This window comes from Ulvibacter antarcticus (genome assembly GCF_003688405.1).
GTDB classification, from domain to species: Bacteria; Bacteroidota; Bacteroidia; order Flavobacteriales; family Flavobacteriaceae; genus Ulvibacter; species Ulvibacter antarcticus.
Window position 1 is genome coordinate 173,015 of the sequence record NZ_REFC01000011.1, and the last position, 57,671, is coordinate 230,685.

Sequence of the window (57,671 nt, forward strand, 5' to 3'; positions counted from 1 at the left end):
AAGCACTATTTTATTAGAAGATAAGACTTTAAAGAAACACGAGAGCGATCTTAAATCGCTAAAATTCTCGGCAGATTATCTATTAGCCTTGATTAATGACGTGCTTCAGATCAATAAGATTGACTCTAACAATTTAGAAGATGAACAAACATCATTCAATTTGAGAGAACTAATAAAAACAATCTCTTCCTCTTTTGAGTACATGCGCCTTCAGAATAAGAATAAAATACACATACATATATCTGATAATATTCCGCAGTTTATTAGAGGAAACTCAGTGCGATTGTCACAAATATTAATGAACCTTATTGGAAATGCTTGTAAATTTACCGAGAATGGTGATATCTATATTATAGCTGAAACTACCGAAGTTACTGAGATGGTCACCGCTATTAAATTCTACATAAAAGATACAGGAATTGGTATCCCGGCCGATAAACAAGAAAGCGTTTTTGAAGAATTTTCTCAGGCTGATTCTATTAACTATAAGTACCAAGGTACCGGCTTAGGATTGCCTATTGTTAAAAAACTACTTGCTTTATCTAATTCATCTGTTTCTTTGGAAAGTGAATTTGGTGAAGGATCTATGTTCTCATTCACACTTTTATTTGAAGCAATACAACAAATTGAAGAGAAAAAAGAGATTATAATTACAGATGCTTCTTTATTGATCAATAAAAACATTCTTATCGTAGATGACAATCGAATTAACCAAACGGTAACCAAAAAAATCCTTGAGAAAAATAAGGTGATTTGTGATATTGCACAAAATGGAGAAGAGGCGGTTTGTAAGGCTCGAGAAAACGAATACGATCTTATTTTAATGGATATTAACATGCCCGTAAAAAACGGAATGCAGGCTACCAAAGAAATTCGTGCCTTCGACAAAAAGATTCCAATTGTCGCACTAACGGCTGTGGAAGTAGAAGAAATGCGTTTTAAAATTTACGAATCGGGAATGAATGATATTATTGTAAAGCCCTATGATATTTCAAAGTTCGTACAGACAATATTAAAACACATTGCCATGGATGATCCAGGATCATCCAGAAAGAGTTCGAATCTAAGAGCTGTTTAGAAATTATCCTTTAAGACTAGCCTTCAGATATTCTCTGTTCATTCGGGCAATATTTTCCAGGGAAATCCCCTTAGGACATTCGATTTCACAAGCACCGGTATTGGTACAGTTTCCGAAGCCTTCCTTATCCATTTGTGCTACCATACTTAAAACACGCTCTGTGGCTTCAACCTGACCTTGAGGTAACAAGGCATATTGAGAAACCTTAGCTCCAACAAACAACATTGCTGATGCATTTTTACAGGCAGCAACACAGGCTCCACAACCAATACAAGTAGCGGCATCCATAGCGTGATCGGCCACATGTTTGTCGATAGGAATCGCATTCGCATCCTGAGTATTACCAGATGTATTCACGGAGATAAATCCTCCCGCGTGCTGAATTCTCTCGAAAGCAGTTCTATCAACCACTAAATCCTTAATTACTGGAAAAGCTTTTGCTCTAAATGGTTCAATAGTAATAGTATCTCCATCTTTAAACATTCTCATGTGCAGTTGACAAGTCGTCACTCCACGATCCGGTCCATGAGGTTCTCCATTGATCTGCATGGAACACATTCCACAAATTCCTTCACGGCAATCATGATCGAAAGCAACCGGTTCATCACCGGAATTAACCAATTGTTCGTTCAAGACGTCCATCATTTCTAAAAAAGACATATGTTCTGAAATTTCAGATACCTTATACGAGACCATCTGACCTTTCGATCGTCCGTCTTTCTGTCTCCAAATTTTTAACGTTAAATTCATAATGTCTTCTTATTTATACGAACGTTGTTTTAACTCAATATCTTTAAATTCTAATTGCTCCTTATGAAGTACAGCATCTCCGGGTTCTCCTTTATACTCCCAGGCAGAAACAAATGCGAAATCTTCATCATTACGTTTGGCTTCACCTTTTTGTTCACCATCCAATTCTACAGATTCCTCTCTAAAATGTCCTCCCGCAGATTCTTCTCTATTCAATGCATCTTTCGCGAATAACTCGCCTAATTCTAAGAAATCTGCTACACGACCTGCTTTCTCAAGCTCAGGATTAAACTCATTTGCATCTCCCGGAACTTTCACATTTTTCCAGAAATCTTCACGAAGTGCTTTTATTTCAGACATGGCTTCGGTAAGCCCTTTAGCATTTCTTGCCATTCCTACCTTTTCCCACATTATTTTTCCAAGCTTCTTATGGTAGTAATCCACAGAATGCTCTCCTTTATTATTTACAAAGAAATCAATGCGATCTTTCACCTCCTTTTCGGCAGCATCAAATTCAGGAGTATTCGTTGAAATTTTACCGGTTCTAATATCATGCGACAGATAATCCCCGATAGTATATGGCAATACAAAATAACCATCTGCCAGGCCTTGCATCAACGCAGAAGCTCCCAATCTGTTCGCTCCATGGTCTGAGAAGTTTGCCTCTCCAATACAATACAATCCCTCAACAGTAGTCATTAAGTTGTAATCTACCCAAACGCCACCCATCGTATAATGAGTTGCCGGATAAATCATCATTGGTGTTTTATAAGGATCCTGATCTACGATTTTCTCGTACATCTGGAATAGGTTACCATACTTTTCTTTTACTATGTCTGCTCCAAGCTCTATTATTTTTGCTTCGGAAGCATTTTCAACATTATGTAATTTTGCTTGCTCCTTTCCGTACCTCTGAATCGCAGATTTGAAATCTAAATACACGGCTTCTCCGGTAGCATTTACTCCATAGCCGGCATCACAACGTTCCTTCGCAGCGCGTGAAGCAACATCACGAGGCACCAGGTTTCCGAAGGCAGGATAACGACGCTCTAAATAATAATCTCTATTTTCTTCAGCGATTTCCGTAGGCTTTAGTTTTCCTTCTCGTATTGCCATTACATCGTCCATATTCTTAGGCACCCAGATGCGACCATCATTCCGAAGCGATTCAGACATCAATGTAAGTTTAGACTGATAATCGCCCGATCTTGGAATACATGTCGGGTGAATCTGCGTATAACATGGGTTGGCGAAAAATGCACCTTTTTTATGAATTTTCCAAGCAGCAGTGGCATTAGACCCCATCGCATTTGTCGATAGATAATAAACGTTTCCATATCCGCCGGAAGCAATCACCACTGCGTGTGCAGAGTGACGTTCAATCTCACCGGTAATTAAATTACGAGCGATAATTCCACGAGCTTTTCCATCTACTTTTACAACATCCAACATTTCGTGACGATTAAACATCTCGATTTTTCCACGAGCGATCTGACGATTCATTGCCGAATATGCTCCAAGTAATAACTGTTGTCCTGTTTGTCCTTTTGCATAAAAGGTACGGGATACTAGCACCCCTCCAAACGATCGATTGTCTAATAAACCACCATAATCACGTGCAAAAGGAACACCTTGTGCTACACATTGATCAATGATATTAGCAGAAACCTCAGCCAAACGATAAACGTTAGACTCGCGTGAGCGGTAATCTCCTCCTTTTACAGTGTCGTAAAATAATCGATACGTCGAATCTCCATCCCCCTGATAGTTCTTCGCTGCGTTAATTCCTCCTTGAGCTGCAATAGAGTGCGCACGGCGTGGAGAATCCTGATAGCAGTAAGCCTTTACGTTATAACCAAGTTCTGCCAAAGTTGCGGCGGCACTTCCACCTGCTAATCCAGTTCCTACAACGATAACATCGATGTTTCGTTTGTTGGCAGGATTGACAAGGTTAATTTCGTTTTTATAATTTGTCCACTTATCGGCTAAGGGTCCTTTAGGTGTTTTAGAATCTAATATCGACATAGCTAATGCTTTTAGTGGTGTAATTGATTGAAATGGTGATAAACTGCAATAAAAATAAATCCAAGAGGAATTACTATCGCATATACTTTTGCGAATCCTGTTAAGGCTTTCGAATACTTATTGTTGAATCCAACGCTCTGAAAGGAGGATGCGAAGCCATGCCAAAGGTGAAGCATAAGTAACACAAAGGCAATCACGTAAAGACCTGTTCTTACCGGACTTTCAAATTTATGAACTACCTCTGGAAAATATCGTGTTGCGTCCTCAGGATTAGACTCTATATACTTGTACATAATTTCAGGCACCCAGAAATCGTAAAAGTGGAGTCCTAAAAAGGCAAGGATCACAAGGCCGGAAATAATCATATTTCGCGATGCCCAGCTGGAATTTGCGCTTCCGTTATAAGATTTATAGTTAATCGCTCTGGCATTTCGGTTTCTAATCTCGAGAACAAGGCCCATCACAAAGTGAAAAATCACTCCAAAAATAAGAACAGGCTGTAATATTCCTTGAACAAGCCCATTGGTACCCATAAAATGAGACCAACTATTAAAAGTGTCTGATGCAATGACCGAAGTTAAATTGATGACAAAATGCTGACCCAGAAAAAATACAAGAAACAAGCCCGAAAGCGCCATTGCGACTTTTCTGGCAATTGAAGAGGATAGTATTCCCATTATGTTTTATATCAAAATTTAATATTAACAAAAATACGGCTCTATTAAACGTTTGCCAAAAAATAATCTTTATATCTCGTTATTTAGATTAATAATAAGTTAATAAGGTAGTTTACAAAAATAGCTTCAGCTAAATTAAAAAAGCCATCCGCCTTGGGCGGATGGCTTTTAATCTAAACTAGAATTAATGTCGTTTATTTTACGATCAACTTTTTAGTAGCAGTTGCATTATTTTGAGTTACTTGAACCATGTACACACCTTCTTGTAATGAAGAAATGTTTAATTCAGAACCTTCTATAGTAGCGGAAATAACAGTTTTTCCTAATATATCAAAGACAGTTACTTGTTTAGCTCCTTGAGTAGCAGTTTCAATAAAAACAGTTCCTCTAGAGGCTGGGTTTGGATATAAAGAAAAATCTGTGCTGTTAAAAGTATCTACACTAAGAATAGGAACACCTGCAGCAGAGAACATGCCAAATTCAGCATTTAGTGGCGTTGTATCTCCTATTAAAGTTGCCAATCCGGTTGTTTTATCTACACTATGAATTCCTCCAGTACCACCTCCGGTGTAAGCTGCCATAATTATCTCATTTGTGTCAGGATCTACAGTTGCTTCTTGAGCAAAACTAATGTCAAGCCCTAAAGCTCCAATAAGGGTGGAAAGACCTGTAGTTAAATCAACAGAATGAAAGGTATCATCGCTAATATCGGCCACAAAAGCATTACCATCGTTGTCGATAACTAGCCAAATACTGGTTGCGGTAGACATAGTTCCAATTGGCGTAACAGTCCCAGCCGTAACATCCACACTATACAAAACATTTGCTGCTGTTGCATACATGGTATTAGTCGTAAAATCGAATGCTAAGCCTGTAGGTGTTGCACCGGCTATGTCGGCTAAAATATCTCCAACCACTGTAACGGTTCCATCAGTAATATCTACAGTTACCAATTCTCTTCTAGTTGCAGTTCCACCACTGTCGTTCTCAAAAGACAATGCATATAAAACTCCATTCTCATCGAAGTCATCCGCAAAAATAGACACCGAAAGGGGTGCAAATATGGTGTTAATTCCTGCAAAAGGTGGAGTGGCATCTAATGTTCCAAAATCATTGGCAGAGGCTCTAAGATTTAAAACATAATATTCACTAACCAATCTTCCGGAATTCGTTCCAGTCTGAGATGTCGCCATCTGATTTGCAATATAATCGTTCAGAATAGCGGCTTCACTTTGGTTAAAGTTTTGTCTAATAACCTCGGCTTCCGAAAGCGGGGTGTTGGATAAACCTTTTAATTCTTCCAATAAAGTATCGATACTTCTTTCTTGAGCCATCGATTGAAATGACATGAGAGACACTATTAATATCCCAAAAACTAATTGTAATTTTTTCATCATATAAGTTTTTTAGTTAAAGAACTTAAATATAGTAAATTATTTTATTGAAAACACTTTCTTTACTTCCATTGAATTAATTTTCACCTTTATTATGTATTCTCCTACAGGGAGATACGTTTTTCCATTATTGCTTTTTCTAATTTTCAAGTCTTCCTTCTTCAATTGTTTTATTCCTTTTTCTGAAATATGAGCGTCGTATTCGAATACATTAACTCCTTTAGAAGCATTTACCGTTAATAGTTGCAGTTGTTTTCCGTCTTTAGTTTCTACTGAAACAGTTCCTTCTCCATCTTGAGGGGAATAAAACTGAAGCATTACCGAAGGCTCATTATACTCGCTCCATTGACTAAATCTATCTCCCCATCGTCTCGATGCAGTCACATCTTCTATATCAGCTAGTATTAGCCCGTTCATTTTTGAAGTATCCATTTCCTGTAATAATAAAATGTCTGCAATATAAATCGATCTTCCATGAGTTCCCAAAACAAGATCTTTAGCATCTTTTTGAACCACAAGATCATGTACAGCCACATTTGGCAAACCTTTAGAAAAGGCCTCCCAGCTTTCACCTCTATTGAATGAAACATAAGCTCCATTGTCTGTTCCTAAATACAACACATTTTCGTTTACAGGATCTTCTTTTATCACATTAACCGGTGATGCAGGTAAATTATTACTTATATCCTTCCAACTCGCACCATAGGATTCACTTACATAAACATAGGGTTTAAAATTATCCCAACGATAGCCGTTTAAAGTTGAGTATACACGTTCTTTTTTATGCGTGGATGCGACTATTCTACTTACCCACAAATCTGCCGGCAGACTCCCCGAAATATTTGTCCAGCTGCCACCACTGTTTTTCGACACATGAATCATCCCATCATCACTACCGGCATAGAGTAATCCGAATTGAAATTTCGATTCGCTAATACAAGTTAAAGTGCCATAAGCAACATTTCCTGGTTTACCGCCTTTTGTAATATCATCTGAAATCGCTTGCCAATTATCTCCCTTGTCCATACTACGCATCAGTTTGTTTCCTCCGAGATACAAGATATCTTGATTATGTGAACTCAATAAAATAGGCGTCTGCCAGTTAAATCGGTATGGACTTTCACCTAACTCATGTTTAGGTTGGATATTGGTGCTTTCCTCAGTTTCACGATTGAGACGGTAATAATTTCCGAATTGAAACCCGGTATAAACAATGTTTGAATTTCGGTTATCGATTTCCACTTGCATTCCGTCACCACCCATGATGAATTTAAAAGGATAATTTCCGTTTTGTAACCAACCTTTATCATCTTCAGAATTGTGAGCTCCTACCCAAACACCATTGTCCTGCAAACCACCATATACATTATAGGGAGTTTCATTATCTACATTCACAGCGTAGAACTGCCCAACAGATGGAGCATTGTTTTTTATCCAATTGTCACCGTCGTCGTAAGTGATATTTACACCTCCATCATTTCCATTGATAAGATGTCCCGGTAGCTTCGGATTGATCCATAAAGCGTGATGATCTACATGTACATTTTCTGCACTGATAGAAGTAAAAGTTTTTCCGCCGTCTTTCGATTTTAAAATTGGCACACCATAGATATAAATGTTGTTCCGTTCCTGAGGCGCAACGTGAATTTTTCCGAAGTAATAACCATAAGAATAATAGATATCATCCAAATAACCAGTATGTGTTTTAGACCAACTTATACCGCCATCTGTACTTTTATATACCTCTGCGCCCACCACAGGCGTATCGAATAACATAGTATTGGCATCTTCAAGGTATTTGGCAAGATCAATTGGCTGAACGTTTCCGCTTCGCACCATTTGTTTTACATTTTCGGCTTTGTATTTTTCCTGAAAGCCATTATTCAGAAGATATTGGTCTAATTTTTTATTATCGAGCTCCAAGAACTGAGAAGAAGACATCGTTTTAAACTGCTCTTTTGTAAGTCCGTCGTCGTCGGTATTTGGAGTTTCATCTTTTCTTCTATTCTGATTATCAATGATAGCATAAACAGTGTTTTCATCATAGACGGCAAGTCCAATTCTTCCGGCACCTCCTCCTGATGGGAAACCACTTCCTTCCACAGAGACTTTATCCCATGTATTTCCGCCATTAGTACTTTTAAAAATAGCACTTCCGGAACCATCGCCCCTAAAATTCCATGCCTTTCTATCTTTATCCCATGAAGAAGCATACATTAGGTTAAAGTTATTGGGGTCACTAACCATTTCAATAATTCCTGACTGTTGATCGACAAATAATGTTTTGTTCCAGGTTTTTCCCCCATCGGTACTTTTGAAAACACCTCGTTCCGAATTTGTTGAATACAAATGCCCAACAGCACTTACAACTATCTCATCAGAATTAACTGGATTGATTAAAATACTACTAATATGATGTGAATCTGTGAGCCCCATATTTCCCCAAGACTCTCCATTATCTGTTGATTTCAGAAGTCCGATTCCGGCGTAAGAAGAACGTGAAGCATTTACCTCACCAGTTCCTACCCATAAGGTTTTCGTTTTCCAATCCATCACAAGACATCCAACATTTTGAGTCGGGCTACTATCCAAAATCGGCTTAAAAGTGGTTCCATTATTTTCGGTATGCCAAACTCCGCCACTGGCATAACCAACATAAAACTCGACCGGATTTTGAGGATTCACGGCGAAACCTACAACGCGACCACTCATAATAGTGGGCCCAATATTTTTAAAAGGCAGGTTTTTTACAAGTGAAGTTTTTGTAAGTATTTCTTTTTTCTGAAGACTTTCGACGATTTCGGCTGTCGTAGTAGCAGGTTGTTGTGAAAAAACTGAAATTGTACAAATACTGAAAAATGCCAGGAGTAAACTTTTCATAAGCTAAGGATTAAAATGAGGAAATTACTTAAATGCAACGGGATAGGCAAAACTTTATTTAAACACCCCAACTTAGCTCAGTAGAAATAAAAGTTAGAACAACATCCCTCCCCGGCCCTCCCTTCGAAGGGAGGGAGTATAATTCTAACTAAAACTATTAGCCCCCTCTTCCGAAGAGGGGGTTTGGGGGAGATGTTCTCACGAAATGCTTTCATCTACATACTCTTTAATCGTTTTAAGAACCCCAGGGAGGTTAGTAAATATTTCTTTATTAGAAAACCTTAAAAGCCTAACTCCATATTCCTCAATTCTCCCCTGTCTTTTTCCATCCTCTAAAACTTGAGAATCATGAACACTTCCGTCGATTTCGATAACTAATCCAATTTCATGACAATAAAAATCAACTATATAGTCTAGAATTGGAACTTGGCGATGAAATTCAACTCTTAATGAGCTCTTTCTAATTTCGTTCCACAATACAATCTCAGTTTCAGTTGGGTTATTCCGTAAGTATTGTGCCCTCAATTTTAAATCCTTACGATATGGTATTATTTTATTCGCCATATATAAATATAAGAAGAACTAGGACAACATCCCTCCCCGGCCCTCCCTTCGAAGGGAGGGAGTATTATTCTAACTAAAACTATTAGCCCCCTCTTCCGAAGAGGGGGTTTGGGGGAGATGTTTTTAAATGATTATTACACAATGAACGCATCAAGTTGTTATAAGTATCCTAAAAAATAAGGTCACAGTAATGATTTCCTAATTATTCTAATTAATTTTGAGGAAATTCAGAAAAGACAATCATGAAATACGATCCTATTAACAGCAAACTTTATATAAAAAATCGAAAAAACTTCGCGGCTAAAATGAAGCCAAACAGTTTGGCAATTTTTAATTCCAATGATATTTATCCAATTAGTGCTGACAGTACGATGCCTTTTCAGCAGCACAGAGACATATTATTTTTAAGTGGCGTAGATCAGGAAGAAAGTGTGTTGGTTTTATTTCCCGATTGTCCGAATGAAAAACACCGTGAGATTTTATTTCTTAAAGAAACGAACGATCATATTGCGGTTTGGGAAGGTGAAAAATTAACCAAAGAAGCTGCTTTAAAGACAAGTGGTATAAAGACTGTTTACTGGTTGCAAGAAATGGAAAAAGTGTTGTTCGAAATTATGACACAAAGCGATACCGTTTATATAAATACAAATGAACATTATCGTGCGAATGTAGAAACGGAAACGCGTGAAGCGAGATTCACTAAATGGCTCTTAAATAAATATCCCGCGCACTCAGTGGCGAAAAGTAATCCTATTTTGCAGCGATTGAGATCGGTGAAGGATAAAATTGAGCTCGATCTAATTCAGAACGCATGTGATATCACTCAAAAAGGATTTAGACGTATCCTCTCATTTGTAAAACCGGGAGTTTGGGAATATGAAATTGAAGCTGAGTTTATGCATGAGTTTTTAAGAAACCGTTCCCGAGGATTTGCGTATACTCCTATAGTTGCGAGTGGAAATAGCGCGAATGTATTGCATTATATCGAGAACAACCAACAATGCAAAAAGGGGGATCTTATCTTATTAGATGTTGGTGCAGAATACGCCAATTACGCTAGCGATATGACAAGAACCATACCTGTGAGCGGTAAATTCTCAAAACGGCAGAGAGAAGTATATGATGCCGTAAAACGAGTAAAAGATGAAGCGACAGCAATGTTGGTACCTGGTGCTTTTTGGAAAGAATATCACGAAGAAGTGGGTAATTTAATGACGCGGGAATTATTAAAACTGAAGCTAATCGACAAAGCAGACGTAAAAAACGAAAATCCGGAATGGCCAGCATATAAAAAATACTTTATGCATGGGACTTCTCATCACATGGGATTGGACACTCACGACTACGGACTACTATGGGAACCCATGAAAGCTGATATGGTATTCACTGTTGAGCCTGGGATTTATATTCCTAATGAAGGCTTCGGAATACGTTTGGAGGATGATGTCGTAATTCAGAAAAAAGGAGAACCTTTTAATTTAATGCGAAACATTCCTATTGAAGCTGAAGAAATTGAAGAGCTGATGAACAGCTAGAAATTATCATTTTATAAATTGAATATCCGACCTGACTAATTAATTTTAAGGTCGGATTTTTTATTTCTCTTTGAAAACAAATTAATCAGAACGAAAACCAAAATGACGGGCAGCACCCATCCCATGCTAAATTTGGATAAGGGAATATAAGATTTAATAGAAGTTACAAATGCTTCAGAAGCAAAAAACTGTAAAAAATCCGGAATACTAAATACAAAAGCTGTCAAGGTTACGAGTTGAAATACCTTTTTTGTCGCGTATTCCTTCGGAATTGCATTCAGCAAAATCAAAACAATTGTAATTGGATAAATAAACATTAATGCCGGTAATGCGATGTCGATAATAAATCCAACGTTAAATTGTCCCACAGCAACCCCAATTATACAACCTAAAATCGCCGTGATTTTATACGCCAACTGAGAATTACTAAACAAGCCTTTTACAAAATCTGACGTTCCGGTAACTACTCCAACAGCCGTTGTAAAACAGGCCAGAGCGACTAAAACTGCCAAAAAAGAGGTTCCAATAGCACCCAGAGATGCTGTACTTAGCAAAGTAAGAAACTCAGTTCGGTTTTCAACATTAAGTGTCCCACTATTCATAGCGCCTAAAGCTATGAGTCCGCCGTAAATAATGAAAAGACCTAGACCTGCAATGAGACCTGCTTTCGCGATGATCGATTTTCGCTCAATATATGTATGTGTTCCTTGTAGCGTGAGAGAAATTACGATCACACCACCAACAACAACTCCTCCTATAGCATCGAAAGTTTGGTAGCCTTCAAGAATTCCTTCTGTAAATGAATTCTCAAAGATGGAAGTACGTAAAGTTTCAGTTTCGCCAAAAACACCGATTCCGATAATACATAGAAGGATAATAATAATTAGAGGGGTTAAGAATTTTCCGACCAGATTTAAAATTTTAGAACGGTTTAGCACAAAGACCAACACCAATAAAAAATAGATCACACTTACCCAAAGGGAGGATATATCGAAATAAGGCTGAATCGCCATTTCGTATGTGACTGAAGCCGTACGAGGAGAGGGTAAGGAAATAGAGATTGCGTAAACTAGAACCGAGTAAATAATTGCAAAAACCGGAGAAACTTTATTAGCGAAATCAAGCATCGTCCCCTGAAGTCTTGCATAGCCATAAATAGCTAATATTGGTATAATTACGGCTGAAACAGCAAATCCTAATGTCACCCAGATCCAACTTTCGCCGGCGTTATAACCTAAAAAAGGGGGTAAAATTAAATTACCTGCTCCAAAAAAAAGTGAAAATAATGCAAATGCGGTTATAAAGGTTTGCTTACTATTATTCATACGTGGATATTTGCGGATCGAATATAGATAAATGATACTGAATTATCACAACACCCAAATTTATTATAAACTAAGCGGTACAGGACCGGCAATTGTTCTCCTTCACGGGTTTCTTGAAAGCAGTCGTATGTGGGATTATTTTGTGCCAATATTAGCTCAAAATAGTACCGTGATCACTATTGATCTCCCCGGACATGGTAAAAGTGGATTTATCGGAAAAGAACACGGCATGGAATTAATGGCCGATGTTGTTTTTTCTATTCTGAATAAGCACCAAATCCAAAAAGGTGTTTTCGCAGGGCATTCCATGGGTGGTTATGTCGCTTTGGCAATTGCTGAAAAATATGCAGATAGTATTGACAAACTCATTCTGATAAATTCTACTCCGGCTGAAGATTCCGAAGAGAGAAAAATAAATCGTGACAGAGCCATAAAAGTAATCGTAAAAAATCCGGAAGCATTTATAAGTATGGCGATTAGCAATTTGTTTGCCGAAGAAACAAGAGACTTATACAAATCCGAGATCCTTCGGTTGAAAAAAGAGGCGATGAAATTTCCAGTTGAAGGCATAATTGCCACAATTTCAGGCATGAAAAATCGAAAAGATCGCATTTCGGTATTAAAAAAAATAAATACGCCAAAATTTATGATCTGCGGAATTGACGATCCAATAATTCCTTATGAGACCTGTAAAATAGAGGCTTCAGAAACAAATACTACCCTTATAAGCACTCCTGGAGGGCATATGAGTTGGATAGAAAATCAGGCTATAATTGCTAAAATTCTCACTTTAACGTAAAAATCAGGCACTTAGTCGATTTTATTCGGAAAATTTTGTTATATTTATCCCAACAAAAAACCCGAATCTTATGAAAACTACTTCCCCACGGACTGCCAATCCAATTATAGGTGTTGTTTGCTCCACCTTCGGTCACAAATATGTGGTCACTCGTAAAATCACGAATCACATCAATGAATATAGATGTAGTCATTGTAAAAAAGAAGTAACAGAAAATCTTACCGGTTCATTAGAAGCTCTCACATTGAAGACAAAAAAAGTAAACTCGGTAGTATCATCCTTTTTTCAGAAAAGAGCAGAACGAACCTTAGCGTAGAAATTATGATATCATTAAGCTGTAAAATAAAAGGACATAAGTTAAGCTCTATTCAGAAGGAATCCATTTTTATAGAAGAATTTGAATGTGCAAATTGTAACCAAAAATTCACCACAGATGGTTATGGAAAAATGGTTAAGCTAAACCCGTATTGGGAAAAGAACAATAAAATGTTCGAACGCATTCTCCATTCGAATAGCTTAGAAAAAGCACAAGCTTCCTAGTTAATCCTTATTCAAAGCATTCCACCCTCGGGCAACCAAAGGAATTTTTGTGTTAGCTCTGGTGATTAAATGCACCCCTTCATTTTCATTTGTCATATGCCCTATCACGGTTAGATTAGGATTTGCCTTTATTCTAGGAAAATCCTCATTTTTAATGGTAAAGAGAAGTTCATAGTCTTCACCCCCACTTAACGCTATAGTTGTACTATCTAATTTAAATTCTTCACAGGTATTAATTACCTGAGGATCTAAAGGAATTTTATCCTCATATAAATTACATCCTACTTTCGAATTTTTACAAATGTGTAATACTTCCGAAGATAGACCATCACTAATATCAATCATCGCTGTTGGCTTAACTTCCAGCTCCTTTAATAATTGAATAATATCTTTTCTGGCTTCAGGCTTTAATTGTCTTTCAATTAAATAAGTATATGCATCCAGATCGGGCTGAGACGCCGGGTTTACTTTAAACACTTGTTTTTCACGTTCTAATACCTGCAATCCTAAATAGGCAGCACCCAGATCTCCAGACACTACCAATAAATCGTTTTCTTTAGCGCCGTCACGATACACAATCTCCTTTTCATCTGCCTGTCCTATGGCCGTTATGCTAATCATCATTCCGGAGGTAGAAGAAGTGGTGTCCCCTCCTACCACATCGATCTCGTATAATTTTGCCGCAGTGGCGATTCCTGCGTATAATTCCTCAAGTGCCTCAACCGGAAATCGATTCGAAACCGCTAAGGAAACCGTAATTTGTGTAGGAATTGCATTCATGGCATAGACATCAGAAAGATTTACTATTACCGCTTTATATCCTAAATGTTTTAGAGGCATATAACTTAGGTCGAAATGCACACCTTCCACCAATAGATCTGTGGTCACAATCATTTTCCCCTCTGGCGAAATTACGGCAGCATCATCTCCAATCCCTTTTATGGTGGTTTTGTGTTTGACTTCGAATTGTGAAGTAAGGTGATCGATTAACCCAAATTCACCAAGTTCAGAAATATCGGTTTTCGCGTTATTTTTATTCTCTAACATGTGCTTTTTCTTTGAAGCTGCAAAAATAGGCTAAGTAAAATAATTATAGCCTCTATCGTCTTTCATTTTAAAAATAATTCCGAAACATATCAAATTATATTATTATCACTTTATTCTACAAAAACGATAGGGTAATTATGCATTTATGTTAAAAACCGCGAAATCATTAAATTTTTCATAATTTAACGCTATTATTACCTAACTATAAAAGATTCCATGATGAAAAAATTTCTACATTTACTGTTTTTTATAAGTTGCACAGTATCAATCGGTCAAACTCCATGTGTTAACAATATGGCCGGACCCTACCCGTGTAGTGGCTATGATTTACTATCTTTTATTCCTTTTACAGATCTTGGAGGAACAAACTCTAACGACTCTTGGGGATGGACAGACCCAGGAGATGGGACCGAATATGCATTGGTAGGACTTGATAACGGAGTTGCATTCATAGATATTTCCGACCCAATTAACCCTGTATATATTGGGAATCTTCCAACGCATACCGGGACTACAATTTGGAGAGATATAAAAACTTACAATAATTTTGCCTTTATTGTTAGTGAAGCCTTTGGCCATGGAATGCAGGTATTCGACCTTACCCGATTGGGAACTGCGATTAATCTTCCAGTCACATTTACTGAAGATGCTCATTACGATGGTTTCGGAAGTGCACACAATGTTGTTATTAACGAAGATGCGGGTTATGCATATGCCGTGGGTTCCGACACCTATTTAGGCGGACCTCATTTTGTTAACATTCAAGATCCATTAAATCCAGTAGCTGCCGGTGGTTACGATTTAGGAGATTATAGTCATGATGGACAAGTAGTCACTTACAATGGTCCGGATACAGATTATACCGGCCGTGAAATATATGTAGGGAGCAACGAAGACGAAATCGTTATTGTTGACGTCACAGACAAGGCCAACCCTCAAGAAATTTCAACTATTGGTTATAACAATACAGTATATACACATCAAGGATGGTTCACCGATGATCAAGTATACTTTTTCTTAGGTGATGAAATTGATGAAATACAATTTGGTTTTAATACCAGAACCCTAGTCTTTGATTTTACAGATCTTGATAATCCACAACTTTCGTTCGAACATTTAGGCGAGACTGAAGCCACCGATCACAATGGATATATAAAAGGAGACACTTTCTATCTTGCCAACTATACCGCCGGTGTACGAATGATTGATATATCTGATATTGACAATGGAAACATGACCGAAATCGGATACTTCGATGTATATCCCACAAATAATGTTGCCGGTTATAACGGTGCATGGAACATCTATCCTTATTTCGATAGTGGTAATTTATTGGTTACTTCACTTCAATACAGTGACCCAAATTACGATGCCGGATTCTATTTAATTAGACCTTCTAGTCTCGCTATTGAGGATCAAAGTACTGTTAACAATTTCTCAGTGTATCCAAATCCAGCAACAGATATTGTTTTCATTTCATCCAAAAATGAGCCCTTGAACACAATTCGAGTCTATGATGTTTTAGGTAAGGAGTTGTATTCAGCTATCAATATTAATTCTGAAACAACAACATTGGACATCTCTAGTTATGTTAACGGCATGTATTTTATAGCGATTAATGAACAGAGCACTAAAAAGATCATAAAACAATAGGCGCTTTTAAAAGGTAACGAATTCTACATATGAAACCACTTCTTTCAATTCTATTAGCATGTACAAGCTTTGCGCTGTTCGCGCAAACTCCATGTTCTAATGGGACTGCCGGTGGTTTTGCTTGTAACGATTACGATTTGCAATCTCAAATTCCATTGTCGACGATGAATTCAACCCGGGCGAATGATTCTTGGGGTTGGACAGACCCTCTAGACGGAAAAGAATATGCCATTATGTGCCTTATTGAAGGGGTTGCGTTTATCGATATTTCAGATCCTGTAAACCCGGTCTATTTAGGAAAATTACCCAGTCACGGAGGAAGCAGCACTTGGAGAGACGCGAAAACCTACGGCAACTTTGCTTTCGTAGTGAGTGAAGATAGTGGACACGGTATGCAAATCTTTGATCTTACCAAACTGAGAGATGTGAACAATCCTCCTGTTATTTTCAACGAGGACGCACATTATAGCGGATTTGGAAGTGCGCATAATATCGTAATTAACGAAGAAACGGCTTATGCCTATGGCGTGGGAACTACTGCGAACGGCGGCGGCCCTCACTTTGTGAATATTCAAGACCCATTGAATCCGGTAAATGAAGGCGGCTATGCGGCTGCAGGTTATTGCCACGATGCTTATGTCGTAATATACAACGGCCCGGATACCGATTATAGCGGGCGAGAAATTCTATTTGGCAGTAATGAAACTGAAGTAGTGATTATTGATGTTACCGATAAAACGAACCCGCAAACCATTTCAACAATCGATTACAATAATTTAGAATACACCCATCAAGGATGGCTCACTGAAGATCATCGATACTTTTTATTGGGAGACGAACAGGACGAAATAAATCTCGGATTAGACACACGCACACTTGTTTTCGATTTTGAAGATCTTGACAACCCAACATTGAGTTTCGAACATACCGGCGAGACAGCTGCCACCGATCACAATGGATTTGTGAAAGGGGACACTTTTTATCTTTCCAATAATGCAGCGGGTTTACGTGTTTTGGATATTTCTGAAATTGGCGGCGGAACCATGACAGAGATAGGTTATTTCGATACACATATTGAAAATAATGAGGCTGGTTATAACGGTGCCTGGAGCGTATATCCCTATTTTGAGAGTGGCAATATTGTAATCAGTGACCGAACTCAAGGTTTTGTATTAGTGAAAAAATCGGAACCTCTTGGAATTTCTGAAGTAAGTGCTTCGGAAGTGATTGTTTTTCCTAATCCAGCTTCGGAAGAAATTGTGCTCCAATCGGAAGCAGGATTTATCAACAAGGCAGTTATAGTTGATATTCTAGGGAATATTCTCTTTTCTGAAGACGTACTTACTTCCGAAGAAAATCGAATCGATATTTCAAATTTTTCTGAAGGAATTTACTTTTTAATAATCAATAATACAATCACGAAGAAAATAATTAAAAAATAAAAGTTTTTTGAAATTATAAGTCAACTAAAACGACTTACCTATTTATATATACTAACTTTTAACGTTTTACGTTCTTTATAAGCAATTAATATTTTTACTTTTACAAACTTCAAATCTTAAATCTATCAAATGAAAAAATTACTACTACCCATTTTTATGGCATGCTTTTCTGTTATCACAGCACAAACACCATGTGCCGGAGGTACAGCAGGACCTTACCCTTGTAATGGAATTGATCTACAATCCCGTATCTCGTTAGCAGATATGAATGCAAATGACGGTAACGATTCCTGGGGATGGGAAGATCCAACTACCGGAAAAGAATATGCATTAATGGGCTTAGATAATGGAACTGCATTTATAGACATTTCAGATCCTATAAACCCAATTTACTTAGGAAAACTTCCAACGCATACCAATAGTAGTACTTGGAGGGATATTAAGACATATAATGATCATGCTTTTATTGTAAGTGAAGCGAATGGTCACGGTATGCAGGTTTTCGATTTAAATCGTTTACGTGATGTAACAAGTCCGCCGGTAACCTTTACCGAAGATGCACATTTTAATGGTTTTGGTAGCGCACACAACATTGTGATTAATGAAGCTACCGGATATGCTTTTCCAGTAGGTACAAACTTTTATAATGGAGGTCCTCATTTTATCAATATACAAGATCCTTTAAATCCAATTTCTGAAGGTGGATATTCACTTGATGACTACAGTCATGATGCACAAGTTGTAACTTATTGTGGTCCGGATAGCGACTACACAGGTAGAGAGATTCTAATTGGATCTAATGAAACAGAAATTGCGATTGTCGATATTACTGACAAATCGAATCCAATTCCAATTTCTACTATTTCATATTCTAATGTTGGATATACACACCAGGGATGGTTCACAGAGGATGAGCGTTATTTTATTCTTGGAGATGAACTAGACGAAATTGATTTTGGCTTCAATACAAGAACACTTATTTTCGATTTTAATGATCTGGACAACCCACAATTCGGATTTACATATACAGGTCCAACACCTGCTATCGACCATAACGGTTATGTTAAAGGAACAAAATACTATATGGCCAACTACAGAGCCGGTCTTCGAATTCTTGATGTGTCTAACATTGGAAACGATGTGATGACAGAAGAAGCCTTCTTTGATACGTATCCTAATAACAACAACTCAAGTTTTAGTGGTGCATGGAGTGTTTATCCTTACCTAGAGAGTGGAAATATTATTATTAGTGATATAAATAGAGGGTTTTTCTTGGTTCGTCCAAGTACGGCTATTGATAATACTGATCCAGTGGCAGTTTGTAAGACTGCTAGTGTTTCTCTAGATTCAAATGGTGTTGCAACTCTTGCAGCTGCAGATATTAATGATGGTTCTTCAGATAATAGTGGTACCGTTTATCTATTAGTTTGTAACAATACCTTCGATTGCTCAGATTTGGGTGTAAACAATGTAGAACTTGAGGTTTATGATGACTTTGGAAACAGAGATTTTTGTACAACACAAGTTACTGTTATTGATGAAATCGCTCCTGTAATTACATGTCCGGCAGATTTTAGTGTTGGATACGACACAGGAAACAGTTTTTACACAGTCCCTAATTATGCTACTACTTCTGTGGTAACAGCAACCGATAACTGTAGTGATTTTATCTATACTCAAGATCCTGCACCAACAACTCAGTTAGTTGATGGAGTTTATACTGTTTCTTTTACTGTTGAAGACGCTAGTGGTAATACAGATGATTGTTCGTTTCAATTAACAGTTGATTCTGCACTTGCTGTGAATGATATTTCTCTTCAAAATAGTGTGAGTATTTATCCAAATCCTGCGTCTACTAGCATTATTGTAGATTCAAAGGCTGAGTTGGTAACAGATATCGCAATTTTCGATATGCTTGGTAACAGGTTGTATGTGGATTCGAATTTGAACCAAGAACTTAATACAATTGATATATCTTCTTATGCCAAAGGAATGTATTTCATATTGCTAAATAACAGTGTAACTAAAAAAATTATTAAAGAATAAGTTGTTCTAACCTGCTTTTTTAAGAATTACTTATTATATATCAGCCCCCAAATCCAAGGGTATTTTTAAAAAATACAATATGCTAATACCTACATTTAAAATTAGATTTATTCTATTGTTACTTTCTGCAGGATTATTTTTTTCCTGCGGAAAGGATGATGGACCAGCGCCCATACTTGAAGATGACGATGAAATCATCGTTGATGATGACCCTAATCCAACCGGTTTTCAAGGAGATATCGATTTTGTAAAAACATTCGGTGGCTCTAATGAAGAAACTGCCACTTCCATAGTACTTGCAAACGATGGCAATTATATGGTTCTTGGTACCACCAAAAGTATGGATGGTGATCTCGTAGGCAGAACTGGAGATGATAATGATTACTGGCTACTAAAAATTAGTCCGGAAGGCGTAATTATTTGGAGCAAAACCTATGGCGGTAGCGCAGACGATGTTGCCACAAGTATCTCCAAAACATCCGATGGTGGTTATGTGTTAAGTGGCCACAGCCGAAGTAGCGATGGCGGTATTGGCAACGAAGGATTTCACGATTATTTGCTATTTAAGATAACTGCAAATGGCACGGAACAATGGCATAAAAATTATGGTTTTTCGGGTAGTGACCAAGCGACTAAAATATTTGAAACAGCAGAAGGCAATTTCTTTGCAACTGGTTTTTTCGATGTTTCGGCTAGCGGCGGTGCAGGAAACGACTTTCAAAACACTAATCAAACCAACCAAAAAGGCGGCCAACATGGCGTTGGCGAGTATTGGGGAATCTTGATGGATGGAAATGGAAATAAAATTTGGAGACGCTATTTTGGAGGTTCTAACAATGATCGAAGTTATGACGCACTGCAAACAGATGATGGTGGGTTTTTAATGATTGGCGCTTCTGAAAGTACTGATTTCGATATTACAGACGACAAAGGTTCATACGATTTTTGGGCGGTTCGCCTGTCACCACAAGGTGATTTACTTTGGACCAAGTCTTTTGGAGGATCGGAAATTGATGTAGCATATAGCGTCACTAAAACATTAGATGGAAATTACTTAATGGTAGGTGATTCAAGAAGTAGCGATAAGGACGTTACAGGGAATCACGGAAATGCAGATGTGTGGGTAGTTAAATTCAATGACCTTGGCAACATGATTTGGCAAAAAACCTATGGTGGAACCGAATTTGAATCTGCCAGAAGTATTAAGCCTTTGGCAAATGGCGGTTATGTCATTACAGGATTTACCAGATCTAGTGACGGAGATGTAACTATCAATAAAGGTCAAAATGATCTTTGGGTACTCTTGATTGATGAAAATGGAGGTATTACACTTGAAACTACAATTGGTGGATCAGTGCTTGATTTCGGTTTTGATGTTATTCAAACTCCCGATAATAAAATTATTGCCGTTGGAAACACCGAAAGCAATAATTTAGACATTCCTCAAAATCGAGGAATCAAAGACCTTCTACTCGTAAAATTAAAATAAGTTCAACATTTTAAACCTAATATTTATTAAGATGAAAAAGATTGCCCTGTTTTTAGCTGTTGCAATTAGTATTGTAGTAGTAAGTTGTAAAAGTGATGACGACACTACAACTACCCCGCAAAACGTGAATGTCGCTTTTACATTCACACAAAATTGGGATGGTAATAATATTACCAATGCCGATTATGAAACAACTGTGTACACAAATGCTCATGGTACAGATCAAACTATTTCAAAATTAGATTATCTAATATCCGATATTACCTTTACAAATAGTACCGGCCAATCATTTAGCGCGGAAGATTATAATCTTATAAGCGCAAGAAACGGTACTAACGTTAACTTTACTCCAGATGTACAAATCCCAACGGGCGATTATGTAGTATCCTTTACTTTTGGATTCGATGAGGAAGATAACGTGGATGCAGCTTATCCAGATTTGACCTCAGCTACATGGGGTGTTCCAACTCCTCTAGGAGGTGGGTACCACTATATGCGATTAGAAGGAAAATTTGACGATGGAACTCCTACTCCTGCGAACTACGCATACCACACCATTAGAGCATTTAATACGGCGACATCAACCCCTTTCGACACTTCTTTTGAAGTAACTATTGGGTCGGTTACTGTTTCAGAAAATACCAATGTAGAAGTGAAAATGGACGTTTCTGAGTGGTTTATAAATCCAAACGAATGGGATTTAAATGTGTTAAACAGCGCTTTAATGATGAATTATAACGCACAACTTATGATGTCTCAAAACGGAACTACTGTTTTTAGCCTAGGTGCGGTAACTCAATAAAAATCAAGGATAAGAAAAATGAGGTACGGTGTATTAATATGTTTATTGCTTTCAATTGTTTTTACATCTTGTAAGAAGGACGATGAATATATTGCTACACCCATGCCTCTTTCTATTCCTCAACTTTTCGCTGAAAAACTTTCTCCCCCTATAATTCCTGGAGACAACCCTCAAACGCGGGAAGGTATTGCATTAGGCCGTAAATTATTCTACGACCCCATTTTATCGGGAGACGGAACTCAAGCATGTGCTAGCTGCCATAACCCTCAAAACGCATTCTCGGACGAAAGAAGATTTAGTATTGGTATAGACGGTCTGGAAGGAAATCGGAATTCTATGCCGCTTTTTAATATGGCGTGGAATTTTTCAGAAGATTTCTTTTGGGACGGAAGAGCAAAAGGTTTAGAAAATCAGGCGTTAGAGCCGGTTACTAATCCTATAGAAATGCACAATACATGGGAACAGGCAACGGTAAGCCTTCAAGCTACAAGCGATTATCCTTTGCTTTTTTCAAATGCCTTCGGAACAGAAAACATTTCCAAAGAACTGGTAGTAAAAGCAATTTCCCAATTCACACGAACACTTATCTCCAGCAATTCGAAATTTGATAAACACCTTGCAGGAGAAGCCGAACTAACTACTTCTGAAGCTAACGGTCTAGCTGTGTTTCTTGATGAATCCCGAGGTGATTGTTTTCACTGTCATGGCGATCCAAATACTCCCATTTGGACCGACAACACCTTTCACAACAACGGTCTGGATGAAACCATAACAGATCGCGGACTAGGAGCCTTCACAGGTGACCCTAGAGATTTTGGACTTTTTAAATCTCCCTCTCTTCGGAATTTAGCATTCACAGCGCCTTATATGCATGATGGAAGGTTTCAGACCTTAGATGAAGTAATTAACCATTATAGCGAAGGTTTGGTGTATTCAGAAACCATTGACCCACTAATGAAAACTATAAGCGAGGGTGGCGTGCATCTTTCCGAAAATGATAAGGCAGATTTAAAGGCATTTCTACTCAGTTTGTCTGATCCGAGTTTTATAAACAATCCCGACTTTCAGGATCCTAATTAAAAGCATATTACCCCGATATTAATGCTTACAAACGCGTTAATTATCACAGCCAGTTCTGGCATTTTCTCCATCAATAAAACCTATTCATACATTAGTTTAATTTCTTTTTACAGTATGGTTTAGAGTACTATTTACCGTATATTTGCATCCTATTTAGAATTAATCTATATAAAATGATAAAGGTAAGTGAAACTGCAAAATCGAGAATTGCACAACTTATGTCCGATGATGGATTTAATGTTGCGCAGGATTTTGTGCGTGTTGGCGTAAAAAGTGGTGGTTGCTCTGGTTTATCTTACGAGCTAAATTTCGATCACAACTTAGGAGAGAATGATAAATTATTTGAAGAATCTGGGGTAAAAATAGCTGTTGATAAAAAAAGCTTTTTATACCTGGTTGGAACCACTTTGGAATATAGTGGTGGATTGAATGGAAAAGGATTTGTTTTCAATAATCCAAATGCCAATAGAACTTGTGGATGTGGTGAAAGTTTTTCACTATAAAATTGTATACTGAAGACTGATGAGCAAATACACTGAAGACGATTTAAAAAAAGAACTCGAAACCAAGGAATACGAGTATGGATTTTATACCGATATAGAATCTGATACTTTTCCTGTTGGTTTAAACGAGGATATTGTACGTGCGATTTCCGCAAAAAAGGAAGAACCCGAATGGATGACCAATTGGCGTTTGGAAGCATTTCGTCACTGGAAAGAAATGGTAGAACCTGAGTGGGCGAACGTGAGATACACAAAACCAGATTTTCAAGCAATTTCGTATTATTCGGCACCAAATAAAAAACCAAAATACGACAGCCTCGACGAAGTAGATCCCGAATTGTTGGATACCTTCAAAAGACTAGGGATATCACTTGACGAACAGAAAAAATTAGCTGGAGTTGCAGTGGATATCGTAATGGATTCTGTGTCTGTTGCTACAACCTTCAAAAAAACATTAGCGGAAAAAGGCATCATTTTTTGTTCTATTTCTGAAGCTATTAGAGAACATTCCGAACTGGTTAAAAAGTATATCGGTTCTGTAGTACCGCCGCGAGATAATTTCTATGCTGCCTTAAACAGTGCAGTATTTAGTGATGGTTCGTTCTGTTATATTCCGAAAGGAGTTCGTTGTCCGATGGAACTTTCAACTTACTTTAGAATCAATCAGGCAGGAACCGGACAATTTGAACGTACGCTAGTTATTGCAGATGAAGGAAGTTATGTAAGTTATCTGGAAGGATGTACAGCACCTAGTCGTGATGAAAATCAGTTGCATGCTGCAGTTGTTGAATTAATTGCACTAGACGATGCCGAGATTAAATACTCTACAGTTCAGAACTGGTATCCGGGAGGAAAAGATGGAAAAGGTGGCGTATTCAACTTTGTGACAAAAAGGGGGATTTGTGAGAAAAACGCAAAGATCTCCTGGACACAGGTTGAAACCGGAAGTGCCGTTACCTGGAAATATCCAAGTTGTATTCTGAAAGGAGATAATTCGATTGGAGAGTTTTATTCGATTGCCGTAACTAACAATTATCAGCAGGCAGACACCGGAACTAAAATGATTCATTTGGGTAAAAACACCCGAAGCACAATAATCTCTAAAGGGATATCGGCCGGGAAATCTCAAAACAGTTACCGTGGATTGGTGAAAATTAGTCCAAATGCAGATAACGCACGTAATTTCTCCCAATGTGATTCGCTGTTAATGGGGAATAGTTGTGGTGCACATACCTTCCCTTATATCGAAGCCAAAAACAAAACAGCGCAAGTTGAGCATGAAGCTACCACAAGTAAAATTGGAGAAGACCAAATCTTCTATTGCAATCAGCGTGGTATCGATACTGAAAAGGCAATCGCTTTAATTGTTAATGGTTTTAGTAAAGAAGTATTGAATAAGCTACCTATGGAGTTTGCTGTAGAAGCACAAAAATTATTGGAGATCAGTCTGGAAGGATCGGTAGGATAATTAAAAATGATTATATGAAAAAAGTACTCTTAATTCTAGTTGCGATTTCATTTATCGCTTGTAACGACTCTAAAAAGGAAGACAAAACTTCCGAAGGGGTTCAAGAAACGAAGGTTGAAGTAGAACTTTATACTTTTGATGGAGGTTCAGTGGAAGCACATAACCTAAATCTTTTTGCTCAAGGTGAAACTTATAAAGGTGAGTCTAAAAAACTAGCTGATGCATTTTATGTGGTTAAGCACCCAAAAGGAATTCTTTTATGGGACAGTGGTTTACCGGAAGGATTAGTAGGAAATGATCCTTTTACTACGCCAGATGGTGCTTTTACTATTAGCAGGAAAGATTCGATTGTAAATCAGTTGTCACAAATAGGTTTAACGCCTTCAGATGTTGACTTTATTGCTTTTTCACATATTCACTTTGATCATACGGGTACCGCGAATAATTTTTCCGATGCCACCTGGTTGGTTCAAACACCAGAATATGACTTCGCAATGAGTGAAGATATTAAAGGAAATGGCTTTTACGATCCTGCAAGTTTTTCAGAATTAAAAAAAGTAGAAAAACTAAATGGTGATAAAGATGTATTTGGCGATGGTACAGTTGTAATCAAATCAATGCCAGGACATACTCCAGGGCATCAGGTTCTATATTTAGAGCTTGCTAATGCAGGACCGGTATTATTATCGGGAGACATGTATCACTTTCAAGAAAACCGAGATAGGGCGATCGTACCACAATTTAATTACGACATCTCACAATCTGAAAAAGCTATTTTAGATTTTGAAGCTTTCGCAAAAGAGAAAAATGCAACAGTTTATATACAACATGAAATTGTAGATTTTAATAAAATGCCTAAAATTCCAAATTCTTTAAACTAATGAAAAAGATCATTTTGCTTGTAGCAGTATCAATTGCTACATTTTCGTGTAAAAACGCTGAAGAAAAAAATAATGAAGTCGAAGCTACAGTAACTGAAGCGACCGCAGACCAACAAATGTATCGTGGTGAATTTCTTTATATGGCGGATGCAGCTGTTTTAAAAGGTGACAATTTTATTTATGGAGTTACGCTCGATGACATGTCACAAGAATTAGCAAATAGAGTAAAGGCGGTAAAAAAAGATGATTTCGATATGGTCCCGGTGATCGTGAACGGAATTGTTAAAAACAAAGAAGCGGGCGTTGAAGGCTGGGATGAGGTTATTACTATTACCGAAATCCTTCACATAAGCGACAAGCCTTCCGAAGCAGATATAAAAATTGAAGAAAAGAAATCATAAGGATGTTAGAGATTAAAAATTTGCACGCAAGTGTAGAAGACAAAGATATTTTAAAAGGAGTCACACTTAATGTTAAAGCTGGTGAAGTGCATGCTATCATGGGACCTAACGGTTCCGGAAAAAGCACACTCGCCTCTGTGATTACGGGTAAGGAAGAATTTGAAGTAACTCAAGGTTCTATCACTTTTCAAGGAAAAGATATTTCAGAAATGGATCCGGAAGAGAGAGCCCATCAAGGAATTTTTCTTTCATTTCAGTATCCTATAGAGATTCCGGGAGTTAGTGTTACTAATTTCATTAAAACGGCGATTAACGAAAACCGAAAAGCAAAAGGACAGGAAGATATGCCTGCTTCAGAAATGCTTAAAATGATCAAGGAAAAAGCAGATTTACTGGATATAGACCGTAAATTCTTATCCCGATCATTGAATGAAGGTTTTTCAGGAGGGGAGAAAAAGAGAAACGAAATCTTCCAAATGGCTATGTTAGAACCAAAATTGGCGATACTCGATGAGACCGATTCCGGACTTGATATCGATGCCTTAAAAGTGGTTGCGAATGGTGTGAATAAATTAAAGAGCGCTGATAACGCTGTTGTTTTAATTACGCACTACCAACGATTGCTGGATTATATTGTTCCTGACTTTGTACATGTACTTATGGATGGACGTATTGTGAAGTCGGGGACTAAAGAACTAGCCTACGAATTGGAAGAAAAAGGATACGACTGGATCAAAGAAGAGTTGGTTTAAATTCCTTTTAAATGTTTCCTGCGGGAAACGTAGAATTTTTATTATTGAATTAAAATGATTCCTGTTTTCACGGGAAATGGATATGAGTTTAAAAGAAAAATTACTTTCCTCTTATATAGCTTTCGAAGATCATCTCGAAGATGACTCGCCTTTGCACGATTTAAGAAACAAGGCGATAAAAACCTTCGAAACCAATGGTTTTCCTACTAAAAAGGAGGAAGCATGGAAATATACTTCACTAAATTCCTTATTAAAAAAGGACTACAGCATTTTTCCTAAACAGGATCAAGCAGTAGAATTTAAAGACGTTAGGAAGTATTTCTTACACGATATTGACACCTATAAAATCGTTTTTGTCGATGGAGTTTACAGCTCTTTTCTTTCTGAAACTACGCACGATAAATTGGATGTCTGTTTAATGTCTTCGGCCTTAAATAAGCCTAAGTACAAACCAGTTATTGAAGCATTTTTCAATAAAGTAGCTAAAGAAGATAGTCTAACCTCTTTAAACACGGCTTTTGCCAAAGAGGGTGCATATATCCACATTCCGAAGCATAAAGAAGTAGAAAAACCTATCGAGATCATTAATTTTTCTACAGGTAATGAAGCTGCAATATTGCTACAACCCAGAAACTTAATTGTAGTGGGCGAAAATGCACATGTGCAGATTATTGAAAGACATCAAAGTCTCTCTAATAATGCAGTGCTCACCAATTCGGTTACAGAAATATTCGCTGAAAAAAGGGCGTATGTAGATTACTATAAAATTCAGAATGACGGGCCAACTGCTTCATTAATTGATAATACATACATTTCGCAGGAACGAAATAGTAACTGTAATGTACACACCTTTTCGTTTGGAGGACAACTTATACGAAACAATCTAAATTTCTATCAAAAAGGTGAAGGATGTGATTCTACTTTAAAGGGAATAACCATACTTGAAGACAAGCAACACGTTGACCATAATACGTTGGTGCATCATATCGCTCCTAACTGTGAAAGTCATCAGGATTATAAAGGTTTGTTTGGAGATGCCTCGACCGGCGTTTTTAACGGAAAGATTATTGTAGAGAAGGATGCTCAGAAAACTGACGCCTTTCAGCAAAATAACAACATCCTTATTGATGAAAAAGCAACTATTAATGCTAAACCTCAATTAGAGATTTTTGCGGACGATGTAAAATGTTCTCACGGATGTACTATTGGACAGTTTGATGAAGACGCTTTGTTTTATCTACGTTCACGAGGTATTGCGAAGAAAGAGGCCAGAGCCCTGCTCATGTATGCTTTTGCGAACACAGTATTAGAAAGTGTAAAAATACCTGAATTAAAAGGGCGAATCAACAAACTGATCGCGAAAAAAATTGGAGTTAACTTAGGCTTCAACGTTTAAGAATAACTTTTCAAAATCTCACATATGCCATTCGATATTGAAAAAATACGAGCCGATTTCCCTATTCTAAAACGAAAGGTGAACGGATATCCGTTGGTGTATTTAGATAATGCCGCTACTTCACAGAAGCCGCAGATTGTGATCGATAGTATTGTAAATTATTACTCTAATTACAACGCCAACATTCACAGAGGTGTTCACAGTCTATCACAGGAAGCAACCGATGCGTATGAAATTGCACGCCAAAAACTTCAGAAGCATTTCAATATAAAAAACGCATACGAAGTTATCTTTACATCGGGTACCACTCATGGGATTAATCTTGTGGCCAGTGGTTTTTCAGAAATTCTGAAAAAAGGCGATGAGATTATTGTTTCCGCTTTAGAGCATCATTCAAACATCGTTCCCTGGCAAATGCTTTGTGAACGTACCGGTGCTATTCTGAAGGTGATACCAATGAATGACGATGGAGCACTTATCATTTCGGCATACGAAAAGCTGCTTTCAGAAAAGACCAAACTGGTGTTTGTAAATCATGTTTCAAACGCTTTAGGTACGGTGAATCCTATAAAAGAGATTATTCGTTTAGCACATGACGTTGGCGCTGCGGTGCTTATAGATGGGGCTCAAGCTTGTTCGCACATTAAGCCGGATCTCCAGGCCTTGGATGTAGATTTTTATGTCACATCAGCTCATAAAATGTGTGGTCCAACGGGAATTGGTATGTTGTTTATGAAGGAAGAATGGGGTGAAAAACTGCCGCCATATCAAGGTGGAGGAGAAATGATAAAGGAAGTTACTTTCGAAAAAACCACCTATGCCGGACTGCCACATAAATTTGAAGCCGGTACGCCAAATATTTCAGGCGGGATTGCATTTGGCACAGCGATTGACTATCTTAACAGTATAAATTTCCGTGAAATTGAGGCCTATGAAACCAAAATTTTAGAGTACGCTACCAAAAAATTATTGGAGATTGAAGGCTTAAAGATCTATGGGACGGCTCCTGGTAAAACTTCGGTCGTTTCTTTTAATATTGAAGATATTCATCCCTACGATATTGGAACCATCGTTGACAAATTAGGAATTGCTGTAAGAACTGGTCATCATTGCGCACAACCAATCATGGAATACTATAAAATTCCCGGAACCGTGAGAGCATCTTTTGCATTTTATAATACAAAAACAGAAGTTGATGCACTGGTTGAAGCGGTAAAAAAAGCAAAATTAATGCTCACTTAAATATATAAATATGAAAGTACTTACCATCTTTAGTTTCCTTATTTCTACCCTTTTATTCGTTTCTTGTGATGAGACGAAAAAAGTAATTGACGTTGCAGGGAGTGTGCAGCTCTCAGGAACCTACGACATCGCTACTGTTAATGGTAGTGCAGTTAATGCTAATGGAATGAGTTTAACAATGGCTGCTTTAGATAAGTCTATTCGTGGGACAACGGGTTGTAATTCTTTCTTCGGAAACTATACACTTGATCTATATGCGATTCAATTTGGAGATTTGGCTGTTTCAGAAAAAATGTGCGACAAGGTTGTTATGAGTACAGAACGAGCTTTATTAGATGCACTTAAAGAAACCGGTTCATATACGATGCAAGAAGGTGAATTGACATTGTATTCAAAAGCTGATCGTGGGGTACTGCTAGTTGCTAAGAAACAAAAAACATCAGGGAATTAACAATGACGATATCGCAAATACAAGAGGAGTTAATTGATGAATTTTCCATGTTCGATGATTGGATGCAGCGTTATGAATATATGATCGATCTTGGCAAATCGTTACCAATCATAGATGAAAATTTAAAAACAGAAGGTCGATTAATAAAAGGCTGTCAGTCTAAAGTATGGCTTAACGCTGAATTAAAGGACGATAAAATAGTATTTACTGCCGATAGTGACGCGATCATTACCAAAGGGATCATTGCGATTCTTATTAGAACATTTTCAAATCAAAAACCGGAAGATATCCTAAATGCCAATACCAAGTTTATTGACGAAATTGGATTAAAGGAACATCTTTCACCAACTCGTGCAAACGGATTGGTTTCAATGATAAAACAGCTTAAATTATATGCTGTTGCTTATCAGGCACAATTAAATAATTCATAAAATGACAACGACAGAAATAGACACTACCGAATTAGGAGAAAAGATCGTAAAGGTTTTAAAAACCATTTTTGATCCGGAAATCCCTGTTGATATTTACGAACTTGGCCTTATTTACGACGTATTTGTAAATGAAGACTACGAAGTCAAAATTTTAATGACCCTTACCACTCCCAATTGCCCGGTCGCTGAAACTTTACCTGTAGAAGTAGAAGACAAAGTAAAAACAATCAAGTTTGTAAAAGACGCAGAGGTTGAAATCACTTTCGACCCACCATGGACGCAGGACCTAATGAGTGAAGAAGCAAAGTTGGAACTGGGAATGCTGTAATGTTGCTGAAAGCTGTGAGCTAAAAATAATATGGAAAACGAAATTGTAAATAGAGTTGCTAACAGTAAATTAGTTACCATTGATCTGGAAGACTTCTATCCAATTGGTGAGCGTAAGGAGATTGACATTTCCCAATGGTTATATGAAGGAATCGTGCTTCGAGAAAAAGAGTTTAGAAGTGCGATAAAAGAACAAGATTGGAGCGAATACGCTAATTGTTATGTTGCCCTCAATTGCACAACTGATGCTATTATTCCGGGGTGGGCATATATGCTTGTCGCGTTAGAACTCAGTGCTATTGCAAAAAAAGTAGTAGTAGGTTCGTTAGATAATCTTGAAAGTATAATATTTGCCGAAATCCTTCAGAATTTAAACCCATCACCGTTTGCAGATAAGTCAGTAATTATTAAGGGTTGCGCATACAAACCCATTCCGCAGAACGCCTATGTACTATTAGCACAACGTCTTCAGCCAGTTGTAAAGAGCATTATGTACGGAGAAGCTTGTTCTTCTGTGCCTCTTTTCAGAAAAAAATAACCCTTTAATCGAAAAAAGTCCGATGTTAATCGAAAGCATTCTTTCTAGAGGAAAGAAGCTTTATTATTCCGTTAGGAATCATTTATTTTTGCTTAATATTTAATAAACCTAGTCATGAAAAAAAACCTTTTACTCATATTAATTTTTACCCTTCCATTAGCAATATTCGCTCAGGATGCCGATGAAAAAGAAGCACCAAAAGATGGATGGCATAAAGCAGGAAATATTTCTTTATTATTTAGTCAAGCGGCCTTTAATCACGAATGGACCGGAGGCGGAACTAACAACTACGCTGCTAATCTTGCACTCACCTACGACTTTAATTACCGACAAGGTAAATTGGTTTGGGATAACCGAATCATCGCCGATTATGGAATTACCAAGACCGGTGATCAAGAATTTATGCGTAAGACAAACGATAGATTAGAATTAAATTCAATCTTAGGAAAACAAATAAAAGAAAGCAACTGGTACTATTCGTACTTCTTAAATTTCAAAACACAGTTTACTTCTGGTTACGAATATTTCGAAAATGTAATGGGAGAAGAGGATAGAGTTGAAGCAACCAAATTCCTATCTCCTGGTTATATTCAAACAGGTCCGGGTGTATTGTGGAAGAAAAATGATAATTTATATGTAAACATTTCTCCAGCCACGGCAAAGCTAATCCTTGTTTCCAGTGAATTCACTGATGTTGGCAACGATCCAATTGCAATCGCCGCTTTTAACGAAAGCCCTTATTTTGGAGTAAAAGCTAATGAAACGTCTCGTTTCGAATTTGGTGCTTCTGTGTCTGCGTATGCAAAGATCAAACTTATGGAGAACATTAGTGCTGAAAATATTTTGAATTTATACTCAAACTATCTTGATAACCCACAAAACGTTGATATCGACTACACACTTAATGTAGTGATGACAGTAAATAAGTGGATCAATGCTAATGCAACTTTTCAGGCAATTTATGACGATAATGCCGTACAAGGCTTCCAAATACGAGAAGCCCTAGGAATAGGTGTAACCTACGGATTCTAAGAATCTAATACCTTTCCGATTCTAAACCCGTTTCCTTCGTAGCAAAGGAAGCGGGTTTTTTCTTTATGAATCATCCTCGGGATAATACTCAGTGTAGAGTAAATTATTATATGGAAAACGAGCCACGTGAATTTCCTTTACCTTATCGTAAACGACCTTTCGGAATTCCTCAAAATTCTCTTTGTTTAATGCCGAAATAAATACCGCATCTCCATCCATCCTGCTCATCCAGGTTTTCTTCCAATCGGTTAAGGAATAATGTGCCTTGGTTTTTTCAGTGACTAAATCATCATCATCGATGGTTTCTGGCACATAAGCGTCAATTTTGTTGAATACCATTAACATGGGTTTATCAACTCCGTCGATTTCATCCAGGATTTTATTCACTGAAGCGATATGATCTTCAAAAGATGGATGTGAAATATCCACCACGTGTAATAATAGATCAGATTCTCTTACTTCGTCTAAGGTTCCTTTGAAAGACTCAACCAGTTGTGTGGGTAATTTGCGAATAAACCCAACCGTATCTGTAAGCAGAAACGGAAGGTTCCCAATTACGACTTTTCTAACAGTAGTGTCCAGAGTTGCAAACAATTTGTTCTCTGCAAAAACCTCACTCTTACTAATCACATTCATCAATGTTGATTTCCCAACATTTGTATATCCAACTAATGCAACACGTACGAGAGAACCTCGATTTCCACGCTGCACCTCCATCTGTCTATCGATCTTCGTAAGTTTCTTTTTAAGTAAAGCTATTCGATCGCGAACGATTCGACGGTCAGTTTCAATTTCTGTTTCCCCGGGTCCACGCATTCCAATACCTCCTCTTTGTCGTTCAAGGTGGGTCCACATTCCTGCCAATCTAGGTAGCAGATACTCATATTGCGCCAACTCTACCTGAGTCCTAGCATTACTCGTTTGTGCTCTTTGCGCGAATATATCTAAAATTAGGTTTGTACGATCTATGATTTTACAATCCAGAATTTTTTGAATGTTTTTTTGTTGTCCCGGAGATAGTTCATCATCAAACACAACGGTATCGATATTATTGGCTTCCACAAACTGTTGAACTTCTTCCATCTTTCCCTTTCCAATAAAGGTTTTAGGATTTGGGATATTCATTTTTTGTACAAAACGTTTCAACACTTCCCCTCCAGCAGTATATGCCAAAAACTCCAGTTCATCCAAATACTCCTTGGATTTTTCTTCATCCTGAAGCTGAGTGATTACTCCTATAAGAATTACCTTTTCATATTCAATTTTCGATTCTTCTAGCATAGTTTTAATTATTGCTCAAAGGTACAAAACAGTTTGCAAGCGTTTTTTGTATTTTAGTCAATCTTAACAGCTCACTATATATAAATCGGTTTTTCATAATATAGATAATCGATTGGTTGTTTTCTTCGGAAACTATTGCAACCACAAACAATTTCTCTATGTCGGAATCTTCAGAAGAAAATATCAATAACTTCTCCATCGCATTTTACAATCTCGAAAACCTATTCGACACTCTCGACGATCCAAAAACAATGGATGATGATTTTACAAGTACAGCAAAACGAAAATGGAACGAAAAACGCTTCAGAAAAAAAATTAGAAACCTTGGATTTGTAATAAAGCAAATAGGTTATAGCGAGCTCCAACATCCTCCGGTTTTAATAGGCGTCGCTGAAGTTGAAAATGCCTTTGTACTTCAGGAATTGGTAAATTCAAAATTTTTAAAAAAGAAAGAGTACGATTTCATTCATTTCGATTCGCCAGATGAAAGAGGGATCGATACTGCTTTAATTTATCGAAAAGAATATTTTAAAGTCATACACAAGGAAGCCGTTTATATTTATGTCGAAAATAATAAAGGTGTACAAGATTTTACACGGGATATTTTATATGTGAAAGGCCTTTTGGATAATGAAGAAGTGCATATTTTAGTAAATCATTGGCCTTCCCGACGTGCAGGGGTCGAAAAGACAAATCATAGACGACTTGCCGTTTCTGCCAAAAACAAAGAGTTAACAAAGCAAATATTATCTGATGATCCCAATGCTAGAATAATAATCATGGGAGATTTTAACGATGACCCACAAAGCGAGAGTGTAAAAAATCTAACCGAGTCGGAATTATATAATCCAATGGAATTATTACTTACCAGATACGATGGCAGTACTATCTATAGAGGGGCATGGAATTTGTTCGATCAAATAATCATAACGAATAACTTTTTACAACTTCACGGAAATGATTTTCGATTTAAGGAAGCTAAAATTTTTAACCCAGAATCTCTAAGAGAATTTAAAGGAAGAAACAAAGGCAATCCATTTCGAACATTCATGGGTAGAAAATACATTGGCGGATTTAGCGACCACTTTCCCGTTTATGGCATCTTCTCTATTCGAAATAAAATTTAACAAGTAATTAATCGGAATTTTCCTGCATTACAGCTAATAAATACGGATTGTAATTAGAATTTTGAAAAAATATATAAATTAGGCGAGAAATTTTATCAACATCAACCTCATGAATATAAAATTACCTCGATTTGTTCGAATTGAAATTTCTTCTCAACGAACCAAATCATCAAAAAATCGATACCAAAGTTTACTCTTTTTTGCCTTGTTATTTTTTGCGGCCAGTTCAGCATTTTCTCAAGGAGGAACCTGCTCGGACATTGAACCTTTTTGTGCAGGCCAAGACGGACTTATATTTCCAAATTGTTACCCAAGTGGCTCCGGATGTGTAGCAAGCGCAGAGACGGGACCAGAATATGCATGTTTGGGGACTCAACCTTATCCTGCGTGGTTCTATCTTCAAATAGAACAAGGCGGAGATTTGGATTTTGAGATCGTACAAAACACTCAGTTTGACGCCAATGGAAACCCAATCGGAGCCGAACTCGATGTAGATTTTATTGCCTGGGGTCCTTTTGCCCCTGGAGATGATCTTTGCGATTATTCTCAACTTCAACCGTTTAATGAAGTTGGTTGTAGTTACTCTGCCGCTCCCGTTGAAAACTTTAGTCTTCTCAACGCGCAAAACGGCGAGATTTATGTACTTCTTATTACGAACTATTCAGAAGATCAAGGTTTTATTAGTTTAGGACAAATTGGAGGAAATGGAACCACAAACTGTGATATCGTACTCTTATGCGATGTAACTATTGATGGCGGAGACCAAACCTATTGCGGTGTTGATGAAGTTACTTTAACCACTTCCACTACTGGCCCTCTTGAAACTTATGCCTGGTATATGGACAACGTTTTAATCCCAGGTGAAACTTCAGAAACTTTAACTGTTTCCGAAACAGCCGACTACAAAGTAATTATAGATGGCACCGACTGTGATGTGCCAGCAGAAGATGAGGTAACAATAACATTTATGAGTTCGCCATGTGCTACAGCTACCTGTACTACCATAGATTTTGAAGATAACTTTGGCACAGGAACGGAACGAGTATGTTTGGATCCAAATGTATCATCATCTACTTATATATGTAATGACACAACTCAAATTGAAGATGGGCAATACTGTATTTATCATACTTCGAACACCTTAAATACCGGATGGCACCCAGACATGGAAGATCATACCGATGGTGATGTTAACGGCAGAATGTTATTCGTTAATGCCGCTTTCGAACCGGGAGAATTCTATAGGCGAACCATAACTTTAACTCCAAACGAAAATTTCGCTCTCAATGCCTGGATCACTACAGTTTACGACACCGATTCAGGAATATGTGGTGGAAACTCCATCCCTTCTAATGTGATATTCAGAATTGAAGATACTTCAGGAACCTTGATTGCAGAAACTAATACTGGTGATATACCAAATGGCTCTGAACCCAACTGGCAAGAGTTTACCATAGCATTTAACACAGGTGCTAACACAGATATACAATTAGTTTTAATTAATAATTCTATTGGTGGCTGCGGAAATGACCTGGCTATTGATGATATAACTCTTACTAAAGAAGGTAATCCGCCAGTGGTAGTAGCCCCTCCTGATTTAACAGAATGTCCGCCAAGTGGTGGAAGTACTGCCTTTTTTGATCTTACAGCCCAAATTCCAATCATTCTGGATGGACAAGATCCAACCGATTTTAATGTGTCTTTTCACTTAAATCAAGGTGCTGCCGAACTAAATATAAATCCCATCGTAACTCCCACAGCTTACGAAAACACTAGTAATCCACAGTCTATTTATGTTCGTGTTGAGAAAGTAACAGAGCCTGATTGTTTTAATACTACAGACTTTGATCTTATTATTTCTTCGGAAGTGGTATTAACTACAAATCTTCCTGCAAGTACAGAACAATGCTCAACAGATCCTTTCATTACGCTGGACGCAACTCCAACTAATACTGGTATTGACCTTAGTTTAGTGACGTATTTATGGATGGATTCGAACAGTAATACGGTTTCGACCACTGCGACTTACACTCCTACATTTGCTGACACCTTCACGGTGCAAGTAATTTATGACCTTACTTGTAGTGATGACACATTTACTATAGAAGTAATTGTTTACGATCCGGCAATCTTGGATTTAGGACCAGACGAAACTCTGTTATGCGACGGTACACCATTCGAAATAGTGCCGACGATTACCGGAAGCACTGGTAGTATAAGTTATTTATGGAGTCCCGGAGGAGAAACTACTCCTACTATTACTGTTGGAGCAAGTGGGACTTATAGCCTTCAGATAACAACAAATAATCTATGTGAAAGCACAGATGAAATTGTACTTACCTTTGCGGACCTTCCAGCTATTGATTTAGGGGACGATTTAGAATCTTGCTTCGATGCTGCTGAAATTTTAGACGCAACACCATCAAATTACGATCCGACACTGGCAACATATGTTTGGAGTCTTGATGGAACTGTATTAGCTTCGGAAACATCCGCAACAATAAATGCATCTAGTTACGGCTATGGAGTTTATACGGTCACAGTAACGGTAGGCGCTTGTTCTTCCGAAGATAATGTAACAATTGTTCCAAGATCGGACCTTGTCGTTTTACTTGGAGATGATTTTAACAGCTGTCCAACCGAAGTTCAAACGCTTTCTGCAACAACAGAAGAAACCGGAATTACCTATCAATGGTATTTGAATGGAACATCTTTGAATCTCGACACAAGTAGTATTGAAGTTGTATTAGGGCAGGATGTCACTTCCACTCAATTTTATAGTGTGGTAATCACCAGAGGTCAATGTACAGGTACCGACGAGATTGAAGTGTCTCCTTATGAAATTGACAATTGTACTATCACACAAGGAATCACTCCTAACAATGATGGATACAATGATTCACTAGATCTAACTTTCTTACAAGATCGAACCGGAATTGAAAACATTCAAATTTTTAATAGATACGGTACTAAGGTGTTTGAGAAAAGTAATTACGTAAACGAATGGTTTGGACAGGAAGATGATGGCGATGAATTGCCAACCGGAACTTATTTCTACGTTATAAATTTTTCAGGCAGTGACACCGTTTATGGTGAACAAGCTACAGGTTGGGTATACATTAACAGAGAAACAAAATAATGAGAACTTTTAGCTTTTCAAACTCCAAAAAGACAGAAATGAAACACATATATATCATAACTTTTTTTCTCGGAATGTTTTTTTCCCAGGATATACAAGCACAACAGGATCCGCAGTATACACAGTATATGTATAATATGAATGTAGTGAACCCGGCCTATGCAGGATCGAAAGAAAGTCTATCGGCAACGGCGCTTTATCGCAATCAGTGGTCTGGCTTCGACGATGCTCCGGTCACCTTTACTTTTTCGGTACATTCACCAATTGGAGATAAGGTTGGATTAGGACTTTCGGCTATAAAAGATGAATTAGGTCCAATTAGTGAAACCAATGTATATGCAGATTTCTCGTATACACTACAAATGGGGGCAACAACAAAGCTTGCATTTGGATTAAAAGCGGGAGCAACTTTTCACGATGTAGGTTTGGTAGATCTTGATTTACAAGATGAAAACGATCCTTTCTTTAGTCAGAATATAAATAATACCTATCCGAATGCAGGAGCGGGTGCTTTCTTGTATGGTGACAAGTTTTACATAGGATTGTCGGTTCCTAATTTTTTGAAATCTGTTCATTTAGATGAGAACGGTACAAAATTCGGATCAGAAACAAATCACTTTTTTGCAACAGCGGGTTATGTGTTTCAAGTGTCTGAAAACTTTAAATTAAAGCCTTCGGTAATGGTTAAATCGGCTTTTGATGCACCTTTATCTTATGACACAAATCTTAACGGCTTATTCTATGATAAGTTTGAGCTTGGAGCTTCCTATCGCGTGGATGATTCTTTTAGTGGTATGGTTGGATTTCAGGTAGCGCCATTCCTTCGAATAGGATACGCCTATGACAGCGTTACTTCTGAAATTAAATCGGTTGCCAGCTCTTCTCACGAAGTGATTCTAACCTTTGATCTTTTATTTAAGGAGAAAACATTGAAATCTCCGAGATACTTCTAATTAATAATTCAATTTCATTGATAATGAAAAACATATATACTATCCTTCTTTTTATAGCGCTCGGAACTCAGGTTCTTAGTGCCCAAAATAGTCAAACTAAAAAAGCAGATGAGTTGTACGACCGACTTGCTTATGTAGATGCAGCAGAAGCCTATCAAAAATTATTAAAAAAAGGAGATGGAAGCAGTCACGTTTATGAGCGACTAGCAAACAGTTATTACTTTGTAAATGACACCAAGAAGGCAGAACCTTTTTATAAGCGTGTGGTACAAGATGAAAAGGCAGATTCCGAAACGGTTTACAATTACGCTCAGTCTTTGAAGGCCAACGGGAAATTTAGCGAATACAATACCTGGATGAAGAAATTCGCAACCAAGAGCCCTAGCGATTCGAGAGCGATTGAATTTATGAAGAACCCAGACTATGTGCCTCAAATAGTGGAAAGCCTTCCGAAGTACGACGCTAAAAATCTTAAGGATATTAATACAAAGTTTTCAGAATTCGGTGGTATTACAAATGGTAAAGATTTCTATTTCTCTTCTGCCAGAAATACCAGTAGAAAGAAATATGCATGGAATGAACAGCCTTTTCTAGATATTTATAAGGCATCGATAGTAGGTGGAACGGTAAAAAATGCCAATCTTTTAACTGGTGATGTGAATACAAAATATCACGAAGGTAATATGGCTATCACCGCAGACGGTAAACGCATGTACTTCGACCGAAATGATTATTTTAATGGAAAGTATAAAAAGAGCGAAGAAGGTGTTAATCAAATAAACTTGTATTACACTGAAAAGGTAGATGGCAACTGGAAAGGTGTATTTTCGGTGCCCTTCAACACCAGTGAATACTCTGTTGGACATCCTGCACTTAGCCCTGATGGAAACACACTTTATTTTGTAAGCGATATGCCTGGCGGTAAAGGAAGTTCAGATATATACAAAGTCAGTTTGGATAAAAATGGTGTGTTTGGCACGCCAGTACGCTTAGGTGATAATATTAACACTGAAGGAAAGGAAGTGTTCCCATTTATTGATGCAAACGGAAATTTATTATTCTCCAGTGATGGTCATATGGGCCTTGGTGGTTTAGATGGCTTCTATGCTGAGGCAAATGGTTTTGGTTTTAGTGATCCTGTGAATTTAGGTAATGGAGCAAATAGTCCGGATGATGATTTCGCATTTAACTATGATCCAAATACAAAGACAGGATATTTGTCGTCCAACCGAAAAGGTGGAAAAGGAAGTGATGATATTTATGGCTTTGCTGAAATTGAACGCCCTTGTAGTGTAGCAATTACAGCAAGAGTCGTTACAGAGGAAAAGAGAACTCCTATTGCCGGTGCTCGTGTAGATCTTTACGACTCTGTTGAGAATAAATTGAGCACTAAAACAACCGATGCCAACGGTGTGGTTGTCTTTGATGCAGCATGTGATCAGGCACATGTTTTACAGGCCTCTGCGGAATACTTTGAAAGCAATGCAACCGATGTGGATGCTACCTCAGCATCTAAAGTGAGTAGTACTATAGTGCTTCGACCTATTGACGCGATTATCGTTGACGATAAAATTGCATTGAGTCCGATATATTTCGACTTTGATAAGCACAACATCCGACCTAAAGCAGCATTCGAATTAGATAATTTGATACAGGTATTGAACAAATATCCTCAAATGATTATTCGTATTGAAAGTCATACAGACAACAGAGGAACTGATGCTTATAATATGAATTTATCTGAAAGAAGGGCTAAGGCAACGACTCAATATTTAATTTCAAAAGGAATTGATCGCAGTAGATTAACTGCCAAGTGGTTTGGTGAAAGTAATCTAAAAGTGTCTTGTGGTGGAAATTGTACAGAGCAGGAACATCAACAAAATAGAAGATCCGATTTTATCATTGAAAAGTGGTAAATTAGGGTTTTCAGAATGAACTAAAGGGAGTTTTAGAGGTTAGATTTTATTTGTCATTTTTATTAAAGAGTAATAGTAATCCAGCAGATGCTAAACTCAAAAATGAGATGATATTATAAAATTAATATGACTTTTTAAACTCCTTTTTTATTGTAAAGTTTTTCTTTGTTTTACTGTATTTTGTCAATTCGAGTGGATTTTACTCATTTTTATTGAGTGAAATTTGTATCGAGAATAGCTTTTATCTCTTCTGAAGTTATGACGACTCGCTTATAATATACATCTCAAGTTGCTAATTCTTTTGAAGCTTCAGAAGAAACGAGAACATAAAGAATTTCCATTCACTCTCGAATAAGATTAGAAACTACCTATTTGAAACTTCCGAAATCCCTTCCGAAGAAAAACTAATAACATTAAAGCATAAAAAAAGGCCCCGAAAACGGAGCCTTTTATACTTTAAATCGTGTTACTAGTTTCCTGTAACTTCGATATTGTTGATATGGTATCTAGTAGTTGCACTAGGATCTGATCCTTCGTACAAGAACGCGATGTTTATATTTCCATCAAGGCAAGAAATGTTTACCGGTCCGATATCCTGGAAACCACCAAAGCCACCAGAAGGTCCTGAAGGCACCGTGATGTCTAATAAACTCCATTCGGCAGTAGTAACATCACCTGTAAAGTTGGTAGAAACCAAAACGCTAAGGATAGTTCCGTTGTCGTAAGCAGCTTCTATTTGCAGGCTCAATTCTTCACCAGTAGTCTGATCCATATTGATCGCTGGAGTAACTAACCAAGCATCGATATCTGTTTCTCCACTATTAAATCCAGAGATTTGAGCGTAGTTATTATTACTGAAGTTTCCTATTTCCCATACTTCGTTACCTCCGGTTATATTTACATTGGTCCACCCAATAGCTTCGTAATCTTCGATAGCATTGAACTGCTCAAAGTTTTCAGAATAGAAAACTGCACCTCCACCACTAGCAGTAGTACAAGTAAGTACGTTCGGGTCGCAACGTTCAGTTTGATCAAAGTTAATAGTTGAAGGATCGTTGATCACAACATTAAACGCCTCTCCGAAAAAGTTTTTCGTTAGAATTGCATCTAGTGTACCTCTACCTGCAGGAAGCTCTAGGCCTTTAAAATCTGCAAATGTACTTGTACTAAAGATCGTAGATCCACCTGTAGCACAACTCTCTAATGAACGCTCACCGTCGAACTCATCTGAAGGCTCTGCTGCAAAAGTTTTCGGTTCTGGACCCAATACATCATTTCTATTGAACTGAACATCGTTGAGTCGGATATAAGTATTTGTTAAGATATCTGAGAATTCTGCCATTGTAATTTCCTTGGGAGTAATTTCAGCAACTTCATCATCTCTTAATAAAAAGTCTCTCTGATTAGCTTCAGCAATCTGACCTAATTCACTTCCGTCACGCACACCGATAGTTAATACTCCGCTATCGTAGCCAGCAGACAAGCCAGTAACTTTAATAAATACCTTTCTACCAAATTCGTAAGTAGCTGAAAGTGGATTCGCATTAATTAGTACTTTAATACCCGTCGTAGGATTTGAAGGGTCGTTTTGAAGGATTAATTCTTCAAAAAAGTTTCCTGCAATATCCTTAGAGATTACATAACCCAAAACATATTGTTCTACGTCTGCTGGGAAGGTGTATAAGGCATTTGCATCTCCAGTATCATCGATAGCAGAATCTAACAAATTTCTCACGCCATTCATGGTTAGCAATTGATCTGAAGGGATATCTACCGATACGATTTGCTGTTCAGGAAGGTCATACTCATCATCCTGCACACAAGATACCACTACCATCATCGCGAATAGTAGTGTAAAGAATTTATAAATATTAATAGTTTTCATAGTATGTAATTTAATTTCTTAATTTAAAATCTGACGTAAATATTTGTGTAATAAGTGGTCCCGTTTCCGAAGAAATAGCGAGTTCCAAAAATTGGAGTGTCTCTGTTTTGTTCTTCCACCTGCTGTCTGTAACTCGCACGACGGGAGTCTTCAAACCCTCCTGTTTTATAATCCTGATTTAGCACATTACTAATACTTGCAAAGAAGCCAACATAATAATCTTTAACTTTCCATGATTTACCTCCGATAAGGTTCACTAAAAAGTAATCATCAATTTCTTCTTGTTTTAAAAGTTCTTTAGCAACTTCCTCGTCATAATCATTAAAGATCACTCCGTCGAAGTCGGTGTAAAAATCTGAAGCTCTTCTAAGATTACTCACATCTACATATGCATTGGAGTAATAGTTTCCGGTAACTCCTACAAACCAAAATTCAGGGTCACGGTATTCGAATCCTAATTGAAAAGCTCTTTCCGGACCACCGGCTACGTGATAATTCTTTAAGGCTACTTCACGAATACCCTGTGTTGAAATATCGTTTCCATCTAGAAATATAGTGCTTTCATCATTAAAATCATCTCCTGCTAGATACAACAATGGATTGTTAGTATAAATATTTTGCCCCAAAGCAGCAGCGGCTTTTACTTTAAAAGTAGGTAATACCTGTGCTTCGATTCCAAGCTCAACTCCCATATTACGTTTATCCATCCCTGTGACAACCTCTTGAACAAAAGCGTTATTATCATCACCTGCAAGTGCATTTTGTGTAAAGAAGAAACCGATATCTGTTTGATCTTTAAATCCTACGTAATACCCGGTTAAACGAGCTTTAACGATAGGTGTTCTAAAAATATAACTTAGATCTACCGATTGTATTTTTTCATCTTCAAGACCTACTACGATATCGTTGGTTTGTCTCGCATTAGCGAATGTGTTTCTTATGGTAGGTGCTTTTGTTAGATAACCAGCATTTACATCAATTAGGTGACGTCCGGTAATTTTGTAGGTTGCACCTGCCTTCACACCATAATTTGTGAAATCCATTTTTTCGCTTTCTCCTAAAGATCTGTTTTCTTCAGGAAAGTATCCGTTTTGATACAATCCTGTTCTCATATAAGATGTTTGAGATGCTGAAAGTCCGGCATAGAAATCTACTTGGCTATACTTAAACTGTGCCTGTGCAAAACCAGAAATTACTGTCGCATCTACGTCGTAATTATATTTGTATCGCTCTCCTTGTTGTACAATTCTATTAGGATTTTGAAGGTCACTATTTGATTGATCACCACCTTCACCAAAATTATCTATATCAAGATATCCGGTTCCTCCCAATAAGTCCTTTAACTCGGCAAAGTTTTCACTTTTTAAGCTTCTGTAATTCAAACTTCCGTTAAACAGAATATTCTCTGAGATCTTAGAATTTAATATAGTATTTAAGGTAAGTTGAGTATCGTCTACTCTGTCTTCTTGGATAGAATACGTAGACGGACCATTACTTATATTAGCTGCATATAAAGACGCCCAATCTATCTGTCCGTTATTTACAAAATCCTGTTCTGCAACATACGCCTGTTGGTAATCGTACGTTGTAGGGAATTCATCTTGCAAAAAATAACTAGGTAGTCGTTGGTAGTAATTTCCGGCAGGGTTACGGTTTCCACCATAATCCAGTCTTGTATTTCCAATTTTTCCAAATTGGTAGGCAACATTTGTATTAAGAGTGGTGTTCTCACTGATGTTCCAATAGTGGTTTAACATTACCACAGGTTCTTCAATATTACGGACACGACTACTTCTTTTATCATCGTCCTGATATCCCCAATTTGGATTGTACCTAATTCCTTTAAGATCACGAACCTCTTGTGTAATAGCGGTAGATCGCGCTCTTCTGTTTGGAGTATAAAAAGCAGAAAAGTTTAAGCTGTGTGTGTCGTTTATTTTTTTCTCTACGGAAGCAAAAAAAGAATTGGCATCGTATAAAGTTGCTTCCTGATAGCCTTCGTTCCCATATCTTCTGGCAACCAAAACAGAATAAGCCCATCCTTCCTTAGTAAGACCACTATTATACGATCCCATAATACGCCCTCGGTAGCTTCGGTTCGCAGCAGCATAAGAAACTCTACCTCCTTGTCTGTATTGTGAAGCACGCATCATAATATTGGTAGTACCCGCAACGTCACCAAAAGAATAATCACTGGCTTTTAATCCCATTGAAAACTCACGATTTCGCTGTACATCATTTAATCCACCCCAGTCACCCCATTGTGGTCGACCGTTGTATTGTTTATTCATTTCAATACCGTTGATAAGTACTTTTCCGTTGGCGTTATCAAGACCTCTTGGACGGAAAAAAGTAGCGCTAAAATCGTAGGCAGCTGCATTGAGAAAAACATCTTTTGAAGCAGAAAGTAATCCGGAGACATTAAAAGAAGTTCCATCGTCTTCATCTAATTCACTGTCGGTTAGGCTTATGATTCCTATTTGCTCTTCAATAGCAGTTAAATCGATTTCTAAAAGTATAGGGTCCAAATTAATGGTGTTCCCATTTTGAATTGTTATGGGAATTCTTTGCGCCATATAACCGATTTTTGAAACTAGTAGGACTTGCTCACCCTGTGGCAGATCCTCGTTTACAATATTGAAGAGTCCTTCAGCATCAGTTGTTGTGGCAAATATGCTCCCTTGTATATTTACTTCTACATTAGGTACAACTTCACTCGAATTCGTATCTACTATTCTTCCCTTAACAATTGCATTTTGTGCGAAAAGTGAAAAGCTTCCGAACAGTGTAACTAACAAAGGATACATGAATTTTCTCATTCTGTAATACGTTGTTTATTAGATTAAAAAATGTTATAAATCGGTTGCAAAACTACATTATTTAAATGAAATACCTACTTTTGGCGCAACAATTGTAATGAAGTTTACATAATCATAATATCATCTATATAATGAAATTAAAACATTGTTTGTTATCCCTTTTTGCCTTTTCAATATGTCTAGTTTCGGCCCAGGAAAAGAAGAATTACAAAGTAAATACCATTGCATTTTATAATGTCGAAAACCTCTTCGATTACGAGAATGACCCTATCACATTTGATGATGACAGAACTCCGGATGGGAAAGATCATTGGACCTCTGAAATATATAACGCCAAGTTAAAGAATATGGCGAAGGTGATCGCTGAAATTGGTAGTGATGTTACAGGCACATCTCCTGCTATCGTTGGTGTTTGTGAGATTGAAAATAGAAGAGTTCTCGAAGATCTTGTAAATCAAGAGGCATTACTTCAAAAAGACTACGGAATTATACAATTTGATTCTCCCGACAGGAGGGGAATAGATGTTGGTTTGTTATATCAGAAAAAACTCTTTACGCCAACTGCCTACAAAGCACACGAACTGCTTATATATGACGATAATGATGTTTCCAAGCGCATTTATACCAGAGATCAACTTTTGGTAAGTGGAATGCTGGACGGAGAAAAGATCCACATTATTGTGAATCATTGGCCTTCGAGAAGTGGTGGTGAAGCGAGAAGTCGCCCCAAGAGAATAAAGGCGGCCAAACTTAATAAAAAATTGATCGACTCACTTTTTAGCGATGATCCTTATGCTAAAATTATTACGATGGGTGACCTCAACGATGACCCTACCAGTCCAAGTGTAAAGGATATTTTGAAAACTAAATCTGAAAGAGAGGATCTTCAAATAAAAGAACTTTACAATCCGATGGAAGAGATGTACAAAAAAGGACTTGGTACCTTGGCATGGAGAGACGGATGGAATTTATTTGATCAAACCATAGTTTCTTCCGAATTGATGAAAAAGGATTATTCATCGTATCGCTTTTATAAAGCCGGAATATACAATAAGACATATTTAGCAAATGCTCAGGGGCAGTATAAAGGGTATCCTTATAGAAGCTTCGGAAATGGTTCCTTTACTGGAGGATATAGCGATCATTTTCCGGTGTATTTGTATCTTATAAAAGAAATCCCTTCAAACTAATTTCTGAAGTATTTCACAATAAAAAAGGCGCTCATAAATTGTGAGCGCCTTTTTTAATTTCCGAAGAAAACCACTAAAACCATTGATTCCACGGAATTCTACTTAACATTAGCAGTAATGCAATCGTGTAAAATATCGCCAACATTTTAAACTTTGGAGTTGACACCAATTTCTTTTTGTGTTTTGAATAGCCTATTGTGATAAAAACTACCATTAGAATCATAACCAATGGATGTTCTATGGCGTTTAATCGCATCACTGAATCCTTCATCACAGCTCCCATTCCGTTATTTGTTATTGACTGAAGCCCTAATGGTGAAACAAAAAATAAGATTAGACCCAGTAGCAACTGAAGGTGGGTAACGATTAGAGCAAATAAAGAAATTCTAAAATCCTTTGGTCCATATTCTTTTTTACTGAAAAATCCGATCAAAGCATTGAGCGTTGCTAGAGTGACAATCAAGAGCACTAAATATGCCCAATATGAGTGTAAAAACTGAAGGGTTGTATACATATAATTTTATTTTTCTAAAGCTTTATAGAAGCTTGCGTTGGTATTGACAAAGGTAGGGATAATTGCATAAAAAAACCGCCTGTTAAAAACGGGCGGTTTTAAAAAAGCTATGTTATTTATACCTTAGAAGATATACTTTAAACTTGCGTTGTAAGTTCTACCATTTTCCGAATAGTAACCAAAAGCATCCGTATTTTGAAGACCTATGTAATCAAATGCATTAAATACATTTCCTCTGAAAGATAAATCATTACTTCCACCAAGGTTAAACTCATAAGATAAACCAAAATCAGAAATTGAATAAGGGTGTAATTTAGTTGGTACGTAGCTAGATGCTGGAGTTAAAGGGTCCGTAAACTCATAGTGACCTGCACGATAGTTAATGTTACCGTCTACACTTAATCCATCCATAATTCTCGCTTTAGCTCTAAATCCTGTAGTAAACTGTGGCGCTGAAGAAACTTTCACTCCATCTCTGTTTACACCTTCTTCTGAAGAAAGCAATTCAGAAGTATCTACATTGTAAATATCTACATTAGACTCTCCTTTATAAGCCCAGCTACCACCAGAAATATAAGTGTTAAGTGTTAACCAATCTGTAGCTCTCCATCCTAAATCAAATTCAGCTCCAGAGTGGAATTGACGAATCCCTCTTTGCAATATAGACTGATCAAAATCGTCTGTATCATCACCGGGAGTACCATTGTCATTTGAATTTATATTAGTGATTGTTCTGTTAGCCCAATCGGTAACATATGCGTTAAAATTAGCTGAAAAACGATTCACTCTATAGTGGTATCCAGCTTCAAAAGAACGAATAATTTCATTATCAACTTCCGGGCTTATTAAATCAGCATTAGACCCATTAAAAGCGAATATGTTATCTAAATAAGGTTGTCTAGAGTAGTATCCCCCATTTAAGAATATAGTACTTGCTTCTTCAATTGTATAAGAAACACCTCCTTTAAGATTATATCCACTTCTGCTTACTTTTTCTGAAGTTAAGTTTTCAAATCTATCTTCTCTTTGGTACGATTGGCTAGAAAGAGATCCTTGGAAAAATACAGAGAAATTATCCAAAGCGTACTCTAATTGTCCAAAACCACCAATATAATTGATATCTTCAGAATAATCATAAGCAATACGCTCACCTTCATCAGCAAAACTAGTAAGCGATGCCCATGGAGTAGCGTCGAAAGTTGCCGTAACTATTGCATCGTCAGGTCTGTCATTAGACCACCCTGTTAAACCGTAAAGATCTGTAACCTGTCTAAAGTGATCTCCAGTATACATTCTACCATCTATACCAACATTAAAAGACAAGTTTTCCGTAAAATCGTGGTTAAAGTTAGATACAACTCCATACCATTGGTGATTGTTTACAGAAGATCTTCTTATATAACCTGCTCCGTTGTCTCCTCCATAATCTCCTCCAACACCAACAAGTGCATTATTCGCGGCGATAGCTGCATAATCAATTTGACCTCCTAAAGGACCGTCTCCATCAGGATCTTCTGTTCTTTTTCTACCATTTCCTCTATCTCCAGTTCCACCACCGCGGCCCCAAGATGCATACAACACAGTAGAAAGCTCAGATTTTTCACTCATTGTCCAGTCCCAGTTAAGGTTTGCAACTGGCTTATGGTAATAGTTTTGTCTTTCAGACTCGATACCATCATCGGTATATCCCCAATGTTGGTTAAACTTAGGATCAGCTTCAATATTTTCTTTAGATTGAGACCATTTTTGTCCGTGTAATTGCGGTGCGCCAGTTAACAAAACATTAAATGAATGCGTTTCGTTTGGCTCATATCCAACAGCAAAGAAATAATTTTGTCCTTGTCCGTAAGTTCCTTTTGACCATTTTCTATGTGCTTGCCAGTAATCGACAAGAGCAGAAAATGCCCATCCTTTTTCGTTTCTACCAGTATTGTAAGCCATAGTTCCTTTAGCGTAGCTATCATTAGCTCCTAAAAAACGTACAAAACCACCTTCTTTTCTGTCTGCAGCTTTCATAACAATATTGGTAGTACCACCAACAGATGAAATAGCTAATTTAGACGCTCCTAAACCTCTCTGTACTTGTATTGCACTTGCAATATCTGCAATACCGGCCCAGTTAGACCAGTATACTCTACCATCTTCCATTCCATTTATAGGTTGACCATTTAATAAAACAGCGATGTTTGTTTGGTCAAAACCTCTTAAGTAAAATTGAGAATCTCCAAAACCAGATTGTCCGGAAACGTGTACAGAAGGAGTATTTTTTAATGCTTCAGTAATCTCAACATTACCAACTACTCTTTCTTGAATTTCAGTTGCTGTAATCGTAGAAACTGCTACTGGTGTTCTTCTACCTTCAGCAAGGTCAATTACACCTGTTCCAACAATAATAATCTCGTCTAAAGAATTAGCATCTGGAGAAAGTCTTATGGTACCAATATTGGCTGTCCCGTTTTTAAGGGTAAATGGCACTTTAGTTTGTGTATAACCAACATAAGAAATGGTTACAGATCCAGAATTAGAATCTACATTTAAAGTAAAATTACCATCAAAATCGGTAATTGTACCGTTCGAAGTGCCCGATAACATGACGTTGGCTCCATTCAAGGGTCCGCCAAGTTCAGAATCCATAACGTTCCCCGTTACGTTTCCTTGTGAAAAAGCAGCAAAACTGCCTAGAAATAATAATAAGAGTAGTAGTTTGTTCATAGTTGTGAATGTTTGTTAAAAATTTTTGCAAAGATAAATGCTTGCATCCCAAAAACATCACTGGTATGTTAAAAAAATGCTAACAAAATTGTTTTATAAATTTACTAGGAATTTTTAACGAAATGGATTTGAACTATTCTATTTGTTAACAGATTCATTAACAAATGCTTATCATTAATCGAAGCTAATGCAGTCTAATTCCTCCTGAAGTGGAAGTATAAATGCAAAATAGTCTGAATGAAATTCTTCAGGTAGTGGTTTTGATAGTGGAAGGTCTTCTTTAAATGGATCTACTTGCTTTCCGTTTTTCCAGAATCGATAGCATACATGAGGACCTCCCGAGTTTCCGGTCATTCCTATCCATCCAATCACCTCTCCCTGACGCACATAATCCCCTACTTTGACATTTCTTTTTTTCATATGGAGATACTGAGTATCATAAGTTCCATTATGTCTTATTTTAACGTAGTTTCCATTTCCTCCTCTTCGTTCCGATTTGGAAACAACTCCATCGGCGGTCGCGAGGATAGGTGTTCCCATTGGAGCTGCGAAGTCAGTACCTTTATGAGGGCGTAGCTTATACCCATAATACTTTATCCTTCTCGATAAATTGTATTTGGAAGATACTCTACTAAATTTTACAGGAGCTTTCAGAAATGCTCTCCTTAAGTTGTCTGCCTTTTCATCGAAAAAATCCGGGACGGCATTTAAAGTATCAATCTTGTAATTAAATGCATAAAGAGATTTGCCTCTATGTTCAAAATACGATGCTTTAATAGATTCTAAGCCTGCAGGTATAGTGTCATTAATAAATTTTTCAGTATACACGACTTTAAAACGATCTCCTGGTTGTAGATGGAAAAAATTCACTGTCCAAGCGTAAATTTGAGCTAATTGGTCTGTCATTATCGGACTTAAATTCTGCTCTTCCATTGTTTGGGAAAGGGAACTGGTAATAATACCAGATGCAATTTTTTCTACATAACTTACCGGCTTACTTCTTGTATAACAATTAAGACTGTCCCTAAGATCCACGACAGCATAATCCACCTTGTTCTTCTCATAGATAAATACCTGCGTTGTATTTAATGAATCTTTCGAATTGAGCAATACATATGGACGTCCAACTCGAATTCTTCGAACATCGAAACTATCTCTAAATTTACTAGCAACCTCAAGAATTTTCTGATTTGAAACTCCGTAGACATCTAAAATATCTCCGAAAGTGTCACCTGAACGAATAGTATCTCTAACAATATTGAAATCCCCAATATTGTATCCGTATTCTTCAACAACAATTGGAATCTCTTCTATTACAGAAAGTTCTTCATCTTTAATTTCTTTAGTACACGCAAAAAGCAGGCAAAAAATGGGGAGTAAAAAAGCTAATTTCTTCAATTTGGTCATTTAATTTATTAGGGCACTATACATTCTTTCCCCAATCTCTGAGTTCCTCTTTCGTCCAAACATCAGGAAAGAATATTCTGCGTTGATATTTTGGGTGCATGTATTTTGTCCACTCACTTCCGCCTGTAGCTTCCACGGCTTCACCACCAATATTCAAATACTTATTTGCGGCATGATAATGTGCCATTACCCAGGTAACATTTACAGTATAGTCGTAATGTCGCATGGCATTTAGCAACTTAGGATCCTCCTGCACCTCTTTAGGAAGTTCCTTAAACTTGGCGTACAAATTTATGGTATTATACTCTTGTGTAAAGGCAATAAACTCATTTTTATATTGTTCTTCGAAAGATTTTAATAAAAATGACTTCTTTCCGGTCTCGTAATTTTTCCCTGCTGCCTGCCAATATAAATGCTCTAAGGCGTGCTCATAAGGTGTATTTCGATCGATATTTTCTCGAAATCTCGCATCGATTAGATTAATAAGGTCTGTTGATGCAAATTCAATTTTACGATATTGGGCGCTTTGAAATCCACTTGCCGGAGTTAAAGTAGTTCGAAATTTCATATACTGCTCTACCTCCATTCCATCTCCCATAATAGTAAATGAGGAAGCAAGCATATCGAAATATCTACTTATACGCATTAGTTTTTCTGAAAAAAACGCAACTGTTATTTCTTTCTTGTGTGCGACCTGAGAAATTTCCCATAAAATCATCTTAAACAGAAGTTCATTGATTTGATGGTACATGATGAACACCATTTCATCTGGTAGATTGGTGCGTTGAACCTGAAGATTTAATAAAGCGTCGGTCTGAATGTAATCCCAATAGGTGATAGGCTCACTGTGCAGTAAACCTTCTAAATGTGTATCCAAATCCTGATCGATTGCACTGAACTTCTTTTCAAGTTGTTCCAGTAGTTTTTTGGTTTCGTCAGTTATTTTCATGGCTAATCCGGGATAATCTTAAATTGATGTTTTAATCCTCTGTATTCTGTCAATGTTGCCTTTAGCGAACCTACGGCCAAGTCGGCTTGAATGAGTAACGGCATTTTATTCTCGTCGTCTGTAACCCATACAGTAAGGCTTTCTTTCTCTTTAAAAACCCTACCTGCTTCCACGTAAGGTCTAAAAATTAAACAGGGAACTTTGCCAAAGTTAGTTTTTAAGGTTTCTCTACCCAAAAATTTTAGTCTGAATTTATGTGTACCCCGATCAAAAAACATATTCATATCGACTACATCTCCCTCTTTTATGGTCTTGATGTCGATATGATTTCGCAAATAGTAAAAGGCTGAAACCATATCTTGAGGGTCCATTGGTAAGCTAATATCTTCAACAGTGTTGTGTTTCTTATTATTTACTACTGCAACATTTCGATTGTAGTCGAAATCGATCTGAATATCTTTGGTATATCCTCCCTCATCGATTTTTCGAATAAAACGATACGGCACATCTGTCTTTTTATCAACATACGATTGGTAATTATCTTCTACTTTGAAGAAAAATTTTGATATTCCTGTGGTCTCACCAAAGCCCTTAATGTGAAAGACTTCTTCACCTTTTAATGATGCATTTTTCACTTCTAATGTTGCGTATCCAGCCGTTACCAGCCCATAATGTACTCTAAACTTGAACTTTTCACCATCACCGAATGCGCGATTCTGTGCCGATAGTACCGTCATATTAAGAAGTAGGATTATTATTATTAATTTTTTCATTGTTTGGGGTTTTCTAAATCTACTTAAGGAATTACAACTTCCGTTCCAAAAAAGTAAAAACTCCATCTTATAAACGATGGAGTTTTACATTTGTTACAAATTGTTATAAGGTTCCTCTAGCAGCTTGTTCCCTTTCGATCGACTCGAACAACGCTTTAAAATTTCCTGCTCCAAATCCTTTGGCTCCCATACGTTGAATGATCTCAAAGAAAAGTGTAGGTCTATCTTCAAGTGGCTTGGTGAATATCTGTAATAAATAACCCTCTTCGTCTGCATCTACTAGAATGGAAAGTTTTTGAAGTTCTTTAATGTCTTCTTTCATTACCTCCATGTGTACTCCTAACCTTCTTGGAATATCGTCGTAATAATCTTGTGGTGGAGGTGGTAAAAATTCTACTCCTCTAGCTTTTAGCTGTGAGATAGTTTTAATAATATCATCGGTTGCCAAAGCGAGATGCTGTACTCCGGAGTCTTCATAAAAATCCAGGTACTCTTCAATCTGCGATTTTTTAATTCCTTTTGCAGGTTCGTTGATTGGAAATTTAATACGGCCATTTCCATTACTCATTACCTTACTCATAAGGGCAGAATATTCGGTGTGAATTTGCTTGTCATCGAAAGATAAGAAGTTAACAAAACCCATAACGTCTTCGTACCATTTTACCCAGGTATTCATCTGTCCCCAACCTACATTTCCAACCATATGGTCAATATATTTTAGACCGGTAGCTTCAGGATTATAATCTGATTCCCATTTTCGGAATCCTGGTAAGAAAGTTCCTTTGTAATTTTTACGCTCTACAAACATATGCACTGTCTCACCGTAAGTATAGACCCCTGCGCGAATTACTTCTCCGTGTTCATCTTTTTCCACCACAGGTTCCATATACGATTTCGCACCGCGTTTTGTAGTTTCTTCATAGGCACTTCTGGCATCATCTACCCATAGTGCAATAACCTTTACGCCATCTCCATGTTTTACTATATGATCATTTATTGGAGAAGAACTATTTAGAGGAGTGGTAAGTACAAGTCTTATTTTATCTTGTTTCAACACATAACTTACAGATTCTCTGGATCCCGTCTCCAAACCTTTATAGGCATACGATTGAAATCCGAATGCTGTTTTATAAAAATGTGCCGATTGTTTTGCGTTTCCGACATAGAATTCTACATAATCGGTTCCCAAAAGTGGTAAGAAGTCTTTTGCTCCTTCAAATATTTTTTCCAAACCGTAATCGACTGATTTTACATCCTTACTCATAACATAATTATTTAATTTCTTAATTATTTTTAGCCCTGATGGCAGCGGCATCCCACGTAGTGCCAAGAAGTAGAGCGTATCTCAATTCATGACTACTACGTGGATATAGCGTACAGCAGGAAATAGCTCCTTATAAAAATTATTCCAACCAAGATTGGTAATAGGTATCGTCTGCTATTTTTAATGCTTCTTCTGTAACCTTTAAAGGTTTAAATGTGTCGACCATAACGGCCAATTCATCTGTTTTTGTCTTTCCAATAGATCGCTCTGTGGCTCCCGGGTGGGGCCCATGAGGGATTCCAGCCGGATGTAATGAAATGTGTCCTGCATCTACATCATTACGACTCATAAAGTCCCCATCGACATAATACAACACCTCATCACTATCGATATTACTGTGATTGTAAGGCGCGGGAATGCTCAAAGGGTGGTAATCGTACAATCTGGGCACAAAACTACACACCACGAAGGCGTCCGTCTCGAAGGTTTGGTGAACCGGCGGCGGTTGATGAATTCGACCTGTAATAGGTTCAAAATCATGTATTGAAAAGGCATAAGGATAATTATAACCGTCGTAACCCACCACATCAAAAGGATGACTGGCGTAGACCATTTCAATTATTTCACCTTGCTTTTTTACTTTTATAAGAAAATCCCCATTTTCATTATAGGTTTCTAATTCTGTTGGCTTTCGAAGATCTCGTTCACAAAAAGGAGAATGCTCGAGTAGCTGTCCGAACCAATTACGATAGCGTTTTGGCGTGTAAATAGGTCGATAAGATTCTACAATAAACAATCGATTGTCCTCGGTGTCAAAATCCATTTTATAAATAATTCCTCTTGGTACTAAGAGGTAATCCCCGTATTTGAAATCGAGATTCCCCATATGGGTTCTTAGTTTTCCGGTTCCTTTATGAATAAAAATCAATTCGTCGGCATCGGTATTTTTATAGAAATAATCTATCTGCGACTCTTTTGGAGCTGCTAAAATGATGTTGCAATCACTGTTTGTGAGAATTACTTTTCGGCTATCTAAGTAGTCATTCTCGGGCGGCACCTGAAATCCTCTAAAACGATAGGATTGCATATTATTTGCTTTAGCAATCTTTGGGGCAACACTATACTGCTTTTTTATTTCCTTTACTTGAGTAGGGCGCTGTTCGTGGTATAAATTACTATACATCCCATCAAAGCCAATAGTCCCGAAAAGTTGTTCGGAATAAAGACTTCCGTCTGGTTTTCGAAATTGTGTATGTCTTTTAGGCGGTATTTTTCCTAAGCTGTGATAAAAAGGCATGCGTTACGTATTTATAACACAAATATCGGAAATTTTCGGATGTTCTTTGATAAGATTCTCTTAAAACCTGAAGCCAGCGGTTACATGCCACTCACCGGCTTCTCTTTCGGGAGAAAAAGAATATTTCACCTCTATGGGACCAAAAAATGTTTCCATTCCATAACCGGCAGCAAAGCCAGTATAATTGATACGATCGATCCATTTTCCATCACTAAATAAATCGTCTCCAATATTAGAAATATTGGCTGCTAAATTAAAGTGATTGTTTTTGAGGAATTCGTAATCAAATGTAATACTCGTTTTAAGATAAGTGTTTCCTCTTAAACTTAGGGATTCATAACCATAAAGTGGAATAATATTGTTAATCTCCTTAAAACCATAGCCTCCAGCAAAAAAGTCAAATGAGCGGGTTTCATCTCCTCCAAGCTTAAATCCTCCTTCGGTGGTTAATAGCGCCGAAAAATTGGTTAGGAAAGACCTAGCATATCCCAGTTTCGCTTTGGCAATGGAAAATTGTTTAAAATCGTTGTTTCTTCCCGAAGCAAACAAATAGAGATGAAAATCCCCGTTAAAATATAACCCATCTTTAGGAAAAAAGCTGTTGTCGTATGTATCGTATTTTAAAAAGCCATAGGTACTGTAATAATTAGTGCTTTCAAAAACAGTTCTCGGGTTATTATCTTCGTCTATCCCAATAGTTTCAGACAAATACCTAAGATATTTATGCTCTAAGCCACCTCCCAATAAGAAACTTCGTCTAAAAAGTGTTTCTACATACAATTGATTGGTGAAATCCTGATATTGAAGGTTTAATTTATTTATCTGAGGGTTATCTTCGGAAGGCAGTTCGGGTGACACAAAACCTACTTGTACATTTTTATCGAAGGAATTGTACGCTGAATTGAATCCAATGCTCCAGTAAAAACCTTTATCAATATAATAATTGAAATTATATCGCAAATTATCTCCAATAATGAAATCCAAAGAAGCGATGTCATTGTTTGTTAAGGTTCTTTTACGGGTTATGTTTATAAGACCTGCTGTTCGATATAAATCATCGTAATGAACTCCAAGACGTAGGAGCATATTCGAAGGATTTTCTCTCAAACTAAAAATCACGGTATATTCTCCTTCTTCATTGCGAATAGATCTATAATTAATATCCTGAAAATTTCCGGTAGCAGATAAATTATTTACCCCTTCGTTAAAAGCGTCAAAGGAAACAACAGAGGGTACTTTTAACTTTAGTTTACCTAACACATATGAACGAGTATACTTTTCAAGACCTTCAATTTGCACTTCCGTTATATAGGCAGAAGTTTCCTGAATTAGATCAATGGTTGGGCGATCAATCTTTTTTTGTTGCGCAGCAATAGCCTCTAATTTACTTTTTTGAAGTTCGGCAGCAACTTCTCCTGATGTTATAATCTTATGTCCTTCACTGAAAGAGACTACTGTAAAATCGTCAATCTTCGGCTGAATATAAATGTCGGTTTTACTCCGTTTTACTTCCATATCCCTGATTGTTCGGTAATTGTTTATCTGAACTAAGACATCGAAAGCCGATTTTAATTTTGACCTGCTCTTTAATGAATCCTGAACATCCACACCAATAATAATATCCATGCCTTTTGCCTTCGTTTCATCTATAGGGTAATTATTTACTACGCCTCCATCAATAAGCACCCTATCATCAATAACCACCGGACTAAAGAGTGTTGGTAGAGCACCACTTGCAGATACGGCTCTTGGCAAATATCCCTTGTCTAAAATTACCTGTTTACCTCGTTCAACATCAGTGGCCACACAGAAAAAAGGAATAGGCAACTTACCAAAGTCCTGTACCGTATTCACATGTCCAGTGAGTTTTGAAAGAAGATTATACACATTTTGCCCT

47 protein-coding genes (2 of these 47 running past the window's edge) are annotated in these 57,671 nt (G+C 37.4%); 28 read left to right on the forward strand and 19 right to left on the reverse strand.

Annotated features, from left to right (window positions below):
- Nucleotides 1-1,078 carry the final stretch of a response regulator gene (locus BXY75_RS01010; RefSeq protein ID WP_170152826.1) on the forward strand. 1,175 nt of this gene lie to the left of the window's left edge, so the window shows 1,078 of its 2,253 coding nt (coding positions 1,176-2,253); its start codon lies off the left edge, out of view; its stop codon occupies nucleotides 1,076-1,078.
- Between the two features lie 3 nt (nucleotides 1,079-1,081).
- On the opposite strand, the gene BXY75_RS01015 is transcribed toward BXY75_RS01010, so the two are convergent.
- The 6 genes from BXY75_RS01015 to BXY75_RS01040 form a co-directional block, all read right to left on the reverse strand.
- Nucleotides 1,082-1,828, reverse strand: coding sequence for a succinate dehydrogenase/fumarate reductase iron-sulfur subunit (locus tag BXY75_RS01015; protein WP_121905842.1), 747 nt, complete (start codon nucleotides 1,826-1,828; stop codon nucleotides 1,082-1,084).
- Nucleotides 1,829-1,837: 9 nt separating this feature from the next.
- Complete coding sequence (locus BXY75_RS01020) at nucleotides 1,838-3,853, reverse strand: fumarate reductase/succinate dehydrogenase flavoprotein subunit (RefSeq protein ID WP_121905843.1); 2,016 nt, start codon at nucleotides 3,851-3,853, stop codon at nucleotides 1,838-1,840.
- Nucleotides 3,854-3,864: 11 nt separating this feature from the next.
- Complete coding sequence (locus tag BXY75_RS01025) at nucleotides 3,865-4,530, reverse strand: succinate dehydrogenase cytochrome b subunit (protein WP_121905844.1); 666 nt, start codon at nucleotides 4,528-4,530, stop codon at nucleotides 3,865-3,867.
- A 194-nt stretch (nucleotides 4,531-4,724) separates the two neighbouring features.
- Nucleotides 4,725-5,927, reverse strand: coding sequence for a T9SS type A sorting domain-containing protein (locus BXY75_RS01030; RefSeq protein WP_121905845.1), 1,203 nt, complete (start codon nucleotides 5,925-5,927; stop codon nucleotides 4,725-4,727).
- Between the two features lie 36 nt (nucleotides 5,928-5,963).
- Nucleotides 5,964-8,804, reverse strand: coding sequence for a WD40/YVTN/BNR-like repeat-containing protein (locus BXY75_RS01035; protein ID WP_121905846.1), 2,841 nt, complete (start codon nucleotides 8,802-8,804; stop codon nucleotides 5,964-5,966).
- A gap of 198 nt (nucleotides 8,805-9,002) precedes the next feature.
- Nucleotides 9,003-9,368, reverse strand: coding sequence for an endonuclease domain-containing protein (locus BXY75_RS01040; RefSeq protein ID WP_121905847.1), 366 nt, complete (start codon nucleotides 9,366-9,368; stop codon nucleotides 9,003-9,005).
- A 242-nt stretch (nucleotides 9,369-9,610) separates the two neighbouring features.
- Between BXY75_RS01040 and BXY75_RS01045 the strand changes: the two genes are divergently transcribed.
- A complete protein-coding gene (locus BXY75_RS01045) occupies nucleotides 9,611-10,903 on the forward strand; it encodes an aminopeptidase P family protein (RefSeq protein ID WP_121905848.1) in 1,293 nt (430 codons plus the stop codon).
- A gap of 35 nt (nucleotides 10,904-10,938) precedes the next feature.
- Here the strand turns inward: BXY75_RS01045 and brnQ are convergent, their stop codons facing one another.
- Nucleotides 10,939-12,228, reverse strand: coding sequence for a branched-chain amino acid transport system II carrier protein (gene brnQ, locus BXY75_RS01050; protein ID WP_121905849.1), 1,290 nt, complete (start codon nucleotides 12,226-12,228; stop codon nucleotides 10,939-10,941).
- A 31-nt stretch (nucleotides 12,229-12,259) separates the two neighbouring features.
- Here brnQ and BXY75_RS01055 point away from each other — a divergent pair, with 31 nt between their 5' ends.
- The 3 genes from BXY75_RS01055 (at nucleotide 12,260) to BXY75_RS01065 (ending at nucleotide 13,567) form a co-directional block, all read left to right on the forward strand.
- Nucleotides 12,260-13,027: an alpha/beta fold hydrolase gene (locus tag BXY75_RS01055; RefSeq protein ID WP_121905850.1), complete on the forward strand. Its 768-nt coding sequence runs from the start codon at nucleotides 12,260-12,262 to the stop codon at nucleotides 13,025-13,027.
- Nucleotides 13,028-13,097: 70 nt separating this feature from the next.
- Nucleotides 13,098-13,343 (forward strand): hypothetical protein, encoded by a 246-nt coding sequence (locus BXY75_RS01060; protein ID WP_121905851.1) that lies wholly within the window; start codon nucleotides 13,098-13,100, stop codon nucleotides 13,341-13,343.
- Between the two features lie 5 nt (nucleotides 13,344-13,348).
- The gene (locus BXY75_RS01065; RefSeq protein ID WP_121905852.1) at nucleotides 13,349-13,567 is read left to right on the forward strand and encodes a hypothetical protein; all 219 of its coding nucleotides are present in this window, start codon (nucleotides 13,349-13,351) and stop codon (nucleotides 13,565-13,567) included.
- Here the strand turns inward: BXY75_RS01065 and thiL are convergent, their stop codons facing one another.
- Nucleotides 13,568-14,614 (reverse strand): thiamine-phosphate kinase, encoded by a 1,047-nt coding sequence (gene thiL / locus BXY75_RS01070; RefSeq protein ID WP_121905853.1) that lies wholly within the window; start codon nucleotides 14,612-14,614, stop codon nucleotides 13,568-13,570. It lies immediately after the preceding gene.
- A 219-nt stretch (nucleotides 14,615-14,833) separates the two neighbouring features.
- On the opposite strand from thiL, the gene BXY75_RS01075 reads away from it, so the two are divergent.
- From BXY75_RS01075 to BXY75_RS01160, 18 genes are all read left to right on the forward strand, one after another.
- The gene (locus tag BXY75_RS01075; protein WP_121906569.1) at nucleotides 14,834-16,267 is read left to right on the forward strand and encodes a choice-of-anchor B family protein; all 1,434 of its coding nucleotides are present in this window, start codon (nucleotides 14,834-14,836) and stop codon (nucleotides 16,265-16,267) included.
- A gap of 29 nt (nucleotides 16,268-16,296) precedes the next feature.
- Nucleotides 16,297-17,709, forward strand: a complete 1,413-nt coding sequence (locus BXY75_RS01080) for a choice-of-anchor B family protein (protein WP_121905854.1) — start codon at nucleotides 16,297-16,299, stop codon at nucleotides 17,707-17,709.
- Between the two features lie 129 nt (nucleotides 17,710-17,838).
- Nucleotides 17,839-19,755: a choice-of-anchor B family protein gene (locus tag BXY75_RS17340; RefSeq protein WP_121905855.1), complete on the forward strand. Its 1,917-nt coding sequence runs from the start codon at nucleotides 17,839-17,841 to the stop codon at nucleotides 19,753-19,755.
- A gap of 79 nt (nucleotides 19,756-19,834) precedes the next feature.
- A complete protein-coding gene (locus tag BXY75_RS01090) occupies nucleotides 19,835-21,244 on the forward strand; it encodes a hypothetical protein (RefSeq protein WP_121905856.1) in 1,410 nt (469 codons plus the stop codon).
- Nucleotides 21,245-21,275: 31 nt separating this feature from the next.
- Nucleotides 21,276-22,046, forward strand: coding sequence for an MbnP family protein (locus tag BXY75_RS01095; RefSeq protein WP_121905857.1), 771 nt, complete (start codon nucleotides 21,276-21,278; stop codon nucleotides 22,044-22,046).
- Between the two features lie 18 nt (nucleotides 22,047-22,064).
- Nucleotides 22,065-23,126, forward strand: a complete 1,062-nt coding sequence (locus BXY75_RS01100) for a cytochrome-c peroxidase (protein ID WP_121905858.1) — start codon at nucleotides 22,065-22,067, stop codon at nucleotides 23,124-23,126.
- 173 nt (nucleotides 23,127-23,299) lie between these two features.
- Nucleotides 23,300-23,629, forward strand: coding sequence for a HesB/IscA family protein (locus BXY75_RS01105; RefSeq protein ID WP_121905859.1), 330 nt, complete (start codon nucleotides 23,300-23,302; stop codon nucleotides 23,627-23,629).
- Nucleotides 23,630-23,648: 19 nt separating this feature from the next.
- Nucleotides 23,649-25,097 (forward strand): Fe-S cluster assembly protein SufB, encoded by a 1,449-nt coding sequence (sufB, locus tag BXY75_RS01110; protein WP_121905860.1) that lies wholly within the window; start codon nucleotides 23,649-23,651, stop codon nucleotides 25,095-25,097.
- Nucleotides 25,098-25,111: 14 nt separating this feature from the next.
- Nucleotides 25,112-25,978, forward strand: a complete 867-nt coding sequence (locus tag BXY75_RS01115; RefSeq protein ID WP_121905861.1) for an N-acyl homoserine lactonase family protein — start codon at nucleotides 25,112-25,114, stop codon at nucleotides 25,976-25,978.
- Entirely contained in the window at nucleotides 25,978-26,379 is a 402-nt protein-coding gene (locus BXY75_RS01120) for a hypothetical protein (RefSeq protein ID WP_121905862.1), read from the forward strand. The genes BXY75_RS01115 and BXY75_RS01120 overlap by 1 nt, the downstream gene beginning before the upstream one ends.
- Before the next feature lie 2 nt (nucleotides 26,380-26,381).
- A complete protein-coding gene (sufC, locus tag BXY75_RS01125) occupies nucleotides 26,382-27,131 on the forward strand; it encodes a Fe-S cluster assembly ATPase SufC (protein ID WP_121905863.1) in 750 nt (249 codons plus the stop codon).
- An 82-nt stretch (nucleotides 27,132-27,213) separates the two neighbouring features.
- Nucleotides 27,214-28,527, forward strand: coding sequence for a Fe-S cluster assembly protein SufD (sufD, locus tag BXY75_RS01130; protein WP_121906570.1), 1,314 nt, complete (start codon nucleotides 27,214-27,216; stop codon nucleotides 28,525-28,527).
- 24 nt (nucleotides 28,528-28,551) lie between these two features.
- Nucleotides 28,552-29,769 carry an aminotransferase class V-fold PLP-dependent enzyme gene (locus BXY75_RS01135; RefSeq protein WP_121905864.1) on the forward strand — a complete coding sequence of 406 codons (1,218 nt, stop codon included), beginning with the start codon at nucleotides 28,552-28,554 and terminating at the stop codon, nucleotides 29,767-29,769.
- A 10-nt stretch (nucleotides 29,770-29,779) separates the two neighbouring features.
- Complete coding sequence (locus tag BXY75_RS01140; protein ID WP_121905865.1) at nucleotides 29,780-30,220, forward strand: META domain-containing protein; 441 nt, start codon at nucleotides 29,780-29,782, stop codon at nucleotides 30,218-30,220.
- Nucleotides 30,221-30,222: 2 nt separating this feature from the next.
- A complete protein-coding gene (locus tag BXY75_RS01145) occupies nucleotides 30,223-30,651 on the forward strand; it encodes a SufE family protein (protein WP_121905866.1) in 429 nt (142 codons plus the stop codon).
- A 1-nt stretch (nucleotide 30,652) separates the two neighbouring features.
- Nucleotides 30,653-30,979 (forward strand): DUF59 domain-containing protein, encoded by a 327-nt coding sequence (locus tag BXY75_RS01150; RefSeq protein WP_121905867.1) that lies wholly within the window; start codon nucleotides 30,653-30,655, stop codon nucleotides 30,977-30,979.
- 30 nt (nucleotides 30,980-31,009) lie between these two features.
- Nucleotides 31,010-31,516 carry a DUF2480 family protein gene (locus tag BXY75_RS01155; RefSeq protein ID WP_121905868.1) on the forward strand — a complete coding sequence of 169 codons (507 nt, stop codon included), beginning with the start codon at nucleotides 31,010-31,012 and terminating at the stop codon, nucleotides 31,514-31,516.
- 114 nt (nucleotides 31,517-31,630) lie between these two features.
- Nucleotides 31,631-32,548, forward strand: a complete 918-nt coding sequence (locus tag BXY75_RS01160; RefSeq protein WP_121905869.1) for a DUF3078 domain-containing protein — start codon at nucleotides 31,631-31,633, stop codon at nucleotides 32,546-32,548.
- A 63-nt stretch (nucleotides 32,549-32,611) separates the two neighbouring features.
- On the opposite strand, the gene hflX is transcribed toward BXY75_RS01160, so the two are convergent.
- The gene (gene hflX, locus BXY75_RS01165; RefSeq protein ID WP_121905870.1) at nucleotides 32,612-33,829 is read right to left on the reverse strand and encodes a GTPase HflX; all 1,218 of its coding nucleotides are present in this window, start codon (nucleotides 33,827-33,829) and stop codon (nucleotides 32,612-32,614) included.
- A gap of 158 nt (nucleotides 33,830-33,987) precedes the next feature.
- Here hflX and BXY75_RS01170 point away from each other — a divergent pair, with 158 nt between their 5' ends.
- The 4 genes from BXY75_RS01170 to BXY75_RS01185 all read left to right on the forward strand — a co-directional run bounded on the left by BXY75_RS01170 (nucleotide 33,988) and on the right by BXY75_RS01185 (nucleotide 40,964).
- On the forward strand, nucleotides 33,988-34,956 hold the full coding sequence (locus BXY75_RS01170; protein ID WP_121906571.1) for an endonuclease/exonuclease/phosphatase family protein: 969 nt from the start codon (nucleotides 33,988-33,990) through the stop codon (nucleotides 34,954-34,956).
- A 109-nt stretch (nucleotides 34,957-35,065) separates the two neighbouring features.
- Nucleotides 35,066-38,095: a gliding motility-associated C-terminal domain-containing protein gene (locus BXY75_RS01175; protein ID WP_121905871.1), complete on the forward strand. Its 3,030-nt coding sequence runs from the start codon at nucleotides 35,066-35,068 to the stop codon at nucleotides 38,093-38,095.
- A 38-nt stretch (nucleotides 38,096-38,133) separates the two neighbouring features.
- Entirely contained in the window at nucleotides 38,134-39,048 is a 915-nt protein-coding gene (locus BXY75_RS01180) for a PorP/SprF family type IX secretion system membrane protein (RefSeq protein ID WP_121906572.1), read from the forward strand.
- 23 nt (nucleotides 39,049-39,071) lie between these two features.
- Nucleotides 39,072-40,964 carry an OmpA family protein gene (locus BXY75_RS01185; RefSeq protein WP_121905872.1) on the forward strand — a complete coding sequence of 631 codons (1,893 nt, stop codon included), beginning with the start codon at nucleotides 39,072-39,074 and terminating at the stop codon, nucleotides 40,962-40,964.
- Between the two features lie 469 nt (nucleotides 40,965-41,433).
- On the opposite strand, the gene BXY75_RS01190 is transcribed toward BXY75_RS01185, so the two are convergent.
- Both BXY75_RS01190 and BXY75_RS01195 read right to left on the reverse strand, forming a co-directional pair.
- Nucleotides 41,434-42,849 (reverse strand): DUF5689 domain-containing protein, encoded by a 1,416-nt coding sequence (locus BXY75_RS01190; RefSeq protein WP_121905873.1) that lies wholly within the window; start codon nucleotides 42,847-42,849, stop codon nucleotides 41,434-41,436.
- Between the two features lie 23 nt (nucleotides 42,850-42,872).
- A complete protein-coding gene (locus tag BXY75_RS01195; protein WP_121905874.1) occupies nucleotides 42,873-45,668 on the reverse strand; it encodes a TonB-dependent receptor in 2,796 nt (931 codons plus the stop codon).
- A 128-nt stretch (nucleotides 45,669-45,796) separates the two neighbouring features.
- Between BXY75_RS01195 and BXY75_RS01200 the strand changes: the two genes are divergently transcribed.
- Nucleotides 45,797-46,858, forward strand: a complete 1,062-nt coding sequence (locus BXY75_RS01200; RefSeq protein WP_449441480.1) for an endonuclease/exonuclease/phosphatase family protein — start codon at nucleotides 45,797-45,799, stop codon at nucleotides 46,856-46,858.
- Between the two features lie 73 nt (nucleotides 46,859-46,931).
- Here BXY75_RS01200 and BXY75_RS01205 read toward each other — a convergent pair whose 3' ends face one another.
- The 8 genes from BXY75_RS01205 to BXY75_RS01240 all read right to left on the reverse strand — a co-directional run.
- Nucleotides 46,932-47,372, reverse strand: coding sequence for a hypothetical protein (locus BXY75_RS01205; RefSeq protein WP_121905876.1), 441 nt, complete (start codon nucleotides 47,370-47,372; stop codon nucleotides 46,932-46,934).
- Between the two features lie 123 nt (nucleotides 47,373-47,495).
- Nucleotides 47,496-50,084 (reverse strand): TonB-dependent receptor, encoded by a 2,589-nt coding sequence (locus BXY75_RS01210; RefSeq protein WP_121905877.1) that lies wholly within the window; start codon nucleotides 50,082-50,084, stop codon nucleotides 47,496-47,498.
- A gap of 174 nt (nucleotides 50,085-50,258) precedes the next feature.
- The gene (locus tag BXY75_RS01215) at nucleotides 50,259-51,482 is read right to left on the reverse strand and encodes a M23 family metallopeptidase (RefSeq protein ID WP_245962901.1); all 1,224 of its coding nucleotides are present in this window, start codon (nucleotides 51,480-51,482) and stop codon (nucleotides 50,259-50,261) included.
- A 25-nt stretch (nucleotides 51,483-51,507) separates the two neighbouring features.
- Nucleotides 51,508-52,440 carry a tryptophan 2,3-dioxygenase family protein gene (locus BXY75_RS01220; RefSeq protein WP_121905879.1) on the reverse strand — a complete coding sequence of 311 codons (933 nt, stop codon included), beginning with the start codon at nucleotides 52,438-52,440 and terminating at the stop codon, nucleotides 51,508-51,510.
- A gap of 2 nt (nucleotides 52,441-52,442) precedes the next feature.
- Nucleotides 52,443-53,213, reverse strand: a complete 771-nt coding sequence (locus BXY75_RS01225; protein WP_121906573.1) for a DUF3108 domain-containing protein — start codon at nucleotides 53,211-53,213, stop codon at nucleotides 52,443-52,445.
- Between the two features lie 103 nt (nucleotides 53,214-53,316).
- Complete coding sequence (gene hppD / locus BXY75_RS01230) at nucleotides 53,317-54,477, reverse strand: 4-hydroxyphenylpyruvate dioxygenase (protein ID WP_121906574.1); 1,161 nt, start codon at nucleotides 54,475-54,477, stop codon at nucleotides 53,317-53,319.
- A gap of 139 nt (nucleotides 54,478-54,616) precedes the next feature.
- Nucleotides 54,617-55,774, reverse strand: a complete 1,158-nt coding sequence (locus BXY75_RS01235; RefSeq protein WP_121905880.1) for a homogentisate 1,2-dioxygenase — start codon at nucleotides 55,772-55,774, stop codon at nucleotides 54,617-54,619.
- A gap of 60 nt (nucleotides 55,775-55,834) precedes the next feature.
- Nucleotides 55,835-57,671: the 3' portion of a patatin-like phospholipase family protein gene (locus BXY75_RS01240; protein WP_121905881.1), read on the reverse strand. Its footprint extends 398 nt past the window's final position; 1,837 of the gene's 2,235 nt are visible here — the last part of the coding sequence; the start codon falls outside the window, past its right edge — the gene reads right to left on this strand; its stop codon occupies nucleotides 55,835-55,837.

What these genes read in the sequence shown, in the direction of transcription:
- BXY75_RS01120 (WP_121905862.1), top strand. Translation starts at nt 25,978, where the DNA reads ATGAAAAAGATCATTTTGCTTGTAGCAGTATCAATTGCTACATTTTCG.
- BXY75_RS01100 (WP_121905858.1), top strand. Translation starts at nt 22,065, where the DNA reads ATGAGGTACGGTGTATTAATATGTTTATTGCTTTCAATTGTTTTTACA.
- sufC (WP_121905863.1), top strand. Translation starts at nt 26,382, where the DNA reads ATGTTAGAGATTAAAAATTTGCACGCAAGTGTAGAAGACAAAGATATT.
- BXY75_RS01015 (WP_121905842.1), bottom strand. Translation starts at nt 1,828, where the DNA reads ATGAATTTAACGTTAAAAATTTGGAGACAGAAAGACGGACGATCGAAA.
- BXY75_RS01080 (WP_121905854.1), top strand. Translation starts at nt 16,297, where the DNA reads ATGAAACCACTTCTTTCAATTCTATTAGCATGTACAAGCTTTGCGCTG.
- BXY75_RS01205 (WP_121905876.1), bottom strand. Translation starts at nt 47,372, where the DNA reads ATGTATACAACCCTTCAGTTTTTACACTCATATTGGGCATATTTAGTG.
- BXY75_RS01025 (WP_121905844.1), bottom strand. Translation starts at nt 4,530, where the DNA reads ATGGGAATACTATCCTCTTCAATTGCCAGAAAAGTCGCAATGGCGCTT.
- BXY75_RS01040 (WP_121905847.1), bottom strand. Translation starts at nt 9,368, where the DNA reads ATGGCGAATAAAATAATACCATATCGTAAGGATTTAAAATTGAGGGCA.
- BXY75_RS01035 (WP_121905846.1), bottom strand. Translation starts at nt 8,804, where the DNA reads ATGAAAAGTTTACTCCTGGCATTTTTCAGTATTTGTACAATTTCAGTT.
- BXY75_RS01095 (WP_121905857.1), top strand. Translation starts at nt 21,276, where the DNA reads ATGAAAAAGATTGCCCTGTTTTTAGCTGTTGCAATTAGTATTGTAGTA.
- thiL (WP_121905853.1), bottom strand. Translation starts at nt 14,614, where the DNA reads ATGTTAGAGAATAAAAATAACGCGAAAACCGATATTTCTGAACTTGGT.
- hppD (WP_121906574.1), bottom strand. Translation starts at nt 54,477, where the DNA reads ATGAGTAAGGATGTAAAATCAGTCGATTACGGTTTGGAAAAAATATTT.
- BXY75_RS01075 (WP_121906569.1), top strand. Translation starts at nt 14,834, where the DNA reads ATGAAAAAATTTCTACATTTACTGTTTTTTATAAGTTGCACAGTATCA.
- BXY75_RS01140 (WP_121905865.1), top strand. Translation starts at nt 29,780, where the DNA reads ATGAAAGTACTTACCATCTTTAGTTTCCTTATTTCTACCCTTTTATTC.
- BXY75_RS01160 (WP_121905869.1), top strand. Translation starts at nt 31,631, where the DNA reads ATGAAAAAAAACCTTTTACTCATATTAATTTTTACCCTTCCATTAGCA.
- hflX (WP_121905870.1), bottom strand. Translation starts at nt 33,829, where the DNA reads ATGCTAGAAGAATCGAAAATTGAATATGAAAAGGTAATTCTTATAGGA.
- BXY75_RS01175 (WP_121905871.1), top strand. Translation starts at nt 35,066, where the DNA reads ATGAATATAAAATTACCTCGATTTGTTCGAATTGAAATTTCTTCTCAA.
- BXY75_RS01030 (WP_121905845.1), bottom strand. Translation starts at nt 5,927, where the DNA reads ATGATGAAAAAATTACAATTAGTTTTTGGGATATTAATAGTGTCTCTC.
- BXY75_RS01180 (WP_121906572.1), top strand. Translation starts at nt 38,134, where the DNA reads ATGAAACACATATATATCATAACTTTTTTTCTCGGAATGTTTTTTTCC.
- BXY75_RS01225 (WP_121906573.1), bottom strand. Translation starts at nt 53,213, where the DNA reads ATGAAAAAATTAATAATAATAATCCTACTTCTTAATATGACGGTACTA.
- BXY75_RS01045 (WP_121905848.1), top strand. Translation starts at nt 9,611, where the DNA reads ATGAAATACGATCCTATTAACAGCAAACTTTATATAAAAAATCGAAAA.
- BXY75_RS01105 (WP_121905859.1), top strand. Translation starts at nt 23,300, where the DNA reads ATGATAAAGGTAAGTGAAACTGCAAAATCGAGAATTGCACAACTTATG.
- BXY75_RS01185 (WP_121905872.1), top strand. Translation starts at nt 39,072, where the DNA reads ATGAAAAACATATATACTATCCTTCTTTTTATAGCGCTCGGAACTCAG.
- BXY75_RS01060 (WP_121905851.1), top strand. Translation starts at nt 13,098, where the DNA reads ATGAAAACTACTTCCCCACGGACTGCCAATCCAATTATAGGTGTTGTT.
- BXY75_RS01145 (WP_121905866.1), top strand. Translation starts at nt 30,223, where the DNA reads ATGACGATATCGCAAATACAAGAGGAGTTAATTGATGAATTTTCCATG.
- BXY75_RS01190 (WP_121905873.1), bottom strand. Translation starts at nt 42,849, where the DNA reads ATGAAAACTATTAATATTTATAAATTCTTTACACTACTATTCGCGATG.
- BXY75_RS01090 (WP_121905856.1), top strand. Translation starts at nt 19,835, where the DNA reads ATGCTAATACCTACATTTAAAATTAGATTTATTCTATTGTTACTTTCT.
- BXY75_RS01065 (WP_121905852.1), top strand. Translation starts at nt 13,349, where the DNA reads ATGATATCATTAAGCTGTAAAATAAAAGGACATAAGTTAAGCTCTATT.
- BXY75_RS01020 (WP_121905843.1), bottom strand. Translation starts at nt 3,853, where the DNA reads ATGTCGATATTAGATTCTAAAACACCTAAAGGACCCTTAGCCGATAAG.
- BXY75_RS01115 (WP_121905861.1), top strand. Translation starts at nt 25,112, where the DNA reads ATGAAAAAAGTACTCTTAATTCTAGTTGCGATTTCATTTATCGCTTGT.
- BXY75_RS01235 (WP_121905880.1), bottom strand. Translation starts at nt 55,774, where the DNA reads ATGCCTTTTTATCACAGCTTAGGAAAAATACCGCCTAAAAGACATACA.
- BXY75_RS01195 (WP_121905874.1), bottom strand. Translation starts at nt 45,668, where the DNA reads ATGAGAAAATTCATGTATCCTTTGTTAGTTACACTGTTCGGAAGCTTT.
- BXY75_RS01150 (WP_121905867.1), top strand. Translation starts at nt 30,653, where the DNA reads ATGACAACGACAGAAATAGACACTACCGAATTAGGAGAAAAGATCGTA.
- sufB (WP_121905860.1), top strand. Translation starts at nt 23,649, where the DNA reads ATGAGCAAATACACTGAAGACGATTTAAAAAAAGAACTCGAAACCAAG.
- BXY75_RS01135 (WP_121905864.1), top strand. Translation starts at nt 28,552, where the DNA reads ATGCCATTCGATATTGAAAAAATACGAGCCGATTTCCCTATTCTAAAA.
- brnQ (WP_121905849.1), bottom strand. Translation starts at nt 12,228, where the DNA reads ATGAATAATAGTAAGCAAACCTTTATAACCGCATTTGCATTATTTTCA.
- BXY75_RS01155 (WP_121905868.1), top strand. Translation starts at nt 31,010, where the DNA reads ATGGAAAACGAAATTGTAAATAGAGTTGCTAACAGTAAATTAGTTACC.
- BXY75_RS01170 (WP_121906571.1), top strand. Translation starts at nt 33,988, where the DNA reads ATGTCGGAATCTTCAGAAGAAAATATCAATAACTTCTCCATCGCATTT.
- BXY75_RS01220 (WP_121905879.1), bottom strand. Translation starts at nt 52,440, where the DNA reads ATGAAAATAACTGACGAAACCAAAAAACTACTGGAACAACTTGAAAAG.
- BXY75_RS01055 (WP_121905850.1), top strand. Translation starts at nt 12,260, where the DNA reads ATGATACTGAATTATCACAACACCCAAATTTATTATAAACTAAGCGGT.
- sufD (WP_121906570.1), top strand. Translation starts at nt 27,214, where the DNA reads ATGAGTTTAAAAGAAAAATTACTTTCCTCTTATATAGCTTTCGAAGAT.
- BXY75_RS17340 (WP_121905855.1), top strand. Translation starts at nt 17,839, where the DNA reads ATGAAAAAATTACTACTACCCATTTTTATGGCATGCTTTTCTGTTATC.
- BXY75_RS01210 (WP_121905877.1), bottom strand. Translation starts at nt 50,084, where the DNA reads ATGAACAAACTACTACTCTTATTATTATTTCTAGGCAGTTTTGCTGCT.